35 protein-coding genes and 6 pseudogenes are annotated in these 42747 nt (G+C 56.4%); 33 read left to right on the top strand and 8 right to left on the bottom strand.

All coding sequences use genetic code 11. The features are described from left to right. The 3 genes and pseudogenes from BGO16_RS13545 to BGO16_RS13535 form a co-directional block, all read right to left on the bottom strand. Positions 1–604: recombinase family protein (locus tag BGO16_RS13545; RefSeq protein WP_292619243.1), on the bottom strand; the 604-nt coding region annotated here is incomplete at its 3' end. Next, positions 601–1101 (bottom strand): DUF2924 domain-containing protein, encoded by a 501-nt coding sequence (locus BGO16_RS13540; protein WP_292619242.1) that lies wholly within the window; start codon positions 1099–1101, stop codon positions 601–603. The genes BGO16_RS13545 and BGO16_RS13540, both read right to left, overlap by 4 nt. Then, positions 1098–1513, bottom strand: a pseudogene (locus tag BGO16_RS13535) (DUF3489 domain-containing protein). The gene BGO16_RS13540 and the pseudogene BGO16_RS13535 overlap by 4 nt, the downstream one beginning before the upstream one ends. Before the next feature lie 181 nt (positions 1514–1694). Between BGO16_RS13535 and BGO16_RS13530 the strand changes: the two are divergent. From BGO16_RS13530 to BGO16_RS13525, 3 genes are all read left to right on the top strand, one after another. After that, positions 1695–2375, top strand: coding sequence for a helix-turn-helix domain-containing protein (locus tag BGO16_RS13530; protein WP_292619241.1), 681 nt, complete (start codon positions 1695–1697; stop codon positions 2373–2375). 627 nt (positions 2376–3002) lie between these two features. Beyond that, positions 3003–3179 carry a twin-arginine translocation signal domain-containing protein gene (locus BGO16_RS18165; RefSeq protein WP_363092078.1) on the top strand — a complete coding sequence of 59 codons (177 nt, stop codon included), beginning with the start codon at positions 3003–3005 and terminating at the stop codon, positions 3177–3179. Positions 3180–3240: 61 nt separating this feature from the next. Then, positions 3241–3672, top strand: coding sequence for a hypothetical protein (locus BGO16_RS13525; RefSeq protein WP_292619248.1), 432 nt, complete (start codon positions 3241–3243; stop codon positions 3670–3672). 261 nt (positions 3673–3933) lie between these two features. Here the strand turns inward: BGO16_RS13525 and BGO16_RS13520 are convergent, their stop codons facing one another. After that, positions 3934–4218, bottom strand: a complete 285-nt coding sequence (locus BGO16_RS13520; protein WP_292619247.1) for a transposase — start codon at positions 4216–4218, stop codon at positions 3934–3936. Between the two features lie 503 nt (positions 4219–4721). Between BGO16_RS13520 and BGO16_RS13515 the strand changes: the two genes are divergently transcribed. The 9 genes and pseudogenes from BGO16_RS13515 to BGO16_RS13475 all read left to right on the top strand — a co-directional run. Continuing rightward, positions 4722–4949, top strand: a complete 228-nt coding sequence (locus BGO16_RS13515) for a nitrate reductase (RefSeq protein ID WP_292619239.1) — start codon at positions 4722–4724, stop codon at positions 4947–4949. A gap of 25 nt (positions 4950–4974) precedes the next feature. Next, entirely contained in the window at positions 4975–5286 is a 312-nt protein-coding gene (locus BGO16_RS13510; RefSeq protein ID WP_292619238.1) for a chaperone NapD, read from the top strand. After that, entirely contained in the window at positions 5283–7778 is a 2496-nt protein-coding gene (napA, locus tag BGO16_RS13505) for a periplasmic nitrate reductase subunit alpha (RefSeq protein ID WP_292619237.1), read from the top strand. Before BGO16_RS13510 ends, napA begins: the two co-directional genes overlap by 4 nt. After that, positions 7751–8260 carry a nitrate reductase cytochrome c-type subunit gene (locus BGO16_RS13500; protein ID WP_292619236.1) on the top strand — a complete coding sequence of 170 codons (510 nt, stop codon included), beginning with the start codon at positions 7751–7753 and terminating at the stop codon, positions 8258–8260. The genes napA and BGO16_RS13500 overlap by 28 nt, the downstream gene beginning before the upstream one ends. Positions 8261–8267: 7 nt before the next feature. Then, positions 8268–8969, top strand: a complete 702-nt coding sequence (locus BGO16_RS13495; protein WP_292619234.1) for a cytochrome c3 family protein — start codon at positions 8268–8270, stop codon at positions 8967–8969. Between the two features lie 151 nt (positions 8970–9120). After that, positions 9121–9300, top strand: a pseudogene (locus BGO16_RS13490) (hypothetical protein); the annotation flags it as partial. Positions 9301–9387: 87 nt separating this feature from the next. Next, positions 9388–10232, top strand: a pseudogene (locus BGO16_RS13485) (helix-turn-helix domain-containing protein); the annotation flags it as partial. 57 nt (positions 10233–10289) lie between these two features. Then, complete coding sequence (locus BGO16_RS13480) at positions 10290–11183, top strand: IS256 family transposase (RefSeq protein ID WP_292619233.1); 894 nt, start codon at positions 10290–10292, stop codon at positions 11181–11183. Positions 11184–11221: 38 nt separating this feature from the next. Next, positions 11222–11736 (top strand): annotated as a pseudogene (locus BGO16_RS13475) (DDE-type integrase/transposase/recombinase); the annotation flags it as partial. A 678-nt stretch (positions 11737–12414) separates the two neighbouring features. Here the strand turns inward: BGO16_RS13475 and BGO16_RS13470 are convergent. After that, positions 12415–12936 (bottom strand): GNAT family N-acetyltransferase, encoded by a 522-nt coding sequence (locus tag BGO16_RS13470; RefSeq protein WP_292619232.1) that lies wholly within the window; start codon positions 12934–12936, stop codon positions 12415–12417. A 145-nt stretch (positions 12937–13081) separates the two neighbouring features. Here BGO16_RS13470 and BGO16_RS13465 point away from each other — a divergent pair, with 145 nt between their 5' ends. The 5 genes from BGO16_RS13465 (at position 13082) to fabI (ending at position 19473) form a co-directional block, all read left to right on the top strand. Beyond that, a complete protein-coding gene (locus tag BGO16_RS13465) occupies positions 13082–14164 on the top strand; it encodes an AI-2E family transporter (RefSeq protein WP_292619230.1) in 1083 nt (360 codons plus the stop codon). Between the two features lie 77 nt (positions 14165–14241). After that, entirely contained in the window at positions 14242–16467 is a 2226-nt protein-coding gene (locus tag BGO16_RS13460; RefSeq protein ID WP_292619229.1) for a DUF3141 domain-containing protein, read from the top strand. A 29-nt stretch (positions 16468–16496) separates the two neighbouring features. Further along, on the top strand, positions 16497–17468 hold the full coding sequence (locus BGO16_RS13455) for a phosphate acetyltransferase (RefSeq protein WP_292619228.1): 972 nt from the start codon (positions 16497–16499) through the stop codon (positions 17466–17468). A gap of 5 nt (positions 17469–17473) precedes the next feature. Further along, positions 17474–18688: an acetate/propionate family kinase gene (locus BGO16_RS13450; protein ID WP_292619227.1), complete on the top strand. Its 1215-nt coding sequence runs from the start codon at positions 17474–17476 to the stop codon at positions 18686–18688. Next, complete coding sequence (gene fabI / locus BGO16_RS13445) at positions 18685–19473, top strand: enoyl-ACP reductase FabI (protein ID WP_292619246.1); 789 nt, start codon at positions 18685–18687, stop codon at positions 19471–19473. The genes BGO16_RS13450 and fabI overlap by 4 nt, the downstream gene beginning before the upstream one ends. Before the next feature lie 541 nt (positions 19474–20014). Here fabI and BGO16_RS13440 read toward each other — a convergent pair. Next, a complete protein-coding gene (locus tag BGO16_RS13440) occupies positions 20015–20698 on the bottom strand; it encodes a helix-turn-helix domain-containing protein (protein WP_292619226.1) in 684 nt (227 codons plus the stop codon). A gap of 339 nt (positions 20699–21037) precedes the next feature. On the opposite strand from BGO16_RS13440, the gene BGO16_RS13435 reads away from it, so the two are divergent. The 4 genes from BGO16_RS13435 to BGO16_RS13420 all read left to right on the top strand — a co-directional run bounded on the left by BGO16_RS13435 (position 21038) and on the right by BGO16_RS13420 (position 24903). Then, on the top strand, positions 21038–21670 hold the full coding sequence (locus BGO16_RS13435) for a response regulator (RefSeq protein WP_292619225.1): 633 nt from the start codon (positions 21038–21040) through the stop codon (positions 21668–21670). Between the two features lie 125 nt (positions 21671–21795). Next, the gene (locus BGO16_RS13430; protein WP_363092069.1) at positions 21796–22173 is read left to right on the top strand and encodes a response regulator; all 378 of its coding nucleotides are present in this window, start codon (positions 21796–21798) and stop codon (positions 22171–22173) included. 276 nt (positions 22174–22449) lie between these two features. Beyond that, the gene (locus tag BGO16_RS13425; RefSeq protein WP_292619224.1) at positions 22450–24180 is read left to right on the top strand and encodes a SulP family inorganic anion transporter; all 1731 of its coding nucleotides are present in this window, start codon (positions 22450–22452) and stop codon (positions 24178–24180) included. 288 nt (positions 24181–24468) lie between these two features. Next, positions 24469–24903, top strand: coding sequence for a hypothetical protein (locus tag BGO16_RS13420; protein ID WP_292619223.1), 435 nt, complete (start codon positions 24469–24471; stop codon positions 24901–24903). 37 nt (positions 24904–24940) lie between these two features. On the opposite strand, the gene ppk2 is transcribed toward BGO16_RS13420, so the two are convergent. Together ppk2 and BGO16_RS13410 are read right to left on the bottom strand one after the other, a co-directional pair. Next, a complete protein-coding gene (ppk2, locus tag BGO16_RS13415) occupies positions 24941–25741 on the bottom strand; it encodes a polyphosphate kinase 2 (protein WP_292619222.1) in 801 nt (266 codons plus the stop codon). A gap of 43 nt (positions 25742–25784) precedes the next feature. After that, entirely contained in the window at positions 25785–26240 is a 456-nt protein-coding gene (locus tag BGO16_RS13410; protein WP_292619221.1) for a hypothetical protein, read from the bottom strand. 211 nt (positions 26241–26451) lie between these two features. Between BGO16_RS13410 and BGO16_RS13405 the strand changes: the two are divergent. The 12 genes and pseudogenes from BGO16_RS13405 to BGO16_RS13350 form a co-directional block, all read left to right on the top strand. Further along, positions 26452–26648, top strand: a pseudogene (locus tag BGO16_RS13405) (hypothetical protein); the annotation flags it as partial. An 88-nt stretch (positions 26649–26736) separates the two neighbouring features. Beyond that, positions 26737–27156, top strand: coding sequence for a hypothetical protein (locus tag BGO16_RS13400; RefSeq protein WP_292619220.1), 420 nt, complete (start codon positions 26737–26739; stop codon positions 27154–27156). Between the two features lie 169 nt (positions 27157–27325). After that, positions 27326–29218 carry an ATP-binding protein gene (locus tag BGO16_RS13395; RefSeq protein WP_292619219.1) on the top strand — a complete coding sequence of 631 codons (1893 nt, stop codon included), beginning with the start codon at positions 27326–27328 and terminating at the stop codon, positions 29216–29218. 137 nt (positions 29219–29355) lie between these two features. Then, positions 29356–30981, top strand: a complete 1626-nt coding sequence (locus BGO16_RS13390) for a DUF3300 domain-containing protein (protein ID WP_292619244.1) — start codon at positions 29356–29358, stop codon at positions 30979–30981. After that, positions 30978–31907 carry a DUF2950 domain-containing protein gene (locus BGO16_RS13385; protein WP_292619218.1) on the top strand — a complete coding sequence of 310 codons (930 nt, stop codon included), beginning with the start codon at positions 30978–30980 and terminating at the stop codon, positions 31905–31907. Before BGO16_RS13390 ends, BGO16_RS13385 begins: the two co-directional genes overlap by 4 nt. 290 nt (positions 31908–32197) lie before the next feature. Further along, on the top strand, positions 32198–34468 hold the full coding sequence (pflB, locus tag BGO16_RS13380; RefSeq protein ID WP_292619217.1) for a formate C-acetyltransferase: 2271 nt from the start codon (positions 32198–32200) through the stop codon (positions 34466–34468). Positions 34469–34481: 13 nt separating this feature from the next. After that, positions 34482–35309 carry a pyruvate formate-lyase-activating protein gene (gene pflA / locus BGO16_RS13375; RefSeq protein WP_292619216.1) on the top strand — a complete coding sequence of 276 codons (828 nt, stop codon included), beginning with the start codon at positions 34482–34484 and terminating at the stop codon, positions 35307–35309. Then, positions 35272–36936: a TrkA C-terminal domain-containing protein gene (locus tag BGO16_RS13370; RefSeq protein WP_292619215.1), complete on the top strand. Its 1665-nt coding sequence runs from the start codon at positions 35272–35274 to the stop codon at positions 36934–36936. Before pflA ends, BGO16_RS13370 begins: the two co-directional genes overlap by 38 nt. A gap of 112 nt (positions 36937–37048) precedes the next feature. Beyond that, positions 37049–37255, top strand: a pseudogene (atpC, locus tag BGO16_RS13365) (F0F1 ATP synthase subunit epsilon); the annotation flags it as partial. 52 nt (positions 37256–37307) lie between these two features. After that, complete coding sequence (locus BGO16_RS13360) at positions 37308–37583, top strand: hypothetical protein (protein WP_292619213.1); 276 nt, start codon at positions 37308–37310, stop codon at positions 37581–37583. A 1023-nt stretch (positions 37584–38606) separates the two neighbouring features. Beyond that, positions 38607–40874, top strand: coding sequence for a di-heme-cytochrome C peroxidase (locus BGO16_RS13355; protein WP_292619211.1), 2268 nt, complete (start codon positions 38607–38609; stop codon positions 40872–40874). A gap of 445 nt (positions 40875–41319) precedes the next feature. Continuing rightward, positions 41320–42576: a cytochrome P450 gene (locus BGO16_RS13350; RefSeq protein ID WP_292619209.1), complete on the top strand. Its 1257-nt coding sequence runs from the start codon at positions 41320–41322 to the stop codon at positions 42574–42576. Positions 42577–42747: the final 171 nt, after the last annotated feature.

The raw sequence follows: 42747 nt of genomic DNA, 5'->3' as shown, positions 1-42747 counted from the left end.
CGCTGCCCAATTCAAGGTAGCGCTCGAAAATGAGGCGGACGGTTCTTGCTTCGTCCGGGTGGATGGAGAGCTTGCCGTCGCTCAGCGCGTACCCGAGCGGGACCATGCCTCCGACCCACAAGCCCTTGCGCTTGGAGGCGGCGATCTTGTCACGGATGCGCTCGGCTGTGACCTCGCGTTCGAACTGGGCGAAGGACAACAGAACATTCAGGGTCAACCGGCCCATCGATGTGGTCGTATTGAACTGCTGGGTCACCGAGACGAAGGACACGCCATGAGCGTCGAACTGCTCAACCAGTTTGGCGAAATCGGCCAGAGACCGCGTCAGGCGGTCGACCTTATAGACGACGATGACATTGATTTTGCGTGCCCTGACATCATCGAGCAGCTTTTGCAGGGCAGGGCGGTCGGTTGACCCGCCTGAGAACCCGCCATCGTCATAGCGCATCTTGATCAGCGTCCAGCCTGCATGCGCCTGGCTGCGGATATAAGCCTCCGACGCATCATACTGGGCGTCGAGCGAGTTGAATTCCTGATCGAGCCCGGCGTCGGTCGAGACGCGGGTATAGATCGCACACCGGATGGATTTGCCAGCCGGCCTCATTGCTGCCTCACAGTTGCAGCCCGCAGGCCAAAGAACCGCGGCCCGTTCCATTTGGTCCCGGTAATGGCAAAGGCAATCTTCGACAGGCTGTCATAGGTTTTGCCCTCAAGGGCAAAACCATCGGCGAGCACCATCACCCGATGGTCTCGCCCGTTCCATTCGCGGGTCAGGATTGCGCCGGGCGCGAGCTCCTGGTTGCGCTGATCGAGCCTGTCGATCAGCTTGGTGATCGTAGCCGGTTCCCTCGATCCAACGGCAGCCTTCAAGATCTGTACCATCCCCGCATCGAGATCACCGAAGGCATCGGCTTGAATGCGATAGGCCAGCATTGCGAACAGCAGATGCTTCGGCAGGTGAACGGGTGCCGAGCGACCGGTTACACCTTGCCATCGGAGCCGCAGGGCCTTGAGATCAAGATCGCCGAGATGCGCGATCTCGATCTCAAGGGAAACTGCATCAATGTTGCGACGTGATTGTCTTCGAGCGCCATCGATCATGTGGCTTTGGCCGATTTGCTGCCCCCGTCCGCTGGAGCCTTGATGCGATAGCGTCGGACCTCGTCAACAAGCTCGGAATCGAGATCAAGATTCAGTTTCTTGCGAACGACACCGGCAAAGAAGCCACGCACCGGTGCGGCTGCCAGCCCGTTGCCTTGACGACGGCGTCGATCGTACAGCCATCCGTCGATCGCAGCAGAGCGAGCACCCGCGCCTGCTTCGAATCGGCGCGAGCGCCCGATGTTCTGGTGGGCAAGGCGGATGAGTCGGCAGCCGGCAAGACCTTCGAAGTCGTTGGCCTTTTTGTTCTGGCGCCGACATATTTGGCTTTAACGGATCGGGTCGCAGCTGATTTTGAGGCACGTTGTCTCGTCGTCGCTGCTGCGCACGCATCTTTGAGCCCCTCAAGCATTTGGTCACGATCTTAGAGCTTTGCGTCAGCTGCAATCGTTGCAGCTGCACCTTGGTACAATGGTCATAAGGACAGCGTTTAGGTAACCACGGTTCATGGAAATTTAGCTGGCGGGACTACCGCCATTCCGGGGGAGTCGTTTTTATTTGGCCCGAATTCGATTAATATAGGAATTCGATTTATGTTTATGAGCATTACCACAGACCGCACGCCGCGCCCAAATTCGCTAGGTGATCTCGGCATAACGAGCGGTTCAAACTCGATCGTCAGTTTAAGTGAATTTACTTACAAAAAAGGGATCGAAATTTACGGCGAGAAGGAGCCTGCCGAGTACGTTTATCAGGTTAAGAAGGGAGTGGTGCGAAGTTACAAACTGCTCTCCGATGGTCGGCGTCAGATCGGCGCGTTTCACTTGGTCGGCGATATTTTTGGGCTGGAGAACGGTGAGACGCATCGATTTACGGCGGAAGCCATCGTGCAGACCACTGTTCGCTTAAGCAGGCGGCGAAGCCTTGAGGTGACGGCCGAGATCGACGCTGTTGTTTCACGCAACCTGCTCGGCATGACAACCCGAAATCTACAGCACGCGGAAAACCATATGCTGTTGCTGGGGCGCAAGACCTTGCTGGAGAGGGTTGCTGCGTTTCTACTTGAGATGGACGGGCGGCTGAGTAACGCTGAGATAATGTCGCTGCCCATGTCACGTCGTGATATTGCGGATTACCTTGGCTTAACCCTCGAAACTGTGTCGCGTGCACTGTCCCAACTGCATAAAGCTGGCGTCATCGATTTTATCGGTACCCAACGGGAATTCGTAATTCTCGACCGGCAGCGGCTTGCCAGGTTCGACCTGCAGAGTTAAACGCGATTGGGACAGGGATAAAGCTGAAGTCCCGGTTTTATTCAAATATTCCTGCCGTGCTACCTGATACCAAGAGCACGTCAGCTGTGGCAATAGCAGGTTCGGATGCGTTAAAAGACGAACGCTTCTCCTCCTGATTTGAATCAAGGCGGGCCCGCACTGGATGCGGAATGATCGTCCCGTGAGAGATGAGGGGCGGTACTTGCGAAGCATCAGGCAGCTTGTTGCGGACAAGAATCAAATCCGGATTTCAGGACGAATATTTGCAGCCGCCGTTCTGGTTGGAGTCTGGCGGGTGGCTCCCGCTTCGGCACGAACCTCTGCTGACCGGACAGTCAGTGCGTTGGGAAAACACCTCATGACGACAATTTATATTTCGAGCGCCATAATATCCGTACTGCCACGATATCGAGATGAAGTGCTATGTACGCTCACCACGCTTCACAACGCTTCACAACGTTGAAGTTCGTCATGCCAACGCTTCGAAGATTATCATCATCATAGAATCGCTCGCCAGTGGCATTCTTGGAGCGCATCTCGGCAAAATAGCATCCCGGCAAGGCGTCCTGTCGGCCAAACATGGTGTTCGAGCACGTCGGGAGGCTCGCCGAGATCGGAGACTAAAACATATCACTCTCGCGACGCCAATTACTGAAGGCCCAAGCGCCGGCTGTGGCGGCCGCAGCAGCCGGTATAACGATTCCCGCCGGTGCACAGCCAGTGGCGGGCGGCATCGGCGCTCCAGCTGAGATTAAGTGCGGGCATAGAGGCAAACTCAGATCGTCTTTGCTCGCCCCTATTTGATATTCTTGATGATCGCTCGCTCCCGTATGTGTTCTATTGCGTCTTTTCAGAGGAAAATGTCATGAAAAGATCTTTTATTGCCGCGTTGGTTACTCTGCTTGTTAGCGTAGCTGGTTTTGGCACGCCATCGCGGGCCGAGACTGGTCAGGTTTCCGTTGTATTCACGAAAGGAGGATTCATCGTCGGGGTCGGCGGTGGAGAAGGCGTGCTTGTCTTCAAAGGCAAGCGTTATCCATTCACCGTTTCGGGCATGAATATCGGCTTCACCATCGGAGCCTCGACAACCAAGCTGGTTGGACGAGCCCTCAATCTGAATAGCTTGGCAGCGTTTGAGGGTAACTACAGCGCGATCGGAGCTGGCGGTGCAGTTGCAGCCGGAGCGGCAGGCGTTCAATTGCAGAATGCTAATGGCGTAATCCTGCAGCTTAGCGGTCCCAAGATCGGCGCTGAAGTGTCGGCTGCGGTAGGCGGGGTAACGATCAGGTTTAAGTAGGTGTGATGCGATCAGGCCGCACGTTTGCGCTTGATACTCAAACGTGCGACTGCCCGCTTCGTGCAGCCTGCGACGGCAGGCTCTGCGGGACTTGGGGGCAACGCGTGCGGCGCTATTTGTCCCGGCGCGATTACAATTAACTCACGCTGAATAACGGATGAGTTCGTATTTTCGAACGCGATTCGGAGATTTCTGGATGCGGCGCGAGTTTGTGAGGATCGTACGTTTGAGCTGCGCGTGATCTCGTGGCGGAATATCGCGCTAGATCGCACCCTTGAAGTCGCCGTTGAAGTACTCGCTGGCATTGAGTTCTGGTGAGCACGGCGGCAGGTAGAACACCTCGATCCGTTTCGCGTTCGCCGCCAGCCAGCCTTTGACCATTCTGGATTTGTGTACGCTCAAGTTGTCGAGGATCAGGAAGACCTTGCGCTTGGTGTCCTTGGTCAGACGTCGCATGAACAGGATCAAGCGTTGCGGCGTGATTCCGCCAGCATAGATCATGAACCGGACCTTGCCCTGATGGGTCACTGCCGCAATCAACGACAGGCTGCTGCGGGACTGTCAGGATTTCCGTGTGCGAGCGGGCATAATGGGAGAGAAGAAGTCCCATGATGTCCCGATGCAAGGAGCCGACGATACCAGCTTCAACTTTTGGCGGGCAGCGATGCAGCGATGGCACTGGATCATGACGGACTTCTGGATTCGCTGAAGAAGTGCGGGCCGAACGCGCGCTAAGCGCGAGATGGACCATCGCCTTGGCGAAGAAGCTCAGGCCGGGAATAGCGCAGTGAGCGCCTGTCATATTGGCAACGAGTGACTTCGGTTCAGGCCATGTGATCTCCTTCGAATCTTCGCAAATCCGAAAGAATCTGAGTTTACGTCTTGAACGGCCGCGACGGCAGGCCAGTTCCCGGCCGGTTGGATATATTAGAGCTAATCCGTGCCGAGGTGATTCAACGGTTACGCGATTACGGCTTGCCGTCGGCGAAGCTGTATCCGGGTCTAATTTTTTTGATCTTGCCGCGCTTATGTAAGCCGGATAACCTTTGATGGAATTCAGGTGCTCCTTCGCGAGAGAAGCAACCGTGGACAGGGTGACAGACCCGTCTGAATCCAGAGATTCCGCGCCTCCGCGCACGCGGCGCGATGAGTTTGTCGTATTTCTCATAATCGCAGCACTGATTTGGCCGATCGTCGCCGTTGGCGTGGTCGGCGGCTATGGATTTTTGGTCTGGATGTCGCAGTTGATATTGGGGTCTCCGGGACCGCCAAATTGATGGTTTGATTAGCGAGTAACGGGTCATGAAAGAGTCAGAGCTTTCGCGGCGAACATTGCTATTCGGTCAGCTTCGATCGCCGGCCATCTATATTTCGAGTGCGGTTGTCTCGGTCTTGCCGCAGCACCTCGAAGAGGTAGAGCAATTATTGTCAGCGATGCCTGAAGTCGAAATTCACCATCGCAGTCCATCGAAATTTGTCATTGTTCTGGAAGCTCCAGACAGCGGCATACTCGGCGCGCGTCTTGCCGAGATTTCGGGGTGGAATGGTGTGCTGTCCGCCAACATGGTCTACGAGCAATTCGACGAAGCTGCCGGGCATGGAGAAGAACGATGAGTCTTTCGCGGCGCGACATGCTTAAGGCGCAAGCGGCTGCCGTTGCGGCAGCTGCGGCTAATATCGTCATACCTGCAGCCGCACAGCCTGTGGCGCAGGGGATCGGTACGCTCGAGATCAAATGGTCGAAGGCGCCCTGCAGATTCTGCGGCACCGGGTGCGGCGTCATGGTCGGCGTCAAGGGTGGCAAAGTGGTCGCGACCCACGGCGATACGCTGGCAGAAGTGAATCGCGGCCTGAACTGCATCAAGGGCTATTTTCTATCAAAGATCATGTATGGTGGCGATCGGCTGACGACACCGCTGATGCGCAAGAAGAACGGCGTCTATGACAAGAACGGCGAGTTCACCCCGGTAAGCTGGGACGAAGCGTTCGGTGTGATGGCCGATCGTCTCAAGGCTGTTCTCAAGGCCAAGGGTCCGACGGCTGTCGGTATGTTCGGCTCCGGTCAGTGGACCATCTGGGAGGGATATGCAGCGACCAAGCTGATGCGCGCTGGTTTCCGCTCCAATAATCTTGATCCCAATGCTCGTCATTGCATGGCCTCGGCAGCCTTTGCCTTCATGCGCACGTTTGGCGCGGACGAGCCGATGGGCTGTTACGACGATTTCGAGGCGGCCGATGCATTCGTGCTGTGGGGCTCGAATATGGCCGAGATGCATCCGATCCTTTGGACGCGTCTGACCGATCGCCGGCTCAGCCACCCGCATGTCAAGGTCGCGGTTCTATCGACCTTCACGCATCGCAGCTCCGACCTTGCGGATATTCCGATCGTGTTCAAGCCGGGCGCTGATCTTGCCATTCTGAATTACATTGCTAATCACATCATCACGACCGGCCGGGTGAATAAGGACTTCGTCAAGAACCACACGACTTTTGTGAAGGGCGTGACCGATATTGGCTATGGCTTGCGGTCGGACCATCCGCTCGAGATGAAGGCCAAGGGAACAGCCAATCCGGCTGCCACGGAGCCAATCGATTTCGATGCCTATGCGAAGTTCGTGAAGGATTATACGCTGGAGAAGGTGTCCGCGCTCACCGGTGTCGAGCGCGGCTTTCTTCAGGAATTGGCGGAGCTTTACGCCGATCCCTCGCGCAAGGTGATGTCGCTCTGGACCATGGGCTGCAATCAGCATGTGCGTGGCGTCTGGGCCAATCAGCTCATCTACAACATCCATCTGCTGACGGGAAAAATCGCCGAGCCTGGCAATTCGCCGTTCTCGCTTACAGGGCAGCCCTCGGCCTGCGGTACCGCACGCGAGGTCGGCACTTTCGCGCATCGGCTGCCGGCGGACATGGCGGTGGCCAATCCCGAGCACCGCAAGCATACCGAGGAAATCTGGCACGTGCCGCATGGACTCATTCCCCCAAAGCCCGGGTATCATGCGGTCGAACAGGACCGCATGCTGCGCGATGGCAAGCTCAATTTCTACTGGATACAGGTCAACAACAACCTGCAGGCCGCGCCGAACAACACGCAGGAGACGTATCCCGGCTATCGCAATCCCGATAATTTCATCGTGGTCTCGGACGCCTATCCCACGGTCACGGCGCTGGCGGCGGATGTCATCCTGCCGGCCGCGATGTGGGTGGAGAAGGAGGGGGCTTACGGCAACGCCGAGCGCCGAACGCATTTCTGGCGACAGCTTGTGAATGCGCCAGGCGAAGCACGCTCCGACCTGTGGCAGATGATGGAGTTTTCCAAACGGTTCACCACCGACGAGATGTGGCCGGCGGAAATCCTGGAGGCCAATCCGAATTATCGCGGTAAGACGCTGTTCGATGTTCTTTTCAAGAACGGCAATGTCGATCGTTATGCAGCCAGCGAGATTCCCGCTGAATATGAGAACCAGGAATCGAAAGCGTTCGGCTTTTATGTTCAGAAGGGCTTGTTCGAGGAATATGCCACCTTCGGGCGCGGTCATGGCCACGATCTCGGGCCGTTCGACCTCTATCATGAGACGCGGGGCCTGCGCTGGCCGGTAGTCGAGAACAGAGAGACTCGCTGGCGTTACCGTGAAGGTCTCGATCCGTATGTGAAGCCCGGAAGGGGCGTCGAATTCTACGGCCAGCCTGACGGGCGGGCGAAGATCATTGCGGTGCCATATGAGCCGCCGGCCGAGTCGCCGGACAAGGAATACGATATCTGGCTGGTCACGGGACGCGTGCTGGAGCACTGGCATTCCGGCTCGATGACCATGCGCGTGCCGGAGCTTTTCAGGGCGTTTCCGGGCGCGGTGTGCTTCATGCACGCTGAAGACGCCCGCGTGCGCGGAATCAATCAGGGGGCTGAAATCAGGCTCGCCTCGCGCCGAGGCGAGATCAGGATACGCGTCGACATTCGCGGCCGCAATCGGATGCCGCGCGGCGTCGTTTTCGTGCCCTGGTTCGACGCCAGCGAGCTCATCAATAAAACCACCCTGGACGCGACAGATCCGATTTCCAAACAGACGGATTTCAAAAAATGCGCGGTCAAAATTACTGCCGTTTGAATCCGTGGGCCCGCCCACTTCTAGGAGCCGTGCTGAGCGGATGCGTCATTTTACTGAGCGGCGCGATCTACGCGCAGAACGCGCCACAGGGCGCGCCGCAAATCGTGCCGAGGGTGACGGGCAATGCGGACCCCATGAGCGATCCACCGGTTCCGCCGATCCCGCGTCCGATCACCGACGACAGGCGGGTGATGCGCAACTATCCTGAGCAGCCGCCGGTGATTCCGCATTCTATCGATAATTATCAGCTCACGCTAAGAACCAACCGCTGCCTCGACTGCCATAGTCGGCAACATACCGAAGCATCGGGCGCGCCGATGATCAGCGTCACCCACTTCACGGATCGCGATGGTCAGGTTCTCGCCGATGTCACGCCGCGGCGCTATTTCTGTACGATCTGTCATGTTACGCAGACCAATGTTAAACCGTTGGTGCCGAACACATTCCAGGACATGCTTCTGATTCGCGACCCCAAGCGGTGAGAGCGACATGGCAAAACTGAAAGCCCTGCTGCTGTGGTTTTGGCGGATCGCCAGTCGGCCAAGTATGTATTTCAGCCTTGGTTTTCTCACCCTAGGCGGCTTTTTGTGCGGCGTGATCTTCTGGGGCGCGTTCAACACGGCGCTCGAACTCACCAATACCGAGGCGTTCTGCGTCTCTTGTCATGAAATGCATGACAATGTGTACCAGGAATTGCAGCACACCGTGCATTTCTCGAACCGATCCGGTGTCCGCGCCACTTGTCCGGATTGCCATGTTCCCCATGCTTGGACCGACAAGATTGCGCGCAAGATGCAGGCTTCCAAGGAGGTTTGGGGCAAGATCTTCGGCACCATTTCAACCCGGCAGAAATTTTTAGATATGCGCCTTGAGCTGGCCGAGAACGAATGGGCGCGCCTCAAGGCCAATAATTCTTTGGAATGCCGCAATTGCCATTCCTCGATCGCGATGGATTTCACTAAACAGACGCCGCGTGCGGCTGAAATCCACACCCGTTATCTGGTCTCGGGTCAAAAAACCTGCATTGATTGCCACAAGGGCATAGCGCACGAGCTTCCGGACATGACCGGAATAGAGCCGGGCTGGCGCGTGCCGCCTGAACTGCGTGACCGGCACAGCTTCAGGGAGCAGCGGCAGTCGCTGCAGCACTTCATCGCGACAGCGAGCGCGGGAGCAACGGGCGGTGAATAATTTGGTTTCGCGTGTTCCGACGATTCTCGTCAACCCCCACCCAAAGCGTCCCTAGATCGATTGCACTTGCCACGCTCCGACCTTGTGCAAGGATGGAGTTCCGTGGTTTGTACCGATTGTAATTTGTTGGTGAGCAATATTGGGGACTGTCTTGAACGAGTCGCTGCATCCGCTCACGCCGCATCATTTGCCCCCCTTCATCACCGCGCCCGGTGACATAGACATTCTCATGGTCGTCATGGGCATCGTTCTGCTCATGGCCATTCTGTTCGTCGGCAACATCTATCTACAGCTCCATTCCCTACCGGAGCGGATGGCTCATAAATCGAAGTGTCCGGCGCCAGCGCTGATGGGACCAAGGCGGCTTAACTGCGAACGGAGGATTTCTGGTTCATCGTAGCCTTTCAAAGGAGCGAAGATGAGACAGAAATCCGGGACAGGGAAAGCGCCAGCGGAGCAGGTCATCAAGGACATCCGCCGTGCGACCCGCAAGCAGTATTCGGCCGAAGAGAAGATCCGGATCGTACTGGAATGCCTACGCGGTGAGGAGTCGATCGCCGCGCTATGCCGCCGCGAAGGCATCGCTGAGAGCCTGAACTACAACTGGTCGAAGGAGTTCCTGGAAGCCGGCAAGAAGCGGCTTGCCGGCGATACGGCGCGGGCGGCCACCAGCGACGAGGTGAAAGTGCTGCGCAAGGAGGCGCGCGATCTCAAGGAGGTCGTCGCCGAACAGGCGCTGGAGCTGCGGCTGCTTAAAAAAGCATGATCGCGGATGGGGGCGACGACGAATGAGATATCCCGCATCCGAGAAGCTGGAGATCATCCGGCTGGTCGAGCAGTCGCGCCTGTCGGCGCGGCGCACGCTGCAAAAACTTGGCGTTGCCCGGTCGACCTCAATCGCTGGCATGATCGCTTCCTCACTGGCGGTATCGACGCGCTGGAGGATCGCAGGCCTCGGCCGAACCGGGTTTGGAACCGCATTCCCGAGGAGACGCGAGATCAGATCATCGAGCTGGCGCTAAATGAGCCGGAGCTATCGCCTCGGGAGTTGGCGGTCACCTTCACCGATACCAAGGGCTACTTCGTGTCGGAATCTTCGGTCTATCGCCTGTTCAAGGCCCATGACCTGATCACCAGCCCGGCCTTCATCGTCATCAAGGCCGCCGCCGAATTCCACGACAAGACGACAGCGCCGAACCAGCTCTGGCAGAACCGATTTTTACCTATCTCGAGGTCAGCGGATGGGGATGGTTCTACCTGTCGAGGGACTGTCAGGAATCTTGTGTTTGAGGCCATACTGATGAAGCGAAGGAGCATCATATGGCTATCGAGAAAGAGGTTTTGGATCAGCTTCTCGCAGGTCGTGAGCCGAAGGATGTTTTCGGCAAAGACGGCCTGGTCGATGAGTTAAAGAGAGCGCTATCGGAACGGATCTTGAACACCGAACTCGACGAGCACCTTGAGGCGGAGACCGCCGGCGGCAAATCCAATCACCGCAATGGCTATTCGAAGAAGTCGGTTTCGACGGCAACATCGAAGGTCACGCTGGCGATGCCGCGCGACCGTGCCGGCACCTTCGATCCTCAATTGATCGCCAAATATCAACGCCGGTTTCCGGATTTCAACGACAGGATTATTTCGACGTACGCCCGCGGCATGAGCGTGCGCGAGATCGGCGGCCATCTCGAGGAGATTTACGGCATCGACGTCTTGCCCGATCTGATCTCAGCGGTGACCGATGCCGTTCTGGACGAGATCGCGGAATGGCAAAACCGGCCGCTCGATGTCAGCTATCCGCTGGTGTTCTTCGACGCCTTACGGGTCAAAATTCGCGACGAAGGCTTCGTACGCAACAAGGCGGCCTACATCGCGTTGGGCGTCCTGCCTGACGGCACCAAAGATATTCTGGGTCTGTGGATCGAACAAACCGAAGGCGCTAAGTTCTGGTTGCGCGTCATGAATGAACTCAAGGGCCGCAACGTCAGTGACATCCTGATTGCCGTCGTCGATGGACTGAGGGGTTTTCCGGAGGCCATCAACGCCCGCCGGGCCATGCGGATGCGAGGTCATTTTCCAACCGATGACGCCGCAACAAAATTACTGTATCTGTGTCTCAACCGCGCCGCGGCTGAGTGGAAACGCCCACCGCGCGAATGGTCCGAGGCGAAGACTCAATTCGCCATCATGTTCAACGAGCGTTTCGTCACCGCATGATGGTTCACCTGCCTCAAACACAGAATTTCCGACACTCCCACCTGTCGACCGTGCTCGACGACTTCTTTCGCTACATCATCGCGTGGAAGCTGCGCACCACGATGAAGGCGGAAGACGTCACCGACACGCTGACCATGGCGTTGCAGGCATCCGGCTGCGACAGCGCCAGAGCCCTGCAGCGGCCGCGGCTACTGTCCGACAATGGCCCGTCCTACGTCTCGTCAGAGCTTGCCGCCTGGCTATCCGACAAGGGTATGGAGCACACACGCGGAGCACCCTGCCACCCCCAGACCCAGGGAAAGATCGAACGCTGGCACCAGACGCTGAAGAACCGTATCCAGCTGGAAAACTACTTTCTGCCGGGTGATCTCGAGCGAAAGTCGCGACGTTCGTCGATCACTACAACCATCGCCGCTACCACGAAAGCATCGGCAATCTCGCTCTCGCCGACGTCTACATTGGGCGCGGCGACATCATCATGCTGGAAAGGGAAAGGATCAAACGCGAAACCATCAAACAACGCCGCTTGCTTCATCGACAAGCGGCCGCCTAAAATGACAATCCTGATGGGCCAGAGCCTCCGTTAGCTCACACCGCCGATGGTCCCAAAATCCCCGACGACGGACAAGCAATAGCAGCACGATGTTCGGTATGTTGTTTCGTAAGATTGACAGTCGCTTTCTTTGAGCGTCGAGCATCTCATTCAATGTTTGGAAGAGTCCGGTGGACACCGTGCTGGTGTCCTTGGCGACTAGTACTTTTACCTGCTGCTCAGGAGCCTCCTGAATCTTGTTCGATCGGTCAACGATGTAAAAGTCTCGACTTAATCTGACAGTTTGGATTGGTGGGCCAATGAGCCGGCGTGGCGAGCGGGAGCGCTCAGCCGATATGGCGCGCCCGCGCTTGTAGCAGCGGTCCGATCTCCCCTTTTTTCGAGCTTCAGTTTGCAGTCCTCATTGACCATCTGGCCGTCCTCGAATCGATTTGAGCGACCCAACCGTCAGCACAGATTCGAAATTCCTTGAGTTGATGGTCTACCCCATCTGAGCCTAGATCACGGAAAGCCGAAATTATCTGCAAAAAGCCGCGCTACGGGATCACCGCAAGCGTTCACCAAAACATTGAGGCTTCAAGGCACGTCCAGCTACAGAGTGCAGCAAGGGGATTTTTCAGTTCCGGGAGGCTTCATTTTAAATCAACGCTGCCCCGCCCCCCGTTTAAGAAGCGCTTTCTAAGAGAGCATCAGCACTAGATGAAGTGTCTGCGGGTCTTGGTGCGCGGCCGGCGTGAAGCCGAATTTATCGAATACGTTTCTCATTGCGGCGTTCTCGGGCAGAACATCAGCCGTTAACTCCTGTAACCCTGCATCGCTCGCGAGCTTAATGAGATGGCGCATCAGAATTGAGCCGACGCCTCGTCCCTGCCAAGCATCGACAACGACAAATGCCATCTCGGCTCGCCCATGCTCGAAGACAATGTACCTGCCGCCTCCGGCGATCAGCTTGCGGCCGGAATCTTCTACGAGCGCTACAATCGCGACATGACTTTTGAAATCGACCTTCATGAAAAAGGTTCGCTCCTTTTCCGAGAAGTGACGCTTCATGGCGAAGAAACGGCGCTGGAGTGATTGTGCGCTGGTCCTTTCGATCGCGGCGAGCATGGCGGCTTCATCTTCCTGCCGGAGCGCGCGGATTTCGACTTGACTGCCGTCGCGCAGAAGCTCGCGTGCACTGTAGTTGATGGCTTTAGTCATTGGTTCCGGCAAACCAGGACAGCGGTGTGATCGGAACCGTTGAAGCTCAAGCCAACTCACGGCTGTTTGATTTGGATCAAGACTATGGCGCGAGAGCTGCCGGTAGCTTGACGACGATGTGTTCGCCTCAGATGGAGGTGCATCCTTGAAAACCTTTCGCCAATACTTACCCGGAGACGACGTCATCCAGCTTGTGATCCGGCTCGGGTTGCTTGCTTTTTTGATTTACTGGACGTTTGTTCTGATCCGTCCCTTCGTGCCGATATTGGCTTGGAGCATTGTACTCACTGTTGCGCTCTATCCTGTCTTCAATTTCCTTTCCAAGTTTCTCGGCGGCCGTCCAAAGCTCGCAGCGGCGATTCTCACCCTCATCAATCTTGGAATTGTCATCGGACCAGCAACCTGGCTTGGCTTGAATGCCTTGGAGGGGGTGAAGGAGTTTGCTGGAAATCTGAGCGCTGGTAACTTCGTGATTCCATCCCCGCCGGAAAGCGTCAATAACTGGCCGTTCATCGGCCCGAATCTTTACGAGTTCTGGGATCAGGCGTCCCGCAACATTCGAGCTGCCATGCGTGAGGTGGCTCCGTATCTGAAGCCATTGGCAGGCATTTTGCTGGCTCTTGCCGGCAATGCCGGCGTCGGCATGCTGAAGTTTCTCCTCTCCGTAGCGCTGGTCGGGTTTCTCTTCCCCTACGGCTCGCAGCTTGCAGAGGCAGGCAAAAGCTTCCTCTACCGTATCGTGCCTGAGCAGAGCGAACATTTCCTCGAACTGGCGGGTGCGACCATCCGCGCGGTGTCCCAGGGGGTCATCGGCGTCGCAATCATTCAATCCCTGCTGGCCGGCATTGGTTTCAAGCTGACGGGTATCCCCAGCGCCGGCCTGCTGGCATTCGCGGTTATGATCCTGTCGATCATTCAAGTCGGCGCGGCAATCGTCTTGGTTCCCGTGATCATCTGGATCTGGACGGACAAGGATTTCACGACAGCGTTGCTGCTGACAGTGTTCCTGGGCCTCGTCGGCGTACTCGACAATATCTTGAAGCCGCTCGTGATGAAGCGCGGCCTGACGACCCCGACACTTGTCATCTTTGTCGGGGTGATCGGAGGGACGCTCGCGCATGGACTTGTCGGCCTCTTCATAGGGCCGATCATTCTCTCTCTGGCCTGGGAATTGACGGTGGCCTGGATACGTAGCGATCGCGCCGGCACAGCGTCATTGCCAAGCTGATTGGCGAACGTTGACCTAGATCAACGTTCGATGCCTCGATGCCCCTTGAATGAGTTGCACGACAGCGAGGTCGAGACATGCTGATGGACAAAGCAACGCCGCCGGGCGGTCCCTTGTCAGGATTTGTTGCTTCGGCCGTAGAGTACATGATCGACGCCGGTCAACGCAGCGTCCTGTTCCTGGACGTCTTGCGGCGACGCGGCGATCAGTATCGGGAACACGCCGCGCAGACAGCACCGCATGTCCTGCAATATGCCGCCGAACTCATCATCGATGGCCGTAAACTGGATGAACCGGTAAATTATGTGCTGGTACGCATTATCCCGCCCACAGACATTGAAATTGATCCCGACCGGCGACCATTTATCGTGGTCGATCCTCGTGCTGGACATGGCCCTGGAATCGGAGGATTCAAAGCAGACAGCGAAATCGGAGTTGCGCTGAAAGCGGGGCATCCATGCTATTTCATCGGCTTCCTGCCCGAGCCGATGCCTGGACAAACAATCGAGCGGATCGCGCGCGCCGAAGCTCTGTTCATCGAGAAGGTCATCAGCCTTCATCCGAAAGCCGACGGCAAGCCGTGTGTTATCGGAAATTGCCAGGCTGGCTGGGCCGTCATGATCATTGCATCGCTGCGACCCGAACTGTTCGGCCCTGTCATCATCGCTGGCGCGCCGCTTGCCTATTGGGCGGGGGTGCGTGGAAAATACCCGATGCGCTACTTGGGTGGTCTGCTGGGAGGAGGCTGGCTAACAGCGCTAACGTGTGATCTCGGAGCCGGTAAATTCGATGGCGCCTGGCTCGTGCAAAACTTCGAGAGTCAGAATCCTTCGAATACACTGTGGACCAAACAGTACAATGTTTACTCAAAGGTCGATACCGAGGCCGAGCGATATCTCGACTTCGAACGCTGGTGGGGCGGGCACGTCAATCTGAATGCTGAGGAGATCCAGTTCATCGTCGACGAGCTGTTCGTTGGCAACAACCTCGCTGCCGGTCGTATCAGGATGTCTGATGGTCAAGCGGTCGACCTGCGTAATATCAGATCACCGATCGTGGTGTTCTGCTCCAAGGGAGATAATATTACCCCGCCGCAGCAGGCATTGCACTGGATTCTCGATCTCTATGCAGACGTCGACGAAATCAGGGCCTACGGGCAAACGATCGTCTACACGGTCCACGAGAGTGTCGGCCATCTCGGCATCTTCGTTTCCGGCGGCATTGCCAAGAAAGAACACGCGGAGTTTTCCAGCAATATCGATCTGATTGATATCTTGCCACCCGGTCTCTACGAGGCGACTTTCGAGGCCAAGGGCGCCGACACGACGAATGCCGACCTTGCCGCCGGCCAGTGGGTCATGCGTTGCGAGGCGCGGACGCTTGATGATATCCGCGCCATGGGTGGCAATTCGCTTGAAGATGAGCGGCGGTTTGCCGCCGCCAAGCGAGTATCGGAAATCAATCTGGCCGCCTACCGAAAGTTCCTGCAGCCTTGGATCAGAGGGATGGTGACGCCACAGATGGCGGAGCTGGCGCGAAATCTGCATCCACTGCGGCTCCAGTATGAAGCTTTCAGCAGCCAGAATCCGTTGATGTCAATGGTGAAGTCATTGGCTGACCAAGTGAGTAAGGATCGCAAGCAGGTCTCGACGGATAATCCCCTCCTTGCCTTTCAGGAGCAGGCTTCCAGGCAAATTGTTCACGCACTCGACAGTTGGCGAGATTCACAGGAGGCGCTCAGCGAGGCGACCTTTCTTGCGGTTTACGGCTCGCCGGCGTTGCAAGCGGCTGCCGGAATCGATCTGCAATCCACCCCATCGCGCTCGCCGGAGATGTCTGCTGCACACCGGGAAATGCTCAACAGGCGGATCGCCGAGCTGAAATCCAGAATTGGTGAAGGTGGACTTCGCGAAGCGGCCATTCGCAGTCTGCTTTATGTCGGGTCGGCGAGAGGAATGGTGGACGAGCGTAGCCTTGAAGCGCTGCGTAACGTTCACCGGAGCAACGTCGGTGCGCGGCTGACATTGAGCGAGTTCAAGATGGTGGTCCGGGAGCAGTTCTTCATGCTTCTGCTGGATCAGGAAGGGGCGTTGACCGCCATACCGAAACTGTTGCCCGACGATTCAAACATCCGTCAAACGGCCTTCGCGAAAGTCGGCGAAGTGCTGTCCGCCAGCGCGACGATCTCGGGTGAGGTCGCCCAGCGCCTGAAACGTGTTGCGGAACTTTTCGGTGTCGACGCGAACGAAGTTTCGGACAATGCATCGAGCCTGTCCTCCTTCGATCAGGCGAAGGCATCATAGCGTGAATCGGTAAGATTCGGAGCGGAATTATGAACGCCTCGCCGGTCGATACAGAAAAAACGCGTTCTCCCAGCAAGTATGACCGTCTGATCGCTGCGGCCAAGGCGGTTCTGCCAACACCGACCATTGTCGTGTACCCCTGCGATGAGACCTCGCTGCGTGGCGTTGTCGACAGCGCGTCGGCAGGCATTATCCGGCCGACGTTGGTCGGACCTGAGACGAAAATCAGGGATACGGCCAGCAAGTGTGGCTTCGACGTCTCCGGCTTCAAGATTGTCGATGTGGCGCACAGCGAGGCTGCGGCTGCAAAGGGTGTTGAGCTCATCCATGCTGCCGCGGGCGAGATGTTGATGAAGGGCAGCCTGCACACCGACGAACTCATGCGCAGCATTACGGCAAAGATAGGCGGGCTGCGAACCAACCGGCGGATCAGCCATGTGTTCGTAATGGATGTGCCGGCCTATGCCGAAACGCTGTTTGTCACGGACGCGGCCATCAACATTTTTCCAGATCTCGATGCCAAGCGCGATATCATTCAGAACGCCATTGATCTCTATACGCAAACCGGCTTCGGAAAATCGCCTCGTGTGGCGATCCTGTCGGCGGTTGAAACCGTGACTTCAAGTATTCCATCTACGGTCGAAGCTGCTGCGCTCTGTAAAATGGCCGATCGTGGCCAGATCACTGGGGGCGTGCTCGATGGCCCGCTTGCCTTCGATAACGCGATCGATGCGGAAGCGGCACGGATCAAGGGAATCAGGTCCGAGGTTGCCGGACGAGCGCAGATTCTGCTCGTACCCGACCTCGAAGCTGGCAATATGCTGGCGAAAAATCTCGCTTACTTTGCCAAGGCAGATAGCGCGGGTATCGTGCTTGGTGCTCGGGTGCCTGTCGTTCTGACGTCGCGTGCAGACTCGGCGCGCGCTCGGATGGCTTCCTGCGCGGTCGGTGCTCTCTACGCGAATGCAAGGCGCCAGCAGGCTCCAACAGTTGCCGCGTGATTGCCATGGATACCATTCTCGTCGTCAATGCCGGCTCCTCAAGCGTCAAGTTTCAGGTCTTTTCGATCGAAGGAGAAGGGCGGCTGCGGCGGCAGATCAAGGGTCAGATGGATGGCATCGGCCGTCGTCCTCGCCTGCGGGCGAAAGGTGTGGATGGCCAACCACTTGCCGACCGCGTCTATCCGGTCGAATCGGTTTCGGACGTCCCAGCCGCAATGGGTGTCGCCGGCGGATGGCTACGTAACGAAATCCGCATTAGCCCGATGGCAGTCGGTCATCGTGTCGTTCATGGCGGTCCGGACTTCGGCCAACCGGTGCTGATCGACCATGGCGTCGTGGCCCGGTTGGAGCGGTTCGTGGCACTCGCCCCGCTTCATCAGCCGCATAATCTGGCTCCGATCCGGTCGCTTCTCGCTAATTTTCCAACACTTCCACAGGTAGCTTGTTTCGATACCGCGTTTCACCGCACGCATGATGCTGTCTCTGACTGCTATGCAATTCCGTACCAATTATATGCCGAGGGTGTACGGCGTTATGGATTTCATGGTCTCTCATATGAATATGTCGCGAAAACCTTACCGCATGTCGCCCCTGAAACCGCCAGGAGGCGGGTGATTGTCGCGCATCTCGGTAGCGGAGCCTCTATGTGCGCTTTGAAGGAAGGACGCAGCATCGAGAGTACCATGGGGTTCACGGCCCTGGATGGGCTACCCATGGGGACGCGTCCAGGGCAACTCGACCCTGGTGTCGTGCTCTATCTGATCTCAGAGAAGGGAATGTCGCCTGCGAAGGCACAGGACTTCCTCTACCGGGATTGCGGATTGAAAGGACTGTCGGGCGTTAGCAACGATATGCGCGAACTGGAGGCGAGCGAAGATTCCAAGGCAAAACTGGCGATTGAGTATTTCGTCTATCGGATCGGCCTCAACGCCGGCATGCTTGCGGCGGCGTTGCAGGGTCTGGACGCTTTCGTCTTTACAGCCGGCATCGGGGAAAACTCGACGCGTATTCGAGCGCGCGTCGCTGATCAATTGGGTTGGCTTGGTGTGACCCTGGACTCTGCCGCGAATTCTCGCCACGCACGCCTGATATCCGGTTCCGACAGCCGCATTCCGATCTACGTCATACCAACCGATGAGGAGTTGATGATCGCGCAGCACACATTGCTGTTGCTGATGGACACACCATCCTCAAGTACCAGACAGGAGAAGGCGCTATAATTCCCGAATTCCCGGATACCAAGGTCGCTCTGAAAGGCAAGAAGGGCCTGATCGTTGGCATAGCCAACGATCAATCGATCGCGTGGGGATGCGCCAAGGCATTTCGTGCGCTCGGGGCCGAACTGGCCGTGACCTATCTGAACGAGCGCGCGAAAAAGCACGTCGAGCCGCTTGCGCAAGCATTGGAGGCGTCGATCTTCATGCCGCTCGACGTCATGGTGGAGGGGCAGACGGAGCGGGTATTTGAACGGATCGCAACGGATTGGGGACGGCTAGATTTCCTGCTGCATTCGATCGCCTTCTCCCCAAAGGAGGCGCTCCATGGACGGGTGGTAGACGTTGGTCGTGACGGCTTTCTTAAAACGATGGATGTCTCCTGCTGGTCATTTATGCGAATGGCTCATCTGGCCGAACCATTGATGAAACGGGGTGGATCCATTTTCACGATGACCTACTACGGTAGCCAGATGGTCGTTGAGAACTATAATGTGATGGGCGTGGCAAAGGCGGCCCTCGAAGCGGCCGTCCGCTATCTGGCTGCGGAATTGGGACCGAAGGGTATCCGCGTTCACGCAATCTCGCCCGGGCCGCTCGCCACGCGCGCAGCGTCGGGAATCCCCGAATTCGACGAATTGATGGACAAGGCGCAATCGAAGGCACCGACGCGGTGTCTGGTCAGTATCGACGACGTCGGCAACGCAACGGCATTTCTGGCGCTCGACGGTGCCAAGCTGATCACGGGTGGCGTCCTCTATGTCGACGGTGGCTATCACATCATCGATTGAGCACGTCGGTGCCGCCTATATCGGTTGTCAGCGGGCGTTGCGCTCGGCGCTCGAAGCCGTCAATTGACCTTAAACAAAGGGAGAAGTGTCAATTGAGCAAGAAGGCGCTACGTGCTTATCAACAGGGAGGTCGCTCCAGCAATGAAGCGCTCCGGGCGACTCGCGTTGATCGTTGCCTGATCCTTGGAGCCTATGACCGATCGAATCAAGGGTCGCGCGAGCGTGATGCAATCTCGTTCAAGTGGCTGGGTATTTGCGCGTCCGTCATCCGGTCGGATCTTCATTCCGGGATCGTGTTGGAAAGACAAGTTTAGCGTCTGTTACGTCAGGACTCGGCGATTTTGACACCTGGCGCGGCCTTGCTTTGACGAGTGACGAAACGTAGTTGGTTCCGGCATCGGAATGCAATCTCCCGATTCACAAGGTCGCCAGTACGTAACTCTCTTGCGCCGCGCCAGGTGACCTGCATTCCATAATTCACCATTCGAAATTGGGTAATCGACAAGCGGCGCTCGGCCATCTCGCCTCGACGCTCCTGGGTTCAGGTCTGCTGATCGAGGCTAGCGAGCTGCCCTCGATTCAAGAGAACGATCTGGCGCTGATTTCTGTCGACAAACCCGATGATGTCGAGTTCATGCAGCCGCGATAGTGCGCGGGACACCGTTTCCAGTGTCAGCCCCAGATAGTCGGCAATATCGCGCCGCGACATCGGCAGCGGTATAACGCCGGCTGCCTTGAGCCGTCTGTCCATCTCGATCAAAAAGGCAGCGACCCGCTCCAGAGAAGTCTTGCGGCCGAGCAGCAGCATGTGATTTTCCGCGTGCTGCAGATTGTCCGTGGTCATGCTGAGCAGATTTCGCGAGACCATCGCATCGCTCTCCGCCACCATTTCAAGGCTCCGCCGTTTGATCAAGCGAACTGTGGTGTTCAGGATCGCCTCCGCCGTAAAGCGATGCTCGGTTCCGTTTTCCAGGCCAAAAATGTCGCCGACGAGGTGGAACGCGCCGATCTGGCGACGACCGTCTGAAAGCAATTTGTAGCTTCGCACTGCGCCCGCCTTGACCTGATACACGTAGTCGGCGGGCTCATTTTCTCCATAGATCTCAGTGCCTTTCTTGTAGGTAAACTCGTTTAATCTTATTTTTCGATTTGAATTGCTAGCTATTCCTAATTCGCCGAGAGAGTTGGCCCAATATGCCAGATCGGTGGTAACGCGGACAAACATGGCCAACTCCTGTACGGTATCGATGTTGGATATGCTCTGCCTCTACGAAGTATGTCCGTGGAAGGAAGGCTTTATCGCGGCCTTAGAGCTTCCGCTAAGACACGTTTTTTGACCATTGTCTGAAAGGTCATTGTACCAAAGGACAGTCTTATATTAGGGTGTCAGAGAGGACAGTTCTGGGTCCCGGCTTCGGTGTTTGGATATTTCGACATTTCTGTTTGACAGATAGTGCTCGCCGCGTGAGGATCAGCTTGTGCTGGGGTATGGTTTTGCCTCAATGTGCCCCCTCGGCGATCCCGGGAGCGAGATACAAACTAGAGTGGCGGCTGGGAGGCGGACTTGCCTGGCCTTGTCTATATTGTCGACGACGATGCTTCGTTTCGGACAGCAGTCGAACGTCGCCTGAAGCTTGCCGGTTATGAAGTCGAGAAGCATTCATCGGCCGAGGCACTGCTGGATCGTCTGCAGGGCTCTGAAAGACCGGGGTGCGTCCTGCTCGACATACGAATGCCCGGACTGACGGGGCTGGAATTACAAAGCCGTCTCATCGAACTCCATTCGATCTTGCCGATCGTCTTCGTCACCGGCCATGCTGACACCCCGACGATCGTACGAGCTATCAGGGCGGGTGCCGAAGATCTTCTGATCAAGCCAGTATTGTCAGAGCAACTGATCGACGCGATCGAGCGCGCCCTGGCACGCCATGAGTTAGTCCGCGTCCAACGAGGCAAGCTCGATACGAGTCTCGCTCTCCTTGCGACATTGACGCCTCGCGAGCGACAGGTCTTCGATTTGATCGTACGCGGCAAGATCAACAAGCAAGTTGGTAGAGAGTTGGGAACAACCGAGCGGACCGTAAAAGCGCATCGCCATGAGGTGATGGAAAAGATGCAGGTTCACTCGCTCGCGGAACTGGTTTCGCTCGCGGAGCGGCTTGGCCTGATTAATCCCCACGAAAATTCAGGCAGCTAATCTTTTGCTCACTGCAACTTTCGGTACCATGTACGAAAGGTCACTATGAATATTGGCAGGCAAGGCGTCATATGTAAATGGACGCGCAGTGTGGCGATGGGCTTCATCAGGTTCGTGGAAGGCCGATGATGCCGAAATCCAAGTCAATTCTTATCGTCGACGATAATCCGTCAATGCTCAAGGGCATGAAACGGTTGTTAAGAGAGCATGGATTCAATGTAACGGTGTTTAATTCCGGTGCCGCGCTGCTGCGCCATGCTGATTTCGACGACGCCTTTTGCGTTATCCTAGATATCGATCTGAATAATGAATCTGGCATAGATTTGCGTCATCAACTCGCCGGCAGCGGTGTCGAGCTGCCAGTCATCTTTATTACCGGCAGCGATAGTGACGCGAAACGCTCAGCCGCAATCGAGTCGGGATGTATCGCGTACCTAACAAAGCCATTTTCGGCTAGATCGCTAATCGAACCAGTCGAGAAATTGCGTGGTGGGTCATTCTAGCGCGATCGGTCGGTTCGTTTGATCGCGGTCGCAATCCTCCCAGAGCCATTCCTTGATCATCTTCGGGCGCTTAGGAAATTCGTCGGAGGCTTGATCCAGATCAACTCGCGTTGGGCTCGACGCGTCGCCTATGCCATCAAGATCTGTGACAACTTGTGTAGGGGCAGCCGTGGGAGTCTATGCGATGAGGGGTATGCCTAACGTTCTTGGTTTTCCGACGGGAGCCTTGCTGATCGTCTTGTTTCTCTATGAGATGCGCCCCAACAAGGAGCCTTCATGAAGCTGCACGCGCTTCAGCGAGCGAGTTGGATCGAGATTTTTCCGCCACTGACGTGGCTTGCCGAATATAAGCCGTCCTGGCTCCATCGTGATGCGATTGCCGGCGTCACACTCGCCGCCTACGCCATCCCGGTGTCACTGGCCTATGCAGGCCTTGCTGGATTACCGCCGCAGGTTGGCATCTATGGTTATCTCCTTGGCGGCTTGGGCTATGCTCTCATGGGATCGTCCCGTCAGCTTGCTGTCGGTCCTACCTCCGCGATCTCGCTCATGATCGCTGGCGGCGTCGGGGCCTTGGCGGGAGGTGATGCCGTACGATTCGCGCAGATTGCGAGTCTTTCAGCATTCGCTGTGGCGCTGCTTTGCCTGATCGCCTGGGTTTTCAAGCTGAGCATTCTTGTGCGCTTGGTCAGCGACAGCATTCTCGTCGGCTTCAAAGCGGGCGCTGGACTTACAATCATAACGAGTCAGTTGCCGAGCCTGTTCGGTGTAGCCAGTGGCGGCCACAACTTCCTTGATCGCGCAATTCGACTTGCAGGTCAAATCGGCAACATCAACCCACTTGTGTTGGCAATAGGAGTTGTGGCGATCGTACTCCTGTTTCTCGGCGAACGATTCCTGACCCGCAGACCTGTCGGACTCGTGGTGTTGGCACTGTCGATTCTCTTGGCAACGTTACTAGGGTTCCCCGCGCTGGGCGTGCCTATCACCGGGAAGATACCGGGAGGTTTGCCTGCCTTGGAGCTGCCAACTTTTGGAATGCTGGATTTCGAAGAGCTGTTTCCGATAGCAGCCGGATGTCTGCTGCTGGCGTATATAGAAGGCGTTTCCGCGGCGCGGAGTTTTGCGGCGAGACATGGATATAGCATTGACGTCCGGCAAGAATTTTTGGGACTGGGGGCTGCTAACCTCGCAGTTGCATTCGGCCATGGCTATCCCGTCGCAGGCGGGTTGTCTCAGTCCGCCGTCAACGATACGGCGGGCGCGCGTACGCCTCTGGCATTGGTGTTTTGCTCGCTCACCCTCGCGCTCTGCCTGCTTTTCTTTACGGAGTTGCTGACCAACTTGCCGCGGACCGTATTGGCTGGAATTGTCATTGTTGCAGTTTACAAGCTGGTCGACGTTCGCGCGCTGCTTCGCATGTGGAAAGTAAGCCGCATCGACTTCTATGCCGCGGCTATCGCCCTCGTATCCGTGTTGCTGCTTGGGATTCTGCAGGGCGTTCTGCTAGCTGCCCTCGCATCCATTCTCCTGCTGCTTATCAGAGCGTCGCGGCCCAATATAGCGTTTCTGGGGCGGCTTCCTGGATCGGGTCGCTATTCCGACAGCCTCAGGCACGATGGCGTGAAGCCGTTGGTTGGCGTTATTGCCTTCCGTCCTGAAGCCTCGTTGCTCTACATCAATGCCGAGACGATTCTGGAGACAGTTTTGGCCACGCTACGAAAGTCGTCTGACGTGAGGCTGGTTGCCTGCGATCTTTCAGCCTCTCCCTACATCGATTTAGCGGGGGCTCGAATGTTACTTGATCTCTATGATGAACTGACCTCACGCCATATAGCGTTTTGCATCGTCGGCGCTCACGCGCAGTTGCGTGAATTGCTGCAGGCGGAAGGGTTAGCGGAGAAGACGGACAGCAATGAATGGCTCCGCACCATTGACGCTGTGCTGGCCGATGACAATGCCAGCGAGCGTCTCGGCCTCCAAGACGAATGGCTGGCTAAACAGTGAGCCGCTCCCGAGGTCGACGGTGATCGACCCAGATGCCCTGTGCCCTGCAGACAAAGAACTTCGGCCGTCGCTTCTGGCCACGTTGCATTATGCAGAGATACATTCGCTGCAGCTTCGGGAGTTGGGTTACGATAGTGGGGCATTGACTTTGATCAAGGTGGCGGAAAGGCAAAATGAAAAATGTCTACCGATACCAGTTCGCACAAAAGGTCGACCAGAGTGCTCGTCCCGTTCGGTTCGAAGCTGCCGGTTTCATCGTAGCGTAGAGTCATCAGAGGGAAAGGAATCATGAACAGATTTCGCATAAGCTTCGTTCTGCTAGCCTTGCTCGTGGGCGCAGCCGCCAATAGTACACCAGCGCGTGCTGAGATAGGTCGCGTCGCAGTGATCTTCACCAAGGGCGGATTCGTCATAGGAGTCGGCGGAGGCGAGGGCGTGCTGACGCTCCGGGGCAATCATTATCCATTCACAGTATCAGGCATGAGCGTCGGCTTCACGATCGGAGCATCGACCTCCAAGCTCGTTGGACGAGCCATCAATCTGAAGGGGCCGACTTCGATCGAAGGCAGGTACACCGCTGTCGGAGCGGGGGGTGCCCTTGCCGTCGGGGCGGGTGGAGTTCAATTGCAGAATGCCAATGGCGTGATCCTGCAATTGAGTGGTCCAAAGGTAGGCGCCGAAATGTCGGTCGCTGTCAGCGGGGTCTCGATACGCTTGAAATAGATACGAACAGGTCGGCCGTGCAGCGCGGCCGATCAATTTAATAGCGTTCAGGCACGGACGTCATCCCACGGAGGCCAACCTGGTCATCAAAGTGATCCTTAACGGAACGTTTTGGCAGCTTGACCTTGTTTCTATGAATCCGTTTGTACGGAATCAACTTCAGCAGATGCGCAATGCAGTTCAGCCGTGCTCGGCGCTTATCGTCGGAGCGAATGATGTACCATGGTGATTGTTGCGTGCTGGTCGCCTCAAACATCAAATCCCGCGCTTCCGAATAGTCATACCACCGTCGGTAGGATTCGGTATCCATCGGACTTAACTTCCATTGCCGCAACGGATCATCGATTCTTGCCTTGAAGCGACGCTCCTGCTCGTCCATTCCGACCTCAAGCCAGAGTTTGATCAGAATGATGCCGCCTTCGATGATATATTTCTCAATCTCGGGGCAAAGCGAAAGAAATCGTTTGTGCTCGACCGGCGTACAGAAGCCCATCACATATTCTACGCCGGCGCGATTATACCAACTCCGATCGAATATCACGATTTCACCGGCAGCTGGAAAATGCTGCATATAACGTTGAAGAAATATCTGCGTTTTCTCGCGATCTGACGGAGCTGGCAACGCGGCAACGCGAAACACCCGCGGACTAACCTTCTCTGTGATCGCTTTAATAGTGCCGCCCTTGCCGGCGGCATCCCGGCCCTCGAACAGGACGATGACTCGTATCTTATTCGCTTTTACCCATTCCTGAAGGTAGCAAAGCTCAATCTGGAGCTTTTCCAACTCTTTCTCATAGACCTTTCGTTTCATCCGTGGGGCGTTTGCGTCGGCTGACATGCTTACCTTCCGCGGCTTCAGATCAAACTCCACTGGACTGTTCTCAATCTCCCCAGGAAATAGTGATACCGATATCCCCCGGAATACCTTCGGGGTAGTCGATGATCTGGTAGCCAATGCGATAGCCCCGCGGCTTCAGGTAAGTGCGCCAAAGCTCGAAGATCTCCTTCGGAATCCCCATCAATGTATTCTCCCAACCGGATTCCTGCTGATTGATGGCACGGCCATTATCCGTACATAGCGAGTTGGGAAACCGATACACCTGCACTTCGGTTAGTCCGTTTCGCACTGCTCGCTGGATGATCGTCGAGGCGAGTTGGATTTTCTCGTCTTCGGATTTTCCTGACGGACGACTGAGCCGTTCGATCAGCGCTTGCTTTTCGGCTTCGGCGGCCGCTGCCAGCCGGGCATATTGATCCGCCCTTTCGGCCTCCTTAAGGGCTGCTTCTTTGCGGATTTGCTTCGCACTGGGAATGAGGTCATCGATGCTACCTGGCATGACGGAGGACTCCTGACGGTTTGGTCTACTCCCGCATTGTCGCAAGGCTAGATCGGGTCGACGTCGTTGCCTTGATCTAAGTCAAGCAATTCGCATCGGCGGTGCGTACCGTGCACGCTGAGGTTTCTGGCGGCTGGGGACAGCCAGGATGGGGAGAGTTGAACGAGAAGATACATGGTTCCACACCACCCGCCTTCAATCTTGCTCCCTCGGCGCGCTGTATTTGCGATTGCATAGCTTACCGGAGTAGACGGCGCACAAGTCAGAAAAATTGCAATTCGAGATCGTAGCTACTCATTGGCTTTTTTGCACATCCACTTGTTCTGGATTGCGGGACTATTGCTTGTGCTGATCGATATCACCGATTTCGGTACGCCGTTGCTCAGCATCGCAAGTACGGTCGATAAATCGCGGGCATCACGCCGGATGATACCGAAGCAAACCAGAATGCCAGGCACGAATTCTTTCCGAGGCGACAGATTCAAGGAGGAAAGCTATGAGTGTGCTTCGAAAGCATGTTTTTGCGGCGGCGGTTGCTGCGGGTTCCGTCCTACTGTCGTCGCAGACGGTGAATGCGTTCGACCTTTCCGGGGCGTGGGCCACGAGCGCGAAGCAATGCAATAAGATATTTACACGCAAAGGACGCGCACGTCAGGTCAGTTTTACGAGCTTTTCAGGTGCTTACGGTAGTGGGTTCATCGCTGAGGCAAATCGCCTAAGAGGAAAATCCGCAAGTTGTCTGATCAAGTCGAGGAAGGAGAGCGACCGAACCATCAATCTCGTTGTCGCCTGCGACTCCGGTATCATGCTTTCACAAATCCAGTTCTTCCTGAAGGTGATCGATGCTGACACCATCACCCGAAAATTCCCGGGCATGGAAGGAATAGATGCCCAATATCATCGGTGCCATATCTAGCGAATCGCACCTTTGATCGATTGTGTGTGAACTAAGGCTGGAGCATTCTTGGAAGTCGAGGCAAGTATCGATCGACCGCTGATGCCGAATAGCTACGGCGAGGAGGTCGTTTAGAGGATGATGCGCTAGGCCGTTGCCGCTGCCGTGGTGAAGACGCCGGGATACGAAGATGAACGGATGCGTTCCGATCGTAGCGATAGGTGTCGTTAGTCGTCTATTCGTCTGCCTGCTGGTCTGGGCGACCATCCCGTCCGAACTCGCGCGCGGTGCTCAAAGTCGCGAGATCAAACGAGTGTTAATTCTGAATTCCTTTGGGCGGGATTTCAGACCGTGGGGAGCATATGCCAAAACCATTCGCGAAAATCTGGAACAGTTGTCGCCATGGCGGATCGATTTTCAAGACCACTCATTAGTTTCAGCGCTTTCCGACGATGAAAATCCTGGGCTGCCATTTATTGCTTACTTGAACGCACTTTATTCCAAACACCCTCCGGATATCGTTATTGCCATTGGCGCCCCTGCCTCGAATTTTATTCAGCATAACCGCCAAGGTTTGTTCACTCAAATTCCCCTGATACTAACGGCTGTCGAGCAGCGTCGTATCCAGTTCTCGGATTTGTTAGATAACGACACCATTATTGCTGTTTCTCATAATTTTCGCCTTTCTTTCGAGACGATCCTTCGGGTTCTTCCTGATACGAAGCGAATTGTCGTTGTGAATGGAATATCACCAAACGAGAAATTCTGGCTCGGTGAGCTCCGCAAGGCCGCCGCATCTCTTGAGAAGAAAGTTGAGTTCATCTGGCCCGAGGATATCTCGTTTCAGGAGTTTTTGAAGAAAAGCGAAACGCTACCGCCAAACACCGCCATCTTCTGGCATCTGATGAATGTCGACGCAACAGGGATTTCTTACGAAGGGAATACAGCGCTTCGGCAACTCCATCGAGTGTCCAACGCTCCGATTTTTTCCTACGACGATGGCTTTTTTGGCAATGAGATCGTTGGCGGGCCGATGTATTCCGTTCTCGAAATTAGCAGGCTTACGGCTGTCGTTGCCGTTCGTATCCTTGGTGGAGAAAAGCCTCGCGACGTAAGGCCTGCTGCGATCAAATATGCCAACCCCAAGTTTGATTGGCGCGAAATGCAGCGTTGGGGTATCAGTGAGAGCAGCTTGCCTCCAGGAAGCGAAGTTTTATTTCGTGAGCCAAGTATCTGGAAAAAATACAGCTGGCCGCTTTCGCTGATTGCGATCGTAATCCTGATTCAAGGAGGATTGATCAGCGGACTGCTCCGCGAACGGCGTCGCCGACGCCTCGCGGAAGTTGAATCGCGGCTCCGCTTGACGGAGCTTGCGCATATTAATCGCTACTCGACTGTCGGCGAACTGACGGCTTCCATCACGCACGAGCTAAACCAGCCGCTAGGCTCAATCCTTACCAACGCCGAGACGGCCGAACTCATACTGAACAGCTCTTCGCCAGATCTGAATGAATTGCGGGACATTCTCGTTGACATCAGACGCGACGATCAGCGCGCCAGCGAAGTGATACGTCGGCTACGCAGCCTGTTGAGGAAAACACCCTTTGAGATGAAATGTATCGATTTGAACGAAACGGTGCGGCAGGTAATCGGATTTGTTACAGCCATGGCTCAGGGGCGCAATATTATATTAAGATGCGTCACGACCTCGGTCGATCTGACCGTCAAGGGCGATGCCGTTCAATTACAACAAGTCGTTCTGAATTTGATTGTCAATGCAGTAGAAGCAATATCCGAAGCGGACGCAAATGAGCGTGAAGTTAGCGTAATTACGAATCTTTCGGACGACATCGTAGAAATTAGGATCAGCGACACCGGCCCCGGCATAGCCGCCGGAGATCTCAAGAGCATCTTCGATCCATTTTTCACGACAAAACCCCAGGGTATGGGTATGGGGCTCGCGATTGTCCGAACTATTGTCGAGGCGCATCAGGGGCAGATTTCTGCGGCAAACTTATCGTCCGGCGGTGCACTTTTCGCGATCAGGCTTCCGTCTGCGCATGGTCGATCGGTTTCGAGATGATCAGTTTTGAGATGATACGTGCGGCCACGCTGGTCTTGCGTTGCAGCAAAAACGGCGCCGTTAGTTTCGTTGATTTTTGTCAAAGTACGAGCCAGGCCCGGATCCATCTTGCAGCGATGAACCCGAGGAGAAGCGAGATGTTCCGCTGCGGCAAGACGTTGATCGTGCTAGTACTGCTAATGGCGAGTTCCGCCGCTGTCTTCGCCCAGACGGGAGACCAATCGTCTGGCCCCAGCAACGAGCCGCAGCCGACGACTAAATCGTCGCCCGGTGCCGAGTTGTTGAAACCCGAGCAACTCGAAGCGCTGGTTGCCCCGATTGCGCTTTATCCCGATGAGTTGCTGGCAAATGTACTGGCGGCGTCGACTTATCCGCTGGAAGTCGTGCAGGCCGACCGCTGGCTCAAGGAGCGCAAAACGCTGAAAGGCGATGCGTTGAAGAGCGAAGTTGAAAAGCAATCATGGGACGATAGTGTCAAGGCACTTTCGAGCACTCCTGACGTCATTGCGATGATGAGCGACAAGATCGACTGGACCAAGCGTCTCGGTGATGCGGTTCTCGCACAGCAAGCGGATGTCATGGATGCAATTCAACGCCTTCGCACCAAAGCCTATGACAACAAGAAGCTCGTTACCACCAAGCAGCAGAAGGTCAGCGTCCAAACGCAAGAAAACAGGCAGACGATCGTTATCGAGGCTGCCAGTCCCGATACGATGTACGTGCCCTACTACGATCCGGAAACGGTTTACGGGACTTGGCCCTATACGGAATATCCACCTTACTACTTCGGATATCCGTCCTATATCGGCACGGGAGTGATCGCGGCAGGGCTCGCGTTCGGTGCGGGCTGGGCTATCGGACGCTGGGGCAATTATTGGGGCGGCGGGTTCAATTGGGGTAACCGCAATCTCTACGTCAATCACTACAACAGAATAAACAACGTCGGAAACAACTGGCAGCATAATCCGGCGCATCGCCAAGGCGTGCGATATAACAATGCGAATGTTCAGCAGCGTTTCGGCAACAACGATCTGAGGTCAGGCGCTTCGAACCGCATGGATTTTCGTGGCCGCGATGGGCAGCAGGTGCTTCGTCCGGAGCAGGGCCGACCTGGCGGCGGAGATCGCGCAGTCGGGGGGCGTGCGGACGACCGTGCGGCTTCACGTGACCGGTCGGGCGGCGGTCGTGGCGGTCGATCGGGCGCAGCGGATCGTGCCAGAGGCGGCGGCGACCGTGCCAGAGCGGGTAACAGGGCTGCCAACCGTGCTGGCGGCGCGGCGCGCGGCGCAGCCAGTCGTGGCGGTGCCATGAACATATCGTCGGGCAGGGTGGCTGCCGCGGCCTCGGCTCGTGGTCATGCGAGCCTGGGCGGACGAGGTGCTGGCGGCTTCGCCGGACGTGGCGGCGCGGCATTCGCCGGTAGGGGGGGCCATGGCGGCGGCTTCCGTGGTGGTGGTGGTGGTGGTGGCGGCTTCCGAGGCGGTGGACGGCGGTCCGATGTCGAATTGAAACACGATATCGTACTGCTGGGTTATCTTGCCAACGGTCTTGGCTACTACCGCTTCAGCTATCTCGGTAGCAGCAAGTCATATGTCGGCGTGATCGCGCAGGAAGTGCAAAACCTGGCGCCGCAGGCCGTGACCCGTGGTCGCGACGGCTATCTCAGAGTTTACTACGAGAAGCTTGGATTGAAGCTGCGAACCTACAGCGACTGGTTTGCTGAAGGCGCAAAAATTCCTGCGCTGCGAGAGGTGTCGCCATGATAATGTCAATGTGGATGTACCGCGCCGCTTCGACAGGCGCGGCGGCCATCTTAGCGGTTGCACTGTCTGCCGATGTGAGCCAAGCTCAGCAGACCTTTTCTTCGCCGGAAGATGCAGCGGCGGGATTGGCCACGGCGGTCAAGGCCGGAACCACGAGAGCGATTCTGAAAGTCCTCGGCAGAGGCGCTGAAGACGTGGTCGAATCCGGAGATAGCGTTGCTGACAAAGAGACGCGGGAGCGTTTTCTTTCCGCTTACGATGCCAACCACTCTATCAAGGCTGAGGGAAACAAGAAAGCCACGCTCATTTTGGGCGCTGATGAATTTCCGTTTCCAATTCCACTTGTCAACAGCGAGAGCGGCTGGGAATTCGACACGGCCGCCGGGCGTCTTGAGATTCTTTATCGCCGCATTGGGCGCAATGAATTGGATGCGATTCAGGCCTGTCTCGCCTTCGTAGATGCTCAGAACGAATATGCCGAGAAGGATCGTACAAACGAAGGTGTTGGCGTGTACGCGCAACGTATCGTCAGCAATCCGGGCAAAAAGGATGGGCTATTCTGGCGTGACGATCGCGACCCGAGTCCACTTGGTGAGTTGGCGGCGAAAGCATCATCAGAAGGCTATAAGGTCGATGGGCATGGCGCCCCGTATCACGGATATTTCTTTCGAATAATGAGGGGACAGGGCTCCGACGCACCCGGAGGCGCATTAAACTACATCGTCAAGCGTAAAATGATCGGCGGGTTCGCGCTGATCGCCTATCCTGCCGAATACGGCAACTCTGGCGTTATGAGCTTCATGGTCAATCACGCCGGCACTGTCTATCAAAAGGATCTCGGCAGAAAAACGGAATTTCTCGCCAAACGTATCGTTCTGTTTGATCCAGATCAGACCTGGAAGAAGGTTGATGTGGCGAAGCCTTGAACGTAGGTGTTCTGGTTTCCTGAGGGCAATGTGGGCGGGCAAGCGATGGGCTGAAGCGCTAAGCATCAGCTTGTCAATATAGATCAACATCTCACTTTTGGCGGGGCGGATGCAATCGACTTCCCTTGCATCCACAGTAACGCTGCATCGACTATCTCCAGGCCGAAAATGTCACGGCTGACTGATTTTTGTTTGACTTAAATCAAAGCCGGAGATGCTAGGGCTCCGATCGTCAGGACACGCGCCGAAGTGCGTATAACGTGTCAGTCCAGGCCGGTGGGAGATGCACCATGAAGGCAAGCGCAGCTCTGAGGAAGGAAGCTGAGACCGGAGATTGCTGGAGTGATTTCCAGCCTGGTGATTGGCTCAGTTCCATCAATGTTCGCGATTTCATTGTCCGAAATGCTACGCCTTACACAGGCGACGAAGCTTTTCTCACTGGTCCGTCGCAGCGCACCAAGGCTGTCTGGGCAAAGTTGCAGCCGTATTTCGCCGAGGAACGGAAAAAGGGGGTCCTTGCAGTCGATGCTCAAACTGCCTCGACACTGCTTGCCCACAAGGCTGGTTACATCGATCGTGATAATGAAGTTATTGTGGGTCTTCAGACCGACCGGCCTTTCAAGCGGGCGATTTTTCCGTTCGGCGGATTGCGGATGGTCGAGGCGGGCCTCAAGGCTGCGGGCTTCGAACCCGACCCGGTCGTCCACGAGGTTTTCACGAAATACCGAAAATCGCATAACGACGGCGTCTTCGACGCCTATACGCCCGAAATCATGAAATGCCGGAAGTCCGGGATTATCACCGGCCTGCCGGATGCTTACGGTCGTGGCCGTATCATTGGAGATTACCGGCGGGTCGCTCTTTACGGGATTGATCGCCTTCTCGCAGCCAAGCGAGCAGAGCGGGAACAGATCGATGACATGTGGCCGAGCGATGACATCATTCGGTTACGCGAAGAACTGTCCGACCAGATGCGCGCGCTCGAGGACCTGTCCTCGATGGCCAAGCTATATGGCTTCGATATATCGAAGCCGGCTCGCAATGCTCAGGAGGCATTCCAATGGACCTACTTTGCCTATCTGGGGGCGATCAAGGAGGCGAACGGGGCAGCAATGTCCATCGGCCGGATATCGAGCTTCCTCGACATCTACATCGAACGGGATCTTAAGCAGGGAGTTTTGGACGAAGGCAAGGCTCAGGAGCTCTGGGATCAACTGGTCCAAAAGCTTCGCATAGTCCGCTTTTTGCGAACGCCCGATTACGACGCGCTGTTCAGCGGAGACCCTTATTGGGCGACAGAGTGCGTCGGCGGTATGGATCTGGACGGGCGCACGCTGGTGACCAAGAGCAGCTATCGCATGCTGCACACGCTTACAAATCTCGGCCCGGCACCCGAGCCGAACATTACGGTTCTCTGGTCCAACCATATGCCCGCAACATTCAAGCGCTATTGTGTCAAGGTCAGCCGCGATACGTCTTCCCTTCAATATGAGAACGACGATCTGATGCGTCCGTTCTGGGGCGACGATTACGGCATTGCCTGCTGCGTTTCGGCCATGCGCCTCGGCAAGCAGATGCAGTTTTTTGGCGCCCGTGTAAACCTGGCGAAGGCGCTACTGTATGCGATCAATGGCGGTCGCGACGAAGTCTCAGGCGAGCAGATAGCTCCTCAGACGCGTCCGGTCGCGGGCGACTTGCTCGACTATGATGATGTGATAGCCAAATTCGACACCACTATGGAGTGGCTGGCACGCACATATGTCCACGCGATGAACTGCATCCATTATATGCACGATAAGTATTTCTATGAACGCCTGGAGATGGCCCTGCACGATAGTGACATCCTCAGAACAATGGCATTCGGCATCGCCGGCCTGTCGGTGGTGGCCGACAGCCTCAGCGCAATCAAGTACGGCAAGATCCGTGTTACCCGGGATCCGACAGGGTTGGTGGTCGACTATCAAAATGAGGGGAATAAGGCGCCCCCACAATTCGGCAACAATGATGATCGCGTTGATCAGATCGCATCAGACATTGTCACGAGCTTCATGGCGAAGATACGAAAACATCCTACCTATCGTAATGCGACGCACACGCAGAGCGTGCTCACCATTACCTCGAACGTGGTGTACGGCAAGGCGACCGGAAACACCCCCGACGGCCGCCGCAAGGGCGAGCCGTTCGGGCCGGGCGCAAATCCTATGCACGGCCGGGACAGCCATGGCTGGCTCGCTTCCTGCCTGTCTGTTGCAAAGCTTCCCTACAAAGATGCGCAGGACGGCATCAGCTATACGGTCTCCGTCGCTCCACAGAAGGCGCATCTATCGGAAAGCCAGCTGATCGAAGAAGCCGTGAAGGCGTTTGACGTGTACTTTGATCGAGGCGGGTTCCATATGAATCTGAATGTGATCGATAGAGATACGCTCGAGGACGCGATGAAGAATCCGGATAAGTACCCTCAGCTCACTATTCGAGTCTCTGGCTATGCCGTCAACTTCGTTCGTCTTACGCCGGAACAGCAAAGAGACGTGATCAGCCGCACTTTCCACGGTCAGATCTGAACCGAGGTGAACCATGTCGACGGTGCGGATGCTTGAATCCGGAAGTCGTTATGACCTCCGGGTTGGAATTTCACCCGACGCGCCAGACGAAGGCCAGTTCAAGAATGAAGAGGGCGCGTTCGGGTATTGTCACTCCTACGAAACTTCATCCCGATACGATGGGCCAGGTCTACGCGTTGTGCTCTTTGTGTCCGGCTGCCTTTTGCGATGCACCTACTGCCACAATCCGGATACGTGGCATCTGAAGGATGGGACCTACGTTTCGGCCGATCATGTGCTTCGTCGCCTGAGTGAGTTCTTACCTGCGCTTGTTCCGCTTGGCGGGGGACTTACGATTTCCGGCGGCGAGCCGATGGTTCAACTTGAATTCACCCGGCGAATATTTGCTGGAGCAAAGGCGTTGGGCCTGCACACAGCGATCCAGACCTCCGGATTTATGGGAGATCGTGCCGATAAAAATTATCTATCGAACATCGATCTTGTCATGCTCGACATCAAGAGCTCGGATCCCGACACCTACCGAGGAGTGACGGGGCGCGATCTTGCGCCGACGCTGCGCTTCGCCGAGCGCCTCGCGTCGGTATCCAAGCCGGTATGGGTCCGTTTCACGCTCGTCCCCGGCGAGACCGACGATCCAGCGAACGTTGATGGCATCGCTCGATTCGTCGCGCCGATGAAGAACGTCGAGTGGGTCGAGGTGCAATCGTTCCATCAGATGGGTTCTTTCAAGTGGGAGGCGATGGGGCTCGACTACAAACTTCAAAATACTTCACCTCCCGGCCGGGATCTACTGAATCGGGTCATTGAGCAGTTCCGCGCAGCAGGCTGCCGAGCGCGTTAATCGGCAGAGTCTCGGGAGAAACGAAATGTTGGACCTTGTTCGTGAGATCATCGGAAGTCAGCCGATACTGACGGCATTTCTGGCGATCGGATTGGGTTACCTGGTCGGCCAGATCAATATCGGAGGATTTTCTCTCGGCGTCGGCGCTGTTCTTTTCGTCGGCCTCGCCATCGGTGCGTTCGCGCCAAAAGCCCAGATTATCGGGCCAATCGGGCTGACAGGATTGATCATGTTCCTGTATGGGATCGGTATACTGTATGGCAGACAGTTCTTCGAAGGCATGGTCGGCGTCGGACAGAAGTACAATCTGCTGGCTCTCTTCGCATGCCTGGCCGGCTTGGCGGTCGCGCTTGGGCTCGGGCACATTTTCGGCATCAAGATCGGACATACGCTCGGCATCTACGCCGGATCGATGACAAGCACGGCCACGCTCCAGGCTGCGCTCGATGTTATGAAGAGCAAGGATCCTTCGATCGGTTATTCGATCGCTTACCCCTTCGGGGTCATCGGTCCGATCCTGTGCATCTATTTCATGACCAGAATAGTAAAACCGAAATTTCCGGCTAAAGCGCAGCGGTTCCAGATGGGCGAAATTCTAATCGGCGAAGGCCACGACGGGAAGCGACTTGATGAACTGACGGCAAGGGCGCTCAGCAGAGTGCAGGTCACGATGGTTCGAAAGAACGGGCGCAACTTCGTTCCGACGGCCGATACTGTTTTGTCCGCCGGCGATGCGATTCTCGTGATTGCGGAGCAAAATGAAGAAATTGCCAAAGCGGCCGCGGTGCTCGGAAAGTTGGAATCGGGCCGCTTGGCCAGCGACCGCGCGGATCTTGATTACATCAGAGTCTTTGTCGGGAAAGCCAGCGTAGTCGGAGTGCCGCTCGCCAAGCTTCCCATGCCGGCCGGCTTTCCGACGCACATATTGCACGTCCGTCGCTATGATGCGGACCTCGTACCGACGCCAGACCTGATGCTGGAATTCGGCGACCGAGTCGGCGTGCTGATGCCGCCTGACCGAAAGGATGATGTCCGGCGTCACTTTGGCGACACCGTGAAGGCGGCGGCCGAATTCAGCTACGTCTCGCTTGGAGTTGGAATGGTCCTGGGGGTCTTGCTTGGGCTCGTTCCGATTCCGGTTCCTGGAGTAGGTGTGGTGACGCTCGGTATCGGTGGGGGGCCGTTGATCGTTGCGCTTATCCTCGGCAAATTACGCCGCACAGGCCCCATGCTCTGGACCATGCCCTTACCAGCGAACATCGTCTTGCGAAACTTCGGACTTGCGATGTTCCTTGCCACCGTCGGGGTTAACGCCGGGCAGCCCTTCGTTCGAACCGTCACGGAATCCGGGCTCACTATGCTCTTTATCGGAGGTGCGGTTCTGCTGACGCCAGTATTCATAGTCTTGCTGGTCGGACACCACGTTATGAAAATCCCGTATGATGATCTCGTGGGCGTAGCATCTGGCGCCACAGGAAATCCGGCGATTCTCGTCTATTCGACCAAGATGGCGCCGACCGAACGGCCCGACATCGGTTACGCTATGATCTTTCCTTCCATGACGCTGGTGAAGGTGATCGCGGTGCAGATCGTAGGCCTTCTTATGGCCGGTAGCAGCGCAGGCTAGTGATCGCGGAGATCGCGGTGCTGGCGGAAGTCGTTTACAGGATCCAACGCGACATCCGAACTCGTCGATAATTATAGCAGACACGGGCAGCCGAGATCACTGAGGCTAGGGCATGACAAGGTTCCAGGCGAGTCTCGTATCTCCGGAAAGTCTGCTATTTTCCGGTGAGGTCGACCAGGTCGATCTGCCCGGCATGGAAGGCGATCTTGGCGTACTGGCCGGTCACGCGCCAATCGTTGTGATGCTTCGTCCGGGAATCGTGACGGCAGTCGCAGGAGGTGTCGGAGAGAGGTTCGTCGTCTTCGGAAGCGTGGCGGAGAAAGAGTGTTACAGTTCATTCGATTGAAAGCAAAAAGGAAATAAGGCGCTACATGCGCGTAAGTTTCTACGGCTCTTTTGCTACGTTTTTGGCCCTCGTTTCATGGGAGCCCTATAGCGCGGCTGCGCAGGTTCTTACGCCATTCCGCTATGAATCCCAGGCGCAGCGCCACTGTCCCGCGGATACGATCGTTTGGCTCGATTTCAAACGAGAGCGCTACTACCTGAAAGGTCAGAGGCGCTATGCTTCGGGATATTCCGGCAGCTTCGTATGCAGGAACGAGGCCAGGAATAGCGGCTATCGTCGCTCGCCGCTGGGATTGAGATAGATGGGTATATGGAAACCCGTGCGCTGGGCGAGCGAGTAATCTGATGTTATGTCTTCCGCCACACCGTTAATTCTTAGCGCGCTCCTGGTGGCCGCTTGGATCGTCAACGGCCACGCGACGAGTCAAATCGATTACCTGCTGCCTGGGCCTATTTCGCCGCGCAAGAGCTCAAATATTCGGCCTAAAACTTTAAGAATATGGACTTCAACTGTATAGGACCAAACCCACGCTGCCTGCGACAATCAAAGCGCCAAGGGCGATGGTCCAGATCATAAACTTATTGGCGCGGTCGTGTTCGTTCATCACGGCACCTCTTTTCAAGCCAAGCTCAAAGTATGACCGACCTGCGACATTTGTACAGGGGTAGCGCGTGCATCTTCCGCCGCACCTATCGTTGGACAAGGATACGCCCCTATCGCCCACGGTTCAGAGAGCAGGGCGTATTCTTTGCCTTTCAATCCCGGGCGGGCTGCATCACCAATATATGCGGATTTGATTTGCGACAGGCACAGGCGCGCGTGATGCTGCCAGGATCCACCGTATGAGTTTCACTGGTCGAATGGCACTATATTGCGCCGGGCAAGCCCATGCAGAGAGCTTCAGCGGCCGGGTGACTCAACGAAGGGCTCTTCACCAGCTATCGGCATGCCCGAGCAAGTCTGCGCCCGACGCGTCCGCGCCATGCGCCTAGAATACATTCTTCGCAAGTCCAACCCGATCATGCGAACTGCTGACATGGACGCTTCCTTCAAGTGATGATCAACAATATCACTTGGCACTGTCATGCCATCAGGGGACGTCCACCCCATCTGTCTCGGCAGCTACAAATCCGCAATCAAAGGTCTTTACAGAAAAGCGCACTCGATCACCGACCCATAGGGTAAAAAAACTTCTTGCATCAGGGACGGAAACCGCAAAAAGAAGCGAGCCTAGCTTCGGCCGAAAACGACGATTGACATTGTTCGGGTTTATGTAACTTGAATCGGGGTAACCGCTAAGAGTCGATCCGAGGGGCGCATCGTTATGAGATTTTCATTCAAACATTGGCCTATTTTTTTTAAAACTATTTTTGTGATCACCACCGGCGTGGTGGCGGCCTTGATGATTTTTTTTCTAGTGGCGGTTTTCGCACCGGAGAAGGTCAGAGCGGCGCTCAAGGATATCGGCTGGGCCGGCGAAACAGTGTCGGCCATATTGCCTCCACCGCTGCCGGCCGCGCAGGTATCTTCGAAGGCTTATTGGCTCAAGCAAAATTGGTCAGCGCGTGAGCGCTTCTGGTTTCATCACGCCTCTCAAGGTACTGCAACCTTTCCAGTGCCCTATGACTGGTTTGTCTCGCTTGAGCGGGCGGAGCTCGCAATCCTATCCACGCCGAAGCTGCTGAGCGATGGAGATTATCTGATTCGTTTCGGCTTCATTCCCAGTCCACGCAAGCTTGACAGTAGCGCATCCGATTTCGGTTACAGCAAGGACGCTTCTAACATCCAGACTTCGGCCGAACCCGAACAGTTCAAGGATTATCCCGAAAATCCCGACGGGCTACCGGTGGGGTTTGCAAAACTGGAGGGCGGCATCGAGCCGTCGACCGGCGAGCCTTATCCCGCTCAGCTTGGGTTCACCTGTGCCGCCTGCCATACGGGCCAAATCCGTTATCGAGGCGTCAACATTCGCTTTGACGGCGGGCCGGCGATGGTCAATCTCGGAAATCTTGAGTCTGCCATTGGACTTTCGATTTTTTATACCGTCTACGTTCCCACTCGCTTCGATCGTTTTGCCGATCGAGTCATCGAGCGCGCTGTAAAAGCTGGTTCGGCACCAGCTGATCGCTCTGCATTCAAAGAAGAACTCAAAAGGAAACTGCGACAGACCCTTGATAAGATCAAACGCGAAAGGGATTGGAGCAAGGCAATCCTTGCGCGCGGGAATATGACTTATATTGATGAGGGGTTTGGCCGTCTCGATGCCCTCAATCGCATCGGCAATCAGCTCTTTTTCTCGGACTTGCTGCCATCGGACACTAACGGGAATCAGGGGTTTCCTCAGGAGCTCGCGAGGAACTATGCGCGACCTGATGCGCCGGTCAGCTTTCCACCGATCTGGGACGTGCCGTGGTTCCTATGGGCGCAATATGATGGTTCGGTCCAAAACGAACTTGTCCGAAATGCAGGACAGTCGCTGGGCGTCAAAACAAAGCTTAACCTGACAGAGCATTCGGATCCAAATCGACCCCTGTTCAGGTCCTCCATGAAGATGAAGAACATCTTCTGGATCGAGGAAATGCTTCGCGGACCCGATCCGTTTGCCGATAACACGCCTGGTCAGGAGCCGAAATTCAAGGGGCTGGTCGCGCCCAGATGGAAGGAGGCTGCGGATATATTTCAAAGCGATCCAGCCTGGCAAGTCGACGATGAAAAAGTGAGCAACGGTCGACGGCTCTATGCCGAGCTTTGCGTCGAGTGTCATCGCGGTCCCGTGCGCGATCCTGAATTTGACAAGGAGAGGCCCGATCTTTCGTTTTGGCGCGCTGAGAATCCAGACCGAGCTGAGAAAAACTGGGTCAAGATCGGCGACCGCAGTTTTTTCAATGTCGTTGAAAAGCCGGTAGCCGTCATGGGCACTGACCGCCAACAGTCTCGTGTCCTCTCCGAACGTCAAGTCTATTTGCCGCCTTCGCTCGGCGTAAATCCAACCCAGCAACTCAACGCGCAGTGGTCCTGCGACCTGCCGCCGAACGACGAAGCGCTCAACGCTTTATTCACCTTGGCGTTGATGGCGGTGGTCGATAAGTCGATCGACCAATGGTTCAAAGACAACCCTGTCCCGGCGGAGCTGGAGAAGATCATGCGGGGAGGGCGACGGAACTGCCAGAACAAAAAGGCCTTCAAACCGATTGCGCCTGTTGACGGCAAGCCCCCCAATCCGCCGGTCGTCCTGGTACCGCACTATCGCGCACGACCGCTCGACGGCGTCTGGGCCACGGCGCCTTATCTTCACAACGGCTCGGTGCCAACCTTGTATGACCTGCTCACTCCACAGCACCTGAGGCCCCAGGTTTTCTGCGTCGGAAGCCGGGAGTTCGATCCTGTCAAAGTCGGCCTTCCGGTGAAATCCGGTGAAGCCTGCGCTACCGGACTGACCCGCTTTGATGTGACCGGACTTGGAAACAGCAATCTTGGGCATTCATTCGAAGGCACCGAGACTGACAAGACCAAGCTACCGAATGGCGTTATTGGACGTGGTCTGACCGACGCTGAACGTGACGCGTTGGTGCAATATTTGAAAACGCTTTGAACAATCTTTGCTGACGCGGAAGCATCACGACTTCGATGTATTGCGGCTGGTTCAAAGAATCTCTGGAGACTGGCTGCGCGTTTTGGAGAACGATACTGCCCGCCGTAACCCGCCGGCAAGGTGAAGGGATTTCGGCGGGAAGGCCTCGGAAGGGCATGTTTGCGGCGAGAGCAGGTTCAGGAGCTGAGATCGAGCGTAATCAAATGGCCATCGCCATTCTTCTTTGTCTAATTTAAGCAAGGACCGAGTCGCGTTGCTTTAATCCGCCAACCAAGCCGGTGTTCCAGACTGTGGAGGCAATCGTGAAGACAAGTATGGAATATTTGATCTGGCCTGAAAGCATTATGTTTATGCCACCCACCATAATCTAGTTCTGAGATTTGCCATCGAGCAATCGACCGGCATAAGCTTTTGCCTTCTGGTCACAGCAATTGGGGACGACGTCATGCCATTCCTCGAGGCGCTTGATGCCTTGCCCGCGGACGATCCCGCTCGCACCGCACTATTCTATCAGTGGCTCAGACGCGACTGGAGGGCGCTGTTCAGCGAGTTGCGCGCGAACCGTCCGGTCCTGTCACTGCCGCCCTTCACGGTTCTGGCGCGCTGGTCTGACGTCGTCGATGCGCTTTCCCGCAACGAGACGTTCCGCGTGCCTTACACGCCGCATATGGACGACTCGGTCGGTCCGTTCATGCTGGCCCGCGACGGGGCGGTGGAGAACTGGCGCGACAAATCGGTGATGCGCGCGATACTCCGTTGGGAGGACGTTTCGTCAATCCGTGCGCTGGCGGCAGGCACGGCGGCGGAAGCACTCGCCGCCGTGCCGCCGCCTACGATTGACGTCGTGCAGACTGTCTCTCGGCTCGTGCCGCTGCGTGTCGTTCAGCAAAGCTTCGGTTTCCCGGGACCGGACGATGAGCACATGTTGCGCTGGTCGTGGGCGACGCAGGCCGATATGTTCCACAACCTGACAAACGACCGCTCCCTGCTTGACGCCTGCAACGCCGCCGGTGCCGAGATGCGGACGTGGATTCGTGCGTTTCTTGCTGAACGTGAGCCGTGGTGCGGCGCGCAGGGCGAGGATAGCGTCTCGCGTTTGCTGCGAATGACCGCGGGCGGTCTCTCCGGCCTCGATACCGAGCAGGTGGTGAGCAACATCTGCGGCCTGCTGGTCGGCGCGATCGAAACGACGTCGCAAGCTATCGTTAACGCCACCGAGCAGATCCTGCTGCGTCACGACATCACTGCGCGCGCGATCGAAGCGGCTCGATCGCCGGATAGCGCAGAATTCGACGCGATCGTCTGGGAAGCGCTGCGGTTTAACCCGATGACCACCTTCGTCGCCCGCGTCGCCGCCGAACGGGCGGTGCTCGCGCCGGGCAGCCCGCACGAGACCACGGTGGCGGCCGGGTCGGTTATTGCCGTCGGCATCGGCTCGGCCATGTTCGATGCAGGTGTCTTCCCCGAGCCGAATGAGTTTCGCGTCCGCCGCCGTACATCCTATCTGCATACGGGCTTCGGGCCGCACGAATGCCTCGGCCAGTTCGTCGCCTACGCTATCATTCCGGAGACGATCCGGCAGATTCTCCTGCTGCCCGGCGTTCGACTAATCGAGGGCGATGCCGGGCACATCGACATGGCTGGCGGCCCCTTCGCCGAGCATTTCGTCGTTGGCCACGGGGCAGGCGCAGCCGCCGAGTGATAAGATCCCGGACTCACGAGAGGACTTAGAGTCCTTCGCTGTTTCATAGAAACGGTGAAGGACTCTGGCTTCTTGATTTGACGCGTTTTCTTCACGCGAACCGGTATCCACTTCGCTCGAAAACGCTCTAGGGTCGAGACTCAATTGATCCACCAAGTCAGGGTAGCGGCC

Source organism: Nitrobacter sp. 62-23 (assembly GCF_001897285.1).
Classification (GTDB): Bacteria; Pseudomonadota; Alphaproteobacteria; order Rhizobiales; family Xanthobacteraceae; genus Nitrobacter.
The sequence above is the reverse complement of the archived record's forward strand: the minus strand, read 5'-3'. Positions and strand labels throughout refer to the sequence as shown.

What these genes read in the sequence shown, in the direction of transcription:
- BGO16_RS13350 (WP_292619209.1), top strand. Translation starts at nt 41,320, where the DNA reads ATGCCATTCCTCGAGGCGCTTGATGCCTTGCCCGCGGACGATCCCGCT.
- ppk2 (WP_292619222.1), bottom strand. Translation starts at nt 25,741, where the DNA reads ATGTCAGCCGACGCAAACGCCCCACGGATGAAACGAAAGGTCTATGAG.
- BGO16_RS13360 (WP_292619213.1), top strand. Translation starts at nt 37,308, where the DNA reads ATGCGCGTAAGTTTCTACGGCTCTTTTGCTACGTTTTTGGCCCTCGTT.
- BGO16_RS13530 (WP_292619241.1), top strand. Translation starts at nt 1,695, where the DNA reads ATGTTTATGAGCATTACCACAGACCGCACGCCGCGCCCAAATTCGCTA.
- BGO16_RS13395 (WP_292619219.1), top strand. Translation starts at nt 27,326, where the DNA reads ATGAACGGATGCGTTCCGATCGTAGCGATAGGTGTCGTTAGTCGTCTA.
- BGO16_RS13495 (WP_292619234.1), top strand. Translation starts at nt 8,268, where the DNA reads ATGGCAAAACTGAAAGCCCTGCTGCTGTGGTTTTGGCGGATCGCCAGT.
- BGO16_RS13410 (WP_292619221.1), bottom strand. Translation starts at nt 26,240, where the DNA reads ATGCCAGGTAGCATCGATGACCTCATTCCCAGTGCGAAGCAAATCCGC.
- BGO16_RS13515 (WP_292619239.1), top strand. Translation starts at nt 4,722, where the DNA reads ATGGAATTCAGGTGCTCCTTCGCGAGAGAAGCAACCGTGGACAGGGTG.
- BGO16_RS13440 (WP_292619226.1), bottom strand. Translation starts at nt 20,698, where the DNA reads ATGTTTGTCCGCGTTACCACCGATCTGGCATATTGGGCCAACTCTCTC.
- BGO16_RS13525 (WP_292619248.1), top strand. Translation starts at nt 3,241, where the DNA reads ATGAAAAGATCTTTTATTGCCGCGTTGGTTACTCTGCTTGTTAGCGTA.
- BGO16_RS13470 (WP_292619232.1), bottom strand. Translation starts at nt 12,936, where the DNA reads ATGACTAAAGCCATCAACTACAGTGCACGCGAGCTTCTGCGCGACGGC.
- BGO16_RS13400 (WP_292619220.1), top strand. Translation starts at nt 26,737, where the DNA reads ATGAGTGTGCTTCGAAAGCATGTTTTTGCGGCGGCGGTTGCTGCGGGT.
- napA (WP_292619237.1), top strand. Translation starts at nt 5,283, where the DNA reads ATGAGTCTTTCGCGGCGCGACATGCTTAAGGCGCAAGCGGCTGCCGTT.
- BGO16_RS13480 (WP_292619233.1), top strand. Translation starts at nt 10,290, where the DNA reads ATGGCTATCGAGAAAGAGGTTTTGGATCAGCTTCTCGCAGGTCGTGAG.
- BGO16_RS13420 (WP_292619223.1), top strand. Translation starts at nt 24,469, where the DNA reads ATGAACAGATTTCGCATAAGCTTCGTTCTGCTAGCCTTGCTCGTGGGC.
- BGO16_RS13430 (WP_363092069.1), top strand. Translation starts at nt 21,796, where the DNA reads ATGATGCCGAAATCCAAGTCAATTCTTATCGTCGACGATAATCCGTCA.
- BGO16_RS13450 (WP_292619227.1), top strand. Translation starts at nt 17,474, where the DNA reads ATGGATACCATTCTCGTCGTCAATGCCGGCTCCTCAAGCGTCAAGTTT.
- BGO16_RS13500 (WP_292619236.1), top strand. Translation starts at nt 7,751, where the DNA reads ATGCGCGGTCAAAATTACTGCCGTTTGAATCCGTGGGCCCGCCCACTT.
- BGO16_RS13390 (WP_292619244.1), top strand. Translation starts at nt 29,356, where the DNA reads ATGTTCCGCTGCGGCAAGACGTTGATCGTGCTAGTACTGCTAATGGCG.
- BGO16_RS13540 (WP_292619242.1), bottom strand. Translation starts at nt 1,101, where the DNA reads ATGATCGATGGCGCTCGAAGACAATCACGTCGCAACATTGATGCAGTT.
- BGO16_RS13425 (WP_292619224.1), top strand. Translation starts at nt 22,450, where the DNA reads ATGAAGCTGCACGCGCTTCAGCGAGCGAGTTGGATCGAGATTTTTCCG.
- pflA (WP_292619216.1), top strand. Translation starts at nt 34,482, where the DNA reads ATGTCGACGGTGCGGATGCTTGAATCCGGAAGTCGTTATGACCTCCGG.
- pflB (WP_292619217.1), top strand. Translation starts at nt 32,198, where the DNA reads ATGAAGGCAAGCGCAGCTCTGAGGAAGGAAGCTGAGACCGGAGATTGC.
- BGO16_RS13510 (WP_292619238.1), top strand. Translation starts at nt 4,975, where the DNA reads ATGAAAGAGTCAGAGCTTTCGCGGCGAACATTGCTATTCGGTCAGCTT.
- BGO16_RS13460 (WP_292619229.1), top strand. Translation starts at nt 14,242, where the DNA reads ATGCTGATGGACAAAGCAACGCCGCCGGGCGGTCCCTTGTCAGGATTT.
- BGO16_RS13385 (WP_292619218.1), top strand. Translation starts at nt 30,978, where the DNA reads ATGATAATGTCAATGTGGATGTACCGCGCCGCTTCGACAGGCGCGGCG.
- BGO16_RS13355 (WP_292619211.1), top strand. Translation starts at nt 38,607, where the DNA reads ATGAGATTTTCATTCAAACATTGGCCTATTTTTTTTAAAACTATTTTT.
- BGO16_RS13455 (WP_292619228.1), top strand. Translation starts at nt 16,497, where the DNA reads ATGAACGCCTCGCCGGTCGATACAGAAAAAACGCGTTCTCCCAGCAAG.